This window comes from Hydrogenophaga laconesensis, assembly GCF_031457235.1.
GTDB classification, from domain to species: Bacteria; Pseudomonadota; Gammaproteobacteria; order Burkholderiales; family Burkholderiaceae_C; genus Hydrogenophaga; species Hydrogenophaga laconesensis.
The window spans coordinates 115,344-170,059 of sequence record NZ_JAVDWE010000001.1; the positions used below are offsets into that span (position 1 = coordinate 115,344).

General features: G+C 66.7%; 56 protein-coding genes (2 of these 56 cut by a window edge). 27 read left to right on the forward strand and 29 right to left on the reverse strand.

Features of this window, described 5'->3' with window-relative positions:
• The 3 genes in view from J2X09_RS00525 to scpA are tightly spaced (at most 32 nt apart) and all read right to left on the reverse strand, a layout consistent with a single transcriptional unit that may run on beyond the window.
• Positions 1-707, reverse strand: partial view of an acyl-CoA carboxylase subunit beta gene (locus J2X09_RS00525; RefSeq protein ID WP_204731400.1) — the start only. It extends 826 nt beyond the left edge of the window; 707 of the gene's 1,533 nt are visible here — the first part of the coding sequence; it begins with the start codon at positions 705-707; the stop codon falls past the left edge of the window.
• 32 nt (positions 708-739) lie between these two features.
• On the reverse strand, positions 740-1,744 hold the full coding sequence (gene meaB, locus J2X09_RS00530; RefSeq protein ID WP_204731401.1) for a methylmalonyl Co-A mutase-associated GTPase MeaB: 1,005 nt from the start codon (positions 1,742-1,744) through the stop codon (positions 740-742).
• A complete protein-coding gene (gene scpA / locus J2X09_RS00535; RefSeq protein ID WP_204731402.1) occupies positions 1,741-3,897 on the reverse strand; it encodes a methylmalonyl-CoA mutase in 2,157 nt (718 codons plus the stop codon). Before scpA ends, meaB begins: the two co-directional genes overlap by 4 nt.
• A 126-nt stretch (positions 3,898-4,023) precedes the next feature.
• Here scpA and J2X09_RS00540 point away from each other — a divergent pair, with 126 nt between their 5' ends.
• A complete protein-coding gene (locus J2X09_RS00540; RefSeq protein ID WP_204731403.1) occupies positions 4,024-4,659 on the forward strand; it encodes a GntR family transcriptional regulator in 636 nt (211 codons plus the stop codon).
• A gap of 179 nt (positions 4,660-4,838) precedes the next feature.
• On the opposite strand, the gene dusA is transcribed toward J2X09_RS00540, so the two are convergent.
• Positions 4,839-5,849, reverse strand: coding sequence for a tRNA dihydrouridine(20/20a) synthase DusA (dusA, locus tag J2X09_RS00545; protein WP_204731404.1), 1,011 nt, complete (start codon positions 5,847-5,849; stop codon positions 4,839-4,841).
• Positions 5,850-6,132: 283 nt separating this feature from the next.
• On the opposite strand from dusA, the gene J2X09_RS00550 reads away from it, so the two are divergent.
• From J2X09_RS00550 to J2X09_RS00560, 3 genes are read left to right on the forward strand one after another with little or no spacing between them, the layout of a single operon-like run.
• Complete coding sequence (locus J2X09_RS00550; protein ID WP_310306973.1) at positions 6,133-6,663, forward strand: YajG family lipoprotein; 531 nt, start codon at positions 6,133-6,135, stop codon at positions 6,661-6,663.
• Between the two features lie 36 nt (positions 6,664-6,699).
• Positions 6,700-8,211 carry an ATPase domain-containing protein gene (locus J2X09_RS00555; RefSeq protein ID WP_204731406.1) on the forward strand — a complete coding sequence of 504 codons (1,512 nt, stop codon included), beginning with the start codon at positions 6,700-6,702 and terminating at the stop codon, positions 8,209-8,211.
• A complete protein-coding gene (locus tag J2X09_RS00560; RefSeq protein WP_204731407.1) occupies positions 8,208-9,869 on the forward strand; it encodes a response regulator in 1,662 nt (553 codons plus the stop codon). Before J2X09_RS00555 ends, J2X09_RS00560 begins: the two co-directional genes overlap by 4 nt.
• Before the next feature lie 15 nt (positions 9,870-9,884).
• Here J2X09_RS00560 and J2X09_RS00565 read toward each other — a convergent pair whose 3' ends face one another.
• From J2X09_RS00565 to J2X09_RS00580, 4 genes are all read right to left on the reverse strand, one after another.
• Positions 9,885-11,621 (reverse strand): cation:proton antiporter domain-containing protein, encoded by a 1,737-nt coding sequence (locus tag J2X09_RS00565; protein WP_204731408.1) that lies wholly within the window; start codon positions 11,619-11,621, stop codon positions 9,885-9,887.
• A gap of 141 nt (positions 11,622-11,762) precedes the next feature.
• Positions 11,763-12,500, reverse strand: a complete 738-nt coding sequence (gene phbB, locus J2X09_RS00570; RefSeq protein WP_204731409.1) for an acetoacetyl-CoA reductase — start codon at positions 12,498-12,500, stop codon at positions 11,763-11,765.
• A gap of 59 nt (positions 12,501-12,559) precedes the next feature.
• On the reverse strand, positions 12,560-13,738 hold the full coding sequence (locus J2X09_RS00575) for an acetyl-CoA C-acetyltransferase (protein WP_204731410.1): 1,179 nt from the start codon (positions 13,736-13,738) through the stop codon (positions 12,560-12,562).
• A gap of 139 nt (positions 13,739-13,877) precedes the next feature.
• Complete coding sequence (locus J2X09_RS00580; protein WP_310306989.1) at positions 13,878-15,725, reverse strand: PHA/PHB synthase family protein; 1,848 nt, start codon at positions 15,723-15,725, stop codon at positions 13,878-13,880.
• A 131-nt stretch (positions 15,726-15,856) separates the two neighbouring features.
• Here J2X09_RS00580 and J2X09_RS00585 point away from each other — a divergent pair, with 131 nt between their 5' ends.
• Positions 15,857-16,168 (forward strand): hypothetical protein, encoded by a 312-nt coding sequence (locus J2X09_RS00585; protein WP_204731411.1) that lies wholly within the window; start codon positions 15,857-15,859, stop codon positions 16,166-16,168.
• On the opposite strand, the gene pgeF is transcribed toward J2X09_RS00585, so the two are convergent.
• The 3 genes from pgeF to J2X09_RS00600 are packed head-to-tail and all read right to left on the reverse strand — an operon-like array spanning position 16,088 to position 18,430.
• A complete protein-coding gene (gene pgeF / locus J2X09_RS00590; protein ID WP_204731412.1) occupies positions 16,088-16,858 on the reverse strand; it encodes a peptidoglycan editing factor PgeF in 771 nt (256 codons plus the stop codon). The two genes, J2X09_RS00585 and pgeF, sit on opposite strands and share 81 nt — an antisense overlap.
• Complete coding sequence (maiA, locus tag J2X09_RS00595) at positions 16,858-17,499, reverse strand: maleylacetoacetate isomerase (protein ID WP_204731413.1); 642 nt, start codon at positions 17,497-17,499, stop codon at positions 16,858-16,860. The genes pgeF and maiA overlap by 1 nt, the downstream gene beginning before the upstream one ends.
• A gap of 43 nt (positions 17,500-17,542) precedes the next feature.
• The gene (locus tag J2X09_RS00600) at positions 17,543-18,430 is read right to left on the reverse strand and encodes a LysR family transcriptional regulator (protein ID WP_204731414.1); all 888 of its coding nucleotides are present in this window, start codon (positions 18,428-18,430) and stop codon (positions 17,543-17,545) included.
• 14 nt (positions 18,431-18,444) lie between these two features.
• Here J2X09_RS00600 and J2X09_RS00605 point away from each other — a divergent pair, with 14 nt between their 5' ends.
• Positions 18,445-18,696 carry a hypothetical protein gene (locus tag J2X09_RS00605; RefSeq protein ID WP_204731415.1) on the forward strand — a complete coding sequence of 84 codons (252 nt, stop codon included), beginning with the start codon at positions 18,445-18,447 and terminating at the stop codon, positions 18,694-18,696.
• A gap of 17 nt (positions 18,697-18,713) precedes the next feature.
• On the opposite strand, the gene J2X09_RS00610 is transcribed toward J2X09_RS00605, so the two are convergent.
• Positions 18,714-19,823, reverse strand: coding sequence for an alkene reductase (locus J2X09_RS00610; RefSeq protein WP_204731416.1), 1,110 nt, complete (start codon positions 19,821-19,823; stop codon positions 18,714-18,716).
• Positions 19,824-19,961: 138 nt separating this feature from the next.
• Positions 19,962-20,681, reverse strand: coding sequence for a GntR family transcriptional regulator (locus J2X09_RS00615; protein WP_204731417.1), 720 nt, complete (start codon positions 20,679-20,681; stop codon positions 19,962-19,964).
• A gap of 87 nt (positions 20,682-20,768) precedes the next feature.
• Here J2X09_RS00615 and J2X09_RS00620 point away from each other — a divergent pair, with 87 nt between their 5' ends.
• From J2X09_RS00620 to J2X09_RS00650, 7 genes are all read left to right on the forward strand, one after another.
• Positions 20,769-22,160 (forward strand): Rieske 2Fe-2S domain-containing protein, encoded by a 1,392-nt coding sequence (locus J2X09_RS00620; protein WP_204731418.1) that lies wholly within the window; start codon positions 20,769-20,771, stop codon positions 22,158-22,160.
• Positions 22,157-23,635, forward strand: coding sequence for a glutamine synthetase family protein (locus J2X09_RS00625; RefSeq protein ID WP_204731419.1), 1,479 nt, complete (start codon positions 22,157-22,159; stop codon positions 23,633-23,635). The genes J2X09_RS00620 and J2X09_RS00625 overlap by 4 nt, the downstream gene beginning before the upstream one ends.
• A 6-nt stretch (positions 23,636-23,641) precedes the next feature.
• The gene (locus tag J2X09_RS00630; protein WP_204731420.1) at positions 23,642-23,965 is read left to right on the forward strand and encodes a 2Fe-2S iron-sulfur cluster-binding protein; all 324 of its coding nucleotides are present in this window, start codon (positions 23,642-23,644) and stop codon (positions 23,963-23,965) included.
• 79 nt (positions 23,966-24,044) lie between these two features.
• Positions 24,045-24,749, forward strand: coding sequence for a fumarylacetoacetate hydrolase family protein (locus tag J2X09_RS00635; RefSeq protein WP_204731421.1), 705 nt, complete (start codon positions 24,045-24,047; stop codon positions 24,747-24,749).
• Positions 24,750-24,850: 101 nt separating this feature from the next.
• Complete coding sequence (locus tag J2X09_RS00640) at positions 24,851-25,897, forward strand: TRAP transporter substrate-binding protein (RefSeq protein ID WP_204731422.1); 1,047 nt, start codon at positions 24,851-24,853, stop codon at positions 25,895-25,897.
• 162 nt (positions 25,898-26,059) lie between these two features.
• Positions 26,060-26,611 (forward strand): NUDIX hydrolase, encoded by a 552-nt coding sequence (locus J2X09_RS00645; protein WP_204731423.1) that lies wholly within the window; start codon positions 26,060-26,062, stop codon positions 26,609-26,611.
• A gap of 8 nt (positions 26,612-26,619) precedes the next feature.
• The gene (locus J2X09_RS00650; RefSeq protein ID WP_204731424.1) at positions 26,620-27,798 is read left to right on the forward strand and encodes an MFS transporter; all 1,179 of its coding nucleotides are present in this window, start codon (positions 26,620-26,622) and stop codon (positions 27,796-27,798) included.
• 10 nt (positions 27,799-27,808) lie between these two features.
• Here J2X09_RS00650 and J2X09_RS00655 read toward each other — a convergent pair whose 3' ends face one another.
• The 3 genes from J2X09_RS00655 to J2X09_RS00665 are packed head-to-tail and all read right to left on the reverse strand — an operon-like array spanning position 27,809 to position 29,143.
• The gene (locus tag J2X09_RS00655; RefSeq protein WP_204731425.1) at positions 27,809-28,132 is read right to left on the reverse strand and encodes an ATPase with chaperone activity; all 324 of its coding nucleotides are present in this window, start codon (positions 28,130-28,132) and stop codon (positions 27,809-27,811) included.
• Between the two features lie 28 nt (positions 28,133-28,160).
• On the reverse strand, positions 28,161-28,799 hold the full coding sequence (locus tag J2X09_RS00660; RefSeq protein WP_204731426.1) for an ATPase: 639 nt from the start codon (positions 28,797-28,799) through the stop codon (positions 28,161-28,163).
• Positions 28,796-29,143 carry a TA system antitoxin ParD family protein gene (locus tag J2X09_RS00665; protein ID WP_204731427.1) on the reverse strand — a complete coding sequence of 116 codons (348 nt, stop codon included), beginning with the start codon at positions 29,141-29,143 and terminating at the stop codon, positions 28,796-28,798. Before J2X09_RS00665 ends, J2X09_RS00660 begins: the two co-directional genes overlap by 4 nt.
• Before the next feature lie 95 nt (positions 29,144-29,238).
• On the opposite strand from J2X09_RS00665, the gene J2X09_RS00670 reads away from it, so the two are divergent.
• Positions 29,239-29,910, forward strand: a complete 672-nt coding sequence (locus tag J2X09_RS00670; RefSeq protein WP_204731428.1) for a DUF1294 domain-containing protein — start codon at positions 29,239-29,241, stop codon at positions 29,908-29,910.
• 109 nt (positions 29,911-30,019) lie between these two features.
• Here the strand turns inward: J2X09_RS00670 and J2X09_RS00675 are convergent, their stop codons facing one another.
• The 5 genes from J2X09_RS00675 to J2X09_RS00695 all read right to left on the reverse strand — a co-directional run bounded on the left by J2X09_RS00675 (position 30,020) and on the right by J2X09_RS00695 (position 35,257).
• Positions 30,020-32,335, reverse strand: coding sequence for a YgiQ family radical SAM protein (locus tag J2X09_RS00675; protein ID WP_204731429.1), 2,316 nt, complete (start codon positions 32,333-32,335; stop codon positions 30,020-30,022).
• Positions 32,336-32,439: 104 nt separating this feature from the next.
• The gene (locus J2X09_RS00680) at positions 32,440-33,030 is read right to left on the reverse strand and encodes a GAF domain-containing protein (RefSeq protein WP_204731430.1); all 591 of its coding nucleotides are present in this window, start codon (positions 33,028-33,030) and stop codon (positions 32,440-32,442) included.
• Positions 33,031-33,052: 22 nt separating this feature from the next.
• The gene (locus J2X09_RS00685; protein ID WP_204731431.1) at positions 33,053-33,505 is read right to left on the reverse strand and encodes a MarR family winged helix-turn-helix transcriptional regulator; all 453 of its coding nucleotides are present in this window, start codon (positions 33,503-33,505) and stop codon (positions 33,053-33,055) included.
• Entirely contained in the window at positions 33,495-33,692 is a 198-nt protein-coding gene (locus J2X09_RS00690; protein WP_204731432.1) for a hypothetical protein, read from the reverse strand. The genes J2X09_RS00685 and J2X09_RS00690 overlap by 11 nt, the downstream gene beginning before the upstream one ends.
• On the reverse strand, positions 33,689-35,257 hold the full coding sequence (locus J2X09_RS00695; protein ID WP_204731433.1) for an FAD-dependent monooxygenase: 1,569 nt from the start codon (positions 35,255-35,257) through the stop codon (positions 33,689-33,691). The genes J2X09_RS00690 and J2X09_RS00695 overlap by 4 nt, the downstream gene beginning before the upstream one ends.
• A 107-nt stretch (positions 35,258-35,364) precedes the next feature.
• Here J2X09_RS00695 and J2X09_RS00700 point away from each other — a divergent pair, with 107 nt between their 5' ends.
• From J2X09_RS00700 to J2X09_RS00720, 5 genes are all read left to right on the forward strand, one after another.
• On the forward strand, positions 35,365-36,303 hold the full coding sequence (locus J2X09_RS00700) for a crotonase/enoyl-CoA hydratase family protein (protein ID WP_310307012.1): 939 nt from the start codon (positions 35,365-35,367) through the stop codon (positions 36,301-36,303).
• A 102-nt stretch (positions 36,304-36,405) separates the two neighbouring features.
• A complete protein-coding gene (locus tag J2X09_RS00705) occupies positions 36,406-36,966 on the forward strand; it encodes a bactofilin family protein (RefSeq protein WP_204731435.1) in 561 nt (186 codons plus the stop codon).
• A 76-nt stretch (positions 36,967-37,042) separates the two neighbouring features.
• Positions 37,043-38,698, forward strand: a complete 1,656-nt coding sequence (locus J2X09_RS00710) for an ExeA family protein (RefSeq protein WP_204731436.1) — start codon at positions 37,043-37,045, stop codon at positions 38,696-38,698.
• Positions 38,699-38,712: 14 nt separating this feature from the next.
• Positions 38,713-39,471, forward strand: coding sequence for a general secretion pathway protein GspB (locus tag J2X09_RS00715; protein WP_204731437.1), 759 nt, complete (start codon positions 38,713-38,715; stop codon positions 39,469-39,471).
• A gap of 1 nt (position 39,472) precedes the next feature.
• Complete coding sequence (locus J2X09_RS00720; RefSeq protein ID WP_310307015.1) at positions 39,473-40,102, forward strand: ABC transporter ATP-binding protein; 630 nt, start codon at positions 39,473-39,475, stop codon at positions 40,100-40,102.
• A 7-nt stretch (positions 40,103-40,109) separates the two neighbouring features.
• Here J2X09_RS00720 and J2X09_RS00725 read toward each other — a convergent pair whose 3' ends face one another.
• A complete protein-coding gene (locus tag J2X09_RS00725) occupies positions 40,110-40,478 on the reverse strand; it encodes a glyoxalase superfamily protein (protein ID WP_204731438.1) in 369 nt (122 codons plus the stop codon).
• A 4-nt stretch (positions 40,479-40,482) separates the two neighbouring features.
• Entirely contained in the window at positions 40,483-41,646 is a 1,164-nt protein-coding gene (locus tag J2X09_RS00730; RefSeq protein WP_204731439.1) for an acyl-CoA dehydrogenase family protein, read from the reverse strand.
• 98 nt (positions 41,647-41,744) lie between these two features.
• Between J2X09_RS00730 and J2X09_RS00735 the strand changes: the two genes are divergently transcribed.
• The 8 genes from J2X09_RS00735 to J2X09_RS00770 all read left to right on the forward strand — a co-directional run bounded on the left by J2X09_RS00735 (position 41,745) and on the right by J2X09_RS00770 (position 50,559).
• Positions 41,745-42,950, forward strand: a complete 1,206-nt coding sequence (locus tag J2X09_RS00735; protein WP_204731440.1) for an acetyl-CoA C-acetyltransferase — start codon at positions 41,745-41,747, stop codon at positions 42,948-42,950.
• Positions 42,951-43,072: 122 nt separating this feature from the next.
• Positions 43,073-45,226, forward strand: coding sequence for a 3-hydroxyacyl-CoA dehydrogenase NAD-binding domain-containing protein (locus J2X09_RS00740; protein WP_204731441.1), 2,154 nt, complete (start codon positions 43,073-43,075; stop codon positions 45,224-45,226).
• A 17-nt stretch (positions 45,227-45,243) separates the two neighbouring features.
• On the forward strand, positions 45,244-45,987 hold the full coding sequence (gene fabG / locus J2X09_RS00745; RefSeq protein WP_204731442.1) for a 3-oxoacyl-ACP reductase FabG: 744 nt from the start codon (positions 45,244-45,246) through the stop codon (positions 45,985-45,987).
• A 262-nt stretch (positions 45,988-46,249) separates the two neighbouring features.
• Complete coding sequence (locus J2X09_RS00750) at positions 46,250-47,869, forward strand: GAF domain-containing sensor histidine kinase (protein ID WP_204731443.1); 1,620 nt, start codon at positions 46,250-46,252, stop codon at positions 47,867-47,869.
• A 10-nt stretch (positions 47,870-47,879) separates the two neighbouring features.
• Positions 47,880-48,266, forward strand: a complete 387-nt coding sequence (locus tag J2X09_RS00755; protein ID WP_204731444.1) for a response regulator — start codon at positions 47,880-47,882, stop codon at positions 48,264-48,266.
• Between the two features lie 59 nt (positions 48,267-48,325).
• Positions 48,326-49,270 carry a bifunctional helix-turn-helix transcriptional regulator/GNAT family N-acetyltransferase gene (locus J2X09_RS00760; protein ID WP_204731445.1) on the forward strand — a complete coding sequence of 315 codons (945 nt, stop codon included), beginning with the start codon at positions 48,326-48,328 and terminating at the stop codon, positions 49,268-49,270.
• A gap of 59 nt (positions 49,271-49,329) precedes the next feature.
• Complete coding sequence (locus tag J2X09_RS00765) at positions 49,330-49,962, forward strand: chromate transporter (RefSeq protein ID WP_204731446.1); 633 nt, start codon at positions 49,330-49,332, stop codon at positions 49,960-49,962.
• A 3-nt stretch (positions 49,963-49,965) separates the two neighbouring features.
• Complete coding sequence (locus J2X09_RS00770) at positions 49,966-50,559, forward strand: chromate transporter (RefSeq protein ID WP_204731447.1); 594 nt, start codon at positions 49,966-49,968, stop codon at positions 50,557-50,559.
• Positions 50,560-50,567: 8 nt separating this feature from the next.
• On the opposite strand, the gene J2X09_RS00775 is transcribed toward J2X09_RS00770, so the two are convergent.
• The 6 genes from J2X09_RS00775 to J2X09_RS00800 all read right to left on the reverse strand — a co-directional run.
• Positions 50,568-50,966 carry a nuclear transport factor 2 family protein gene (locus J2X09_RS00775; protein ID WP_204731448.1) on the reverse strand — a complete coding sequence of 133 codons (399 nt, stop codon included), beginning with the start codon at positions 50,964-50,966 and terminating at the stop codon, positions 50,568-50,570.
• A 35-nt stretch (positions 50,967-51,001) separates the two neighbouring features.
• On the reverse strand, positions 51,002-51,724 hold the full coding sequence (locus J2X09_RS00780; protein ID WP_204731449.1) for an SIR2 family NAD-dependent protein deacylase: 723 nt from the start codon (positions 51,722-51,724) through the stop codon (positions 51,002-51,004).
• Between the two features lie 8 nt (positions 51,725-51,732).
• A complete protein-coding gene (rlmB, locus tag J2X09_RS00785; RefSeq protein WP_204731450.1) occupies positions 51,733-52,476 on the reverse strand; it encodes a 23S rRNA (guanosine(2251)-2'-O)-methyltransferase RlmB in 744 nt (247 codons plus the stop codon).
• A gap of 37 nt (positions 52,477-52,513) precedes the next feature.
• The gene (locus J2X09_RS00790) at positions 52,514-53,938 is read right to left on the reverse strand and encodes an aminotransferase-like domain-containing protein (protein ID WP_204731451.1); all 1,425 of its coding nucleotides are present in this window, start codon (positions 53,936-53,938) and stop codon (positions 52,514-52,516) included.
• A gap of 71 nt (positions 53,939-54,009) precedes the next feature.
• Complete coding sequence (locus tag J2X09_RS00795; protein WP_310307022.1) at positions 54,010-54,693, reverse strand: LrgB family protein; 684 nt, start codon at positions 54,691-54,693, stop codon at positions 54,010-54,012.
• Positions 54,690-54,716 carry the final stretch of a CidA/LrgA family protein gene (locus tag J2X09_RS00800; protein WP_204731452.1) on the reverse strand. The gene runs 357 nt beyond the window's last position, so only the last 27 of its 384 coding nucleotides appear in the window; its start codon lies off the right edge, out of view; it ends in the stop codon at positions 54,690-54,692. Before J2X09_RS00800 ends, J2X09_RS00795 begins: the two co-directional genes overlap by 4 nt.

Below are 54,716 nucleotides of genomic sequence, written 5' to 3' on the forward strand. Positions count from 1 at the left end.
AGCAGCGCTTCCACGTCGTTCTCGAACGCGAGATCGGCCACACCACTCTTGGTGGTGTGGGTGACCGCGCCACCCAGCTCTTCGGAGGTCACTTCCTCGTGCGTCACGGTCTTCACCACCTCGGGGCCGGTCACGAACATGTAGCTCGAGTCCTTCACCATGAAGATGAAGTCCGTCATGGCGGGCGAGTAGACCGCGCCGCCGGCCGAGGGGCCCATGATCATGCTGATCTGCGGCACCACACCGCTGGCCATCACATTGCGCTGGAACACGTCGGCGTAACCACCGAGCGAGGCCACCCCCTCCTGGATACGCGCACCGCCCGAGTCGTTGAGGCCGATCACCGGCGCGCCCACCTTCATCGCCTGGTCCATCACCTTGCAGATCTTCTCGGCATGGGCTTCGGACAGCGCGCCACCGAACACGGTGAAGTCCTGGCTGAAGACGAACACCAGGCGGCCGTTGATCATGCCGTAGCCGGTGACCACACCGTCGCCAGGAATCTTGTTGTCCTGCATGCCGAAATCGGTGCAGCGGTGCTCGACGAACATGTCCCATTCTTCGAAGGTGCCCTCATCGAGCAGCACCTCCAGCCGCTCGCGGGCGGTGAGCTTGCCCTTGGCATGCTGCGCGGCAATGCGCTTCTCGCCTCCGCCCAGGCGGGCCGCAGCGCGCTTGCGTTCGAGTTGTTCAAGGATGTCCTGCATGGAAGTTCTCCGTAATAGAGCGGTCGTTCAAATCAGTCGAAAAGGTCGAGCAGCTGCCGCGCGGCGGTGGACGGCGGCAGTTCGCCTGCCAGCACCTGGCGCGTGGTGTCGTCGAGTTGCTGGCGCACCTGCGGGTGCGCGCGGAAGCGTTGCTTGAGGCCGGCATCGATGCGCTCCCACATCCAGGCACGCGCCTGCTGCTGCCGGCGTGCGGGCAACTGGCCGTTGCCCGTCTGCACCTCGCGGAACCGCGTGACCTCGGCCCAGAAAGCATCCACGCCCCGGCCCTGCAAGGCACTGAGCTGGATCACTTGCGGATGCCAGAGGGCGGTGTCGTGGTGCGCATGCTCGGGGTTGCCATGCAGGCCCAGCAGCCGCAGCGACGAGGTGATCTGCGCGCGGGCGCGCGTGGCGGCATCGGGGTCCAGATCGGCCTTGTTGATGACGACCAGGTCGGCCAGCTCCATCACACCTTTCTTGATCGCCTGCAGATCATCGCCCGCGTTGGGCAGTTGCATGAGCACGAACATGTCGGTCATGCCACTCACCGCCGTCTCGCTCTGGCCCACGCCCACGGTCTCCACGATCACGATGTCGTGCCCCGCGGCTTCGCACACGAGCATGGCTTCCCGCGTCTTCTCGGCCACCCCGCCCAGCGTGCCGCTGCTCGGGCTAGGGCGGATGTAGGCGCGCTCGTGCACCGAGAGCCTTTCCATGCGCGTCTTGTCGCCGAGGATGGAGCCACCCGACACCGACGAGGACGGATCGATGGTGAGCACCGCCACCCGGTGGCCCCTGTCGATCAGGTACAGACCCAGCGCCTCGATGAACGTGCTCTTGCCCACGCCAGGCACACCGCTGATGCCCAGGCGAAGCGCCTTGCCGGTGTGGGGCAGCAGAGCGGTGAGCAATTCATCGCCCTGCGCCCGGTGATCCGCTCGGGTGGACTCCAGCAGCGTGATCGCCTTGGCCATGGCGCGGCGCTGCACGGCAGCTCCACCGCGCAGGATGCCTTCAAGCAGCGCCTGAGGGGTCACCCCTGGGCTTTCCTGATCTGCTCCAGCACGTCCTTGGCGCTGGCGGGAATGGGCGTGCCCGGGCCGTAGACGCCCTTCACCCCGGCCTCGTAGAGAAAGTCGTAATCCTGGCGTGGAATCACACCGCCCACGAACACGATGATGTCGTCCGCACCCTGCTTCTTCAGCTCGGCAATGATGGCCGGCACCAGCGTCTTGTGGCCGGCCGCGAGGGTGGACACGCCCACTGCGTGCACATCGTTCTCGATCGCCTGGCGCGCGCATTCCTCGGGTGTCTGGAACAGCGGGCCCATGTCCACGTCGAAGCCCAGGTCGGCGAACGCGGTGGCCACCACCTTGGCGCCCCGGTCGTGGCCGTCCTGGCCGAGCTTGCTGATCATCACGCGCGGACGGCGGCCCTGCTCTTCGGCGAAGGCGTTGATCTCGGTCTTGAGGGCTTCCCAGCCCTCGGCGGAATCGTAGGCAGCTGCGTACACACCGGTCACCTTTTGCGTATCGGCGCGGTGGCGTCCGTACACCTTTTCCAGGGCATCGCTCACCTCGCCCACCGTGGCGCGCAGGCGGATGGCCTGGATCGAAAGATCGAGCAGGTTGCCCTCCCCGCTGTCGGCTGCAGCGGTGAGCGCGTCGAGCGCGGCCTGCACCCTGGCGCCGTCACGCGTCGCGCGGATCTGCTTCAGGCGCGCAATCTGCGATTCGCGCACCTTCACGTTGTCTACTTCCAGAATATCGACCGTGTCTTCCTGCTTGAGCTTGTATTTGTTGACGCCGACGATCACATCCTTGCCGGAGTCGATGCGCGCCTGCTTCTCGGCGGCCGCCGCCTCGATCTTGAGCTTGGCCCAGCCGCTGTCGACCGCCTTGGTCATGCCACCCATGGCTTCCACCTCTTCGATGATGGCCCAGGCCTTGTCGGCCATGTCCTGTGTGAGGCTTTCCATCATGTAGCTGCCGGCCCAGGGGTCCACCACATTGGTGATGTGCGTCTCTTCCTGAATGATCAGCTGCGTGTTGCGCGCAATGCGCGCGCTGAACTCGGTCGGCAGCGCAATGGCTTCGTCGAGCGCGTTGGTGTGCAGGCTCTGCGTGCCACCGAACACCGCGGCCATCGCCTCGATGGTGGTGCGCACCACGTTGTTGTACGGGTCCTGTTCGGTGAGCGACCAGCCCGAAGTCTGGCAGTGCGTGCGCAGCATCAGGCTCTTGGGGTTCCTGGCGTTGAAGCCCTTCATGATGCGCGTCCACAGCAGGCGGGCGGCGCGCATCTTGGCGATCTCCAGGTAGAAGTTCATGCCGATCGCCCAGAAGAACGAGAGGCGGCCGGCGAAGTCGTCCACGTCCATGCCCTTGGCAATCGCGGTCTTCACGTATTCCTTGCCGTCGGCCAGCGTGAACGCAAGCTCCAGCGCCTGGTTCGCACCGGCTTCCTGCATGTGGTAACCCGAGATCGAGATCGAGTTGAACTTCGGCATGTGCTTCGCCGTGTACTCGATGATGTCGCCAATGATCTTCATCGACGGCTCGGGCGGGAAGATGTACGTGTTGCGGACCATGAACTCCTTGAGGATGTCGTTCTGGATGGTGCCGCTCAGCTTGTCCTGCCCCACGCCCTGCTCTTCCGCCGCCACCACATAGCCCGCCAGCACCGGCAGCACGGCGCCGTTCATGGTCATGGACACGCTCACCTTGTCCAGCGGAATCTGGTCGAACAGGATCTTCATGTCCTCCACGCTGTCGATGGCCACACCGGCCTTGCCCACGTCGCCGGTCACGCGCGGGTGGTCGCTGTCGTAGCCGCGGTGCGTGGCCAGGTCGAAGGCGACGGACACGCCCTGCCCACCAGCGGCCAGCGCCTTGCGGTAGAAGGCATTGCTTTCCTCGGCGGTGGAAAAACCCGCGTACTGGCGGATCGTCCAGGGCCGCACCGCGTACATGGTGGCCTGCGGCCCACGGATAAAGGGTTCGAAGCCCGGCAGTGTGTTGGTGTGCGGCAGGCTGGCTGTGTCGGCTGCGGTGTAGAGCGGCTTGACGCGGATGCCATCGGGCGTGATCCAGTCCAGCGCGGACACGTCGCCACCGGGCGCCGATTTTTGGGCGGCCTGGGCCCAGGCTTCCAGGGTGACAGGGGCGAACTCAGGCGGTTTCTGGCTCATGGCGAAAACTCGGTGGATGGGGAAAACCCCCGGCATCTTACATCATTCATAATTATTGATGCAAAATATTCTTCCTGACTTACAATGCAGACCGTCTTACCTGATGGCACTGCCCCCCCCCGACACATGTCCGCCCTCTCGCTCTCGCCCCGCGCCCTGTACGAAGAAGTCGCTGAGCTCCTGCGTCAGCGCATCTTCCGCCGCGAGCTCGAACCCGGCAGCTGGATCGACGAACTCAAGATCGCCGAGGAATACGGCATCAGCCGTACCCCGTTGCGCGAGGCATTGAAGGTGCTTGCTGCGGAGGGCCTCGTCACGATGAAGGTGCGGCGTGGCGCCTACGTGACGGAAGTGTCAGAGAAAGACCTGGCCGACGTCTACCACCTGCTTGCCCTGCTCGAGTCGGACGCCGCCGGCGTGGTGGCCATCAAGGCCACCGATGAGGAACTGGCCGGCCTCCAGGCGCTGCACGAGGAGCTTGAGGGGGCGGTCAACGAGCGCGATCGTTTTTTCGCCCTCAACGAGCAGTTCCACATGCGTGTGCTGGAACTGGCGCGCAATCGCTGGCGCGAACAGATGGTGGCGGACCTGCGCAAAGTGATGAAGCTCAACCGGCACAACTCGCTGCTCAAGAGCGGCCGCATCGCAGAATCGCTGACCGAGCACCGCGCCATCGTCGCCGCACTCACCCAACGCGATGTGGCGCTCACGGTGCAGCGCATGCGCGAACACTTTGAAAGCGGTCTCGAAGCGGCTGTTTGAAACACCCCCCTGCGCCGCTTTGCGGCTTCCCCCCTCTCTGACGCGCCTTCGGCGCTTGGAGGGGAGACGGCATCTCGGGCCGGCGGAGCCGGACCTTTGATGCCTCTGGCTAAGGTGGTTTCATTCGTTGCGGGCCGCGCTCCGGAGCCGTTAAACCCTGCTGAACCGACTTTCCGTCGTCAGGTGGTTTCGGCTTCCAGACCCACGTATTCCTGCGCCATGGCCCACACCTCGCGCGGGGGCAAGGGTTTCAGGCGGTGGTCGCTCCAGATCTGGCGCCAGCGGCGGGCGCCACGCAAGCCATGGCGCAGGCCGAGCATGTGGCGGGCAATCGCGTACCAGGGGCAGCCGTCTTCCTGGAACGCGCGTTCCATGTAGGTCACCATCTGCTCCTCGACCGCTTCCCGGGTTGCGGTTGACGGTGCCGCGCCGAAGAAGGCCTCGTCCCACGACGTGAGCAGCCAGGGGTTGTGGTAGGCCTCGCGGCCCACCATCACGCCGTCGACGTGCTGCAGGTGATCAGCGATCTGTTCATTGGTGGTGATGCCACCGTTCACGCCGAAGGTGAGCTGCGGAAAGTCGCGCTTGAGGCGGTGCGCAAGTTCGTAGCGCAAGGGCGGAATCTCGCGGTTCTCTTTCGGTGACAGGCCTTGCAGCCATGCATTGCGCGCATGCACGAGGAAAACCTCGCAACCGGCCTCACTGACCGTGCCCACGAAATCGCGCACGAAGTCGTAGCTCTCCACCTTGTCGATACCGATGCGGTGCTTGACCGTGACCGGGATGGACACCGCGTCCACCATCGCTTTCACGCCGTCGGCCACCGTCTGCGGCTCGGCCATCAGACAGGCTCCGAAGGCGCCGCGCTGCACGCGCTCGCTGGGGCAACCGCAATTGAGGTTGATCTCGTCGTAACCCCATTGCTCACCGAGCCGCGCCGCATGCGCCAGATCGGCCGGTTCACTGCCACCGAGCTGCAGGGCCACCGGGTGTTCCTCGGCGTTGAAGCGCAAGTGCCGCTGCACGCTCCCGTGCGTGATGGCACCGGTGGTGACCATCTCGGTGTACAGCAGGGTGTGCTTCGAGAGCAGGCGGTGCAGGTAACGGCAGTGCCGGTCGGTCCAGTCCATCATCGGGGCGACGGAAAGGCGCCAGGGACTCAGCGGTGGGTGCGAGGGAATGTGTTCCACGAGATTCGGACGTCGTCAGTCGTACACGGGCGGGGCACGTGCGAAACCGACATTGTCCCATCCGACAAAAGAAAACCCGCCGAAGCGGGTTTGGAACCTCCTGGCGGAGGAGAAGCTCGGGAAGGGGGAGAGCTTCGGAGACATTCTGTCTGACAGTGACCGCAGTATCTGGGGGCATACCTCCGTGACCTTGTCGGAAGGGTTGCCACGCCCCTGTAGGACAGCAGGCCGATTGACGCTTCGAGGGTGGTGCCATCGCGGTTCGGTGGCCAAAATGAAGTGCATGAATACCCGACCGCTCCCCATGAAGTACCGCACGTGTGCGGTCATCGCCCTCCTCGCGACATCGCTTGCCGGATGCAGCACCACCGTGCAGAAGGTTCCGCTGCTTCCCCCCACCGTCGCATCCACCGCCGCCGCAGGTGTGCAAGTGATCGACTCCCGCACAAGCCCTGACGTGAAAGTTGATACGGAGCGCGTCGTCGGTGATGGCGGGCCGGTGATCATCACGACGGAGCCCTCGGTGACGGAAGCCTTGCGCAGCTGGGTGGCCGCAGGCTACCAGGGGCCGCAGCCGTTCTACGTGGGGCTGGAGAAGCTGGAGGTGCGCCACAAGCAGGGCCTGGCGTCCGCCGACCAGTTCACATGCGCCGTGGATTCGCAGGTGCGCGCCGGCGGTGAGACCGGACGCCCCGTGCGCACCAGTCTGAGCAGCTCCCCCACGGGCGACGCGATCGGCGTCGGGGTTTTCCTCTCGCAATGCCTGGAAGCCCATGCCCGAGACATCAACCAGGCCGCTGCGGCAACGCGGTAGAGACACCCCCCACTTTCTCGTTACGCAGCCCTGCCTATGCCCAACAACAACACCCCGAACCCAAGCCAGACCCGCGCATCCACCGGCATTTCCGGACTGGACAACGTGCTCAACGGCGGCCTGCCCAGCGGGCACCTCTACCTTTTCGAAGGGGAGCCGGGAACCGGCAAGACAACGCTGGGGCTGCACTTCCTTCTCGCGGGTCTGGAAATTGGCGAGAAGGGTCTGTACGTCACACTCTCGGAAACGGCGAAAGAGCTGAAAACCGTGGCGCGCTCCCATGGCTGGGACCTCGACCAACCTGGCATCACCGTGTTCGAACTGGTGGGCGAAAACGAGTTGGGCCCTGATGCGGAGCAATCCATCATCCACCCCGCCGAGCTGGAACTCAGCGAGACGGTGCAAGGGGTGATGAAACAGGTGGAAAACATGCGCCCCCAACGCGTGGTGTTCGACAGCCTGTCGGAAATGCGGCTGCTGGCCCAGGATCCGCTGCGCTACCGCCGGCAGGTGCTGGCGCTCAAACATTTCTTCGCGCAACACGGCTGCACGGTCCTGATGCTGGACGACCTGAGTGCCAGAACCGGCGACATGCAGTTGCGCAGCATCGCCCATGGCGTGGTCTGGCTGCACCAGGTGGTGGGTCAGTACGGTGCCGACAAGCGCTATCTGCGGGTGGCGAAGATCCGCGGCATCAAGTTCCGCAGCGGCGAACACGACTTCAAACTGGACACAGGTGGCATACAGGTTTTCCCCCGCCTGGTGGCGGCCGAGCACCACAACCATTTCAAGGCCGAGAACGTGAGCACGGGCAACCACGCACTGGACGTCGCTTTGGGCGGCGGGCTGGCAAGGGGCAGCAACACGCTGTTCATCGGTCCCTCGGGCGTTGGCAAGACGACCACGGCCCTGGCCTGTGTGCACGCAGCGATCCAGCGCGGCGAGAAAGCCGCCTACTACCTGTTCGACGAAGGCCTCGGCACGCTGCTGCCGCGGGCGCAAGCGCTGGGCTACAGCCTGTCTGAAGAGATCGAGCGTGGCAATTTGCTCATCAACGCACTCGATCCCGCCGAGGTGACGGCCGGTGAGTTTGCCGCCCGCGTGCGGCAGGCCGTCGAGAGGGACGGCGTTCAGGCCGTCGTGATCGACAGCCTGAACGCCTACCTTCAAGCCATGCCGGGCAGCAAGTTCCTCCTGTTGCAGATGCACGAGTTGCTGACCTACCTCAACCAGCGCGGCATCATGACCATCCTCGTGCTGGGCCAGCACGGCGTTCTGGGGGAGGGGCGTCAGGACATCGACTTGAGCTACCTCAGCGATGCGGTGGTGATGTTCCGGTACTTCGAGGGTCGGGGCAATCTGCTCAAGGCGCTGTCCGTCACCAAGAGCCGCACGAACCAGCATGCCACCAGCATCCATGAGTTCCGTCTCGGCGCGGGCGGCGTGGAAGTGGGCGAGGCACTGACCGATTTCGAGGGCGTCATCGCCGGCGTGTCGCGCTACACCGGAAACCTTGCGTTGCTGGGCGACTCGACCGACGACACATGACGACGTCAACCGAATCCCGCGTCCTGGTGATGGCCCCGCAAGGCCGCGATGCGCAGGTGGTCTGCCAGGTGGTGAGCGGCCTGGCACCCACGCACACCGTCTGCACTGCGCAGTCGCTGCTGGAGGAGTTGCAGCGCGGCGCGGCGGCAGCCGTGGTCACGGAAGAGGCGTTCACGGTGTCTGCGGGCAGTCCGCTGGACGGCTGGTTGAGGGCACAACCGTCCTGGTCCGACCTTCCCTTCGTTGTGCTGGGGAGCAAGCGCACCGGACGGCGGCCCGTCAATGCGCTGTCTTCACTGCACCTGATGGGCAACGTGATCCTGCTCGAGCGCCCCCTGAGTCCCGACACATTGCGCAGCGCGGTCGAGGCCGCCGTTCGCGCCCGTGCGCGCCAGTACTCGACGCGAGAAACGCTGCAGGAACTGAGCGACACGCGGGACAAGTTCGGCCAGCTCAACCTCGACCTGGAAAAACGCATCGAGGGTCGCACGCGCGAGCTCTCGGACGCCAACAACCGCCTCATGAACGAGATCACCGAACGCGAGCGCGCCCAGACTGCCCTGCTCCAGGTGCAGAAAATGGAGGCAGTCGGTCACCTCACGGGTGGTATCGCCCACGACTTCAACAACTTGCTGCACGTCATCGGGGTCAACCTCGACCTCCTGCTGCGCATCGAGGACAACCCCCAGGCGGTGAAGGTGGTCGAGGTGGCCAAGCGCACCGTCAAACGCGGCAGCCAGCTCACCGCCCAGCTGCTGGCATTCGCGCGCACGCAATCGTTGCTGCCCCGGCCCACGGACATCAATGCACAGGTCCATGGCATGCGCGAACTGATCAGCAGCTCCATCGGCTCACGCATCCAGCTGGATTTCCGGCTGGAGCACCCCCGCGCCGTGGCCCTGCTGGACCCGAACCAGCTGGAGATGTCAGTGCTCAATCTCGCGCTCAACGCGCGCGACGCCATGCAGGACGGTGGCACCCTCACCATCTCGACCGTTGATGCATCGACCGTGGTCGACCGCAACACGGCCCCGGCCATCCGCCTCACCGTGGCCGACACCGGCAGTGGCATTCCAGCTTCGATCCGGGAAAAGGTGTTCGAGCCCTTCTTCACCACCAAACCCATGGGCAGCGGAACGGGCCTGGGCCTGGCACAGGTGTACGGCTTCGCGCGGCAGTCGGGCGGCGAGGTACGGATCGACAGCAGTCCGGTCGACGGCACACGGATTCACCTGCTGTTTCCGCTGCTGGACGAATCGCAGGAGAAGGTGCTCGTCGAACCGCCTCCTGTCATGGCGGTCACACCGCGCAAGCGCATCCTGGTCGTCGAAGACGATCCGGATGTGCGTCAGTCCATCGTGCAGAGCCTGGAAGTCATGGGCCACGAAGTCAGCTCGGTGAACAATGGCCCCGCCGCCCTCGAATTCCTGACCCGGACCCAACCGGACCTGCTGATCGTGGACTATGTGATGCCGCTCATGAACGGTGCAGAGGTGATCCGCCAGGTGCAGGCCACCTGGCCTCGGATTGCCATCATCCTGGCCACGGGTTATGCCGACATGGAAAACGTGGGCCGCGTGCTGGGCGCGAAATCGATCCTGAAGAAGCCCTTCGGCGTCGCCACCCTCGCCGAGGCGGTGCACCTCGCCTCGCTCTAGCGGGCAGCCTTGCCGTCAGGCTGCGGCGCGAGCGCCGTTGTGGCCGTGGTTGTGCGTGGCGGCGCCCCGGGAGTGCTCCAGCACGTAGCGCGTCATCGACTGCGCCAGTTCCTCCTCGCCGAGAAACACCTTGCCGGCCACTTCCTTCTCGAGCAGGCTCGCTTCTTCCTCGCTGTGGGTGCGCACCACGGTCTGGATGTCCGGGTTCAGTGTGCGCGCAGTGGCGATCATCTGGCGGACGTTGAGTGTGTCGGGCGTGGCGATCACGAGCATGCCGGCGCGCGCGATATGGGCCTGGATCAGCACCGCCGGGTCGGCCGCATCGCCGAACACAGCGGCAATCCCACGCTCGCGCAGTCGCTCGACGATGTCGCGGTTCTCTTCGGCCACGACGTAGGGCAGGTGCTGCTCTTCCAGCGCGGCGGCAATGCGCCGGCCCACCCGGCCATAGCCCACCAGCACCACCTGGCGAGAGAGGAATTTCTCGTGCGTGGTCATCGGCAGTTCGGCCAGCGGGTCGTCGCGCTGCTCCAGTTTGCGGGCGAACTCGGAGTTCTTGCGCAGCCACCCCTGCAGCGGGTTGATGGCCTTGAACCACAGCGGGTTGGTGGCGATGGAGATGAGCGCACCGGCCAGCACCAGGCTCTGGCCCTCGGGTGGCAGCAGCCCGAGCGACGCGCCGAGCCCCACCAGGATGAACGAGAACTCACCGATCTGCGCCAGGCTCGCCGAGACGGTGAGCGCGGTGTTGAGCGGGTAGCGCATGGCCACCACAAGCGCGGCGGCGGCCACCGACTTGCCCACGATGATGATGAGCACCACACCCAGCACTTGCAGCGGACGCTCGATCAGCACAGCCGGGTTGAACAGCATGCCCACCGACACGAAAAACAGCACGGCAAATGCATCGCGCAGCGGCAGCGACTCCTCCGCCGCGCGGTGGCTGAACTCGGATTCGCGCAGCACCATGCCAGCGAAGAACGCACCCAGCGCGAACGAGACACCGAACAGCGCGGCGGACCCGAAGGCGATGCTCACCGCTGCGGCCACCACACACAGCGTGAACAGTTCGCGCGAGCCGGTGCGCGTGACCTGCCAGAGCAGCCAGGGAAACACGCGCCGCCCCACCACCAGCATCAGGGCCACGAAGCCGCCCACCTGCAACAGCGTGAAACCCAGCGTGCGCCAGATCGAGTCGAGGTCGCCGTCGGAGCCCTTGCCCCCCAGAAAACCCGCGAGCGGTGGCAGCAGCACCAGCACGAGCACCATGGCCAGATCTTCCACCACCAGCCAGCCGACCGCGATGCGACCGGTGAACGAATCCAGAATCCCCAGGCTCTCCAGCGCGCGCAGCAGCACCACTGTGCTGGCCACCGAGAGCGAGACCCCAAACACCAGTGCACCGCCCAGGCTCCACTCCCACCACCACATGGCCATGGCCATGCCCATGAGCGTGGCCACCGCCATCTGCACCACTGCACCAGGCAGCGCGATCTTGCGCACCGAGAGCAGGTCTTCCAGCGAGAAGTGCAGGCCCACGCCGAACATCAGCAACATCACGCCGATCTCGGCGAGCTGTGCGGCGATCTCCGCGTCGGCCACGAAGCCGGGCGTGAACGGCCCGATGATCACACCCGCGAGCAGGTAACCCACCAGCGCGGGCAGACGGACCTTGGCTGCAATGAAGCCAAGGATCAGCGCCAGCCCCAGGCCCGCAGCAATGGTGTTGATCAATGAAATGCTGTGGGGCATTGGCCGGAAACTCCTGGCGCTGAAAGGTAGAAGGGATGGGTGGGTGCGTTCGAATTTACACCAGCACCCCGATTCACCGTGCGGAAACAAAAAAGAAACCCGCCGAAGCGGGTTGTCGTGCAGGCGGAGCGGAGAGCCGCTTCAGCCCATGTGCAGGCCTCCGTTGACGGAGAAGTCGGCACCGGTGGCATAGCCGCCCTCCTCGCTGGCCAGCCACGCGATGATCGAAGCGATCTCGCTCGGTTCGCCCAGGCGCTTGACCGGCACGGTGGCCACGATCTTCTCCAGCACGTCAGGGCGGATGGCCTTGACCATGTCGGTCCCGATGTAACCTGGGCTCACGGTGTTGACCGTCACGCCCTTTGTGGCCAGCTCCTGCGCCAGCGCCATCGAGAAACCGTGCATGCCCGCCTTGGCGGCCGAGTAGTTGGTCTGACCGGCCTGGCCTTTCTCGCCGTTGACCGACGAGATGTTGATGATGCGGCCCCAGCCCTTTTCCACCATGTCGGCCACGACCTGCTTGGTCACGTTGAACATGGAGTTCAGGTTGGTCTCGATCACGGCGTCCCAGTCGTCGCGCGACATCTTGAGGAACATGCGATCGCGCGTGATGCCGGCGTTGTTCACCAGCACGTCGATGGTGCCGTGCTCGGCCTTGGTCTTGGTGAAGGCCTCGACGGTGGAATCCCAGTCGCCCACATTGCCGACGGAGGCGTGGAAGGTGTAACCCTGTGCCTTCTGTTCGTCGAGCCACTTGTTGTAGTCGCGCGTGGGGCCGCAGCCCGCGATAACCGTGAAACCTTCCTTGTGCAGGCGCTGGCAGATGGCGGTACCGATGCCACCCATGCCGCCTGTGACGTACGCGACTTTCTTGCTCATTTCTTGTGCTCCTTGTGCCTTCTGGCGATGTTGTGATGCGTTCCGATTTAACCGTGAATTCAGCGTTCGACCGCGAGGGAAACCCCCATGCCACCACCGATGCACAACGCGGCGAGCCCCTTCCTCGCATCGCGGCGCTGCATTTCGTTGAGCAAGGTGACGAGGATGCGGCAGCCGGAGGCGCCAATGGGATGCCCGATGGCGATGGCGCCGCCGTTGACGTTGACACGGGCTGGGTCGATGTCCAGCGCCTTGTTGACGGCGCAGGCCTGGGCAGCAAAGGCTTCGTTGAGCTCGAACAGGTCAACATCGCTGGTCTTCCATCCCGCACGGGCCAGCGCCTTCTTCGATGCGGGCACGGGCCCCATGCCCATCGTGGCCGGGTCCAGGCCGCTGGTGCCGAACGCAGCGATGCGCGCCAGCGGCTTGAGGCCCAGGGATGCTGCCTTCTTGGCGCTCATCACCATCACGGCGGCCGCGCCATCGTTGATACCCGACGCATTGCCCGCCGTGACGGAGCCGGCCTTGTCGAACGCGGGCCGCAGGCCAGCCAGGGCTTCGGCGCTGGTCTTCTTGTTGATGAACTCGTCGGTGTCGAACACCAGCGGATCGCCCTTGCGCTGCGGAATGCTCACACCGACGATCTCGTCCTTGAACTTGCCGGCGTCCTGAGCGGCGGCGGCCTTCTGCTGGCTGGCCAGCGCCAGCGCGTCCTGCGCATCGCGGCTGATACCGTGTTCCTTGGCCACGTTCTCGGCGGTGATGCCCATGTGGTACTGGTTGTAGACGTCCCAGAGGCCGTCGACGATCATGGTGTCGGTCATCTTCCAGTCGCCCATGCGCTGGCCGTCGCGGCTGCCATTGAGCACGTGCGGCGAGGCACTCATGTTCTCCTGGCCACCGGCGATCACGATCTCGCTGTCGCCCCAGGCCACGGCCTGCGCCGCCAGCATCACGGCCTTGAGGCCCGAGCCGCAGACCGCGTTGATGGTGAGCGCCGGGGTTTCCTTGGCCACACCCGCCTTCATCATGGCCTGGCGCGCCGGGTTCTGGCCCACACCCGCCGCCAGCACCTGGCCCATGATCACCTCGCCGATGGCGTCGGCCGGCAGGCCCGTGCGCTCCAGCAGCGCCTTGATGACGATGCTGCCCAGCTCGGTGGCCGGCGTCTTGGCGAGCGAGCCGCCGAACTTGCCCACGGCGGTGCGGGCGGCTGAAACGATGACGATGTCTTCCATGCGATGTCTCCTTGGTGAAGTCAAAAAATGAGCGAGCGTCCGACGCACTCCTTTCCAGGGACATCGAGAACCCGGCTTTGCCAGGCCTCGGATGCCGCCCCCTGGAGGGGATAGCGCGAAGCGCTGCGGGGGTGTTTCATCAGGCTTTTGCCTTGACGTAGCGGCCAGGCGCCGGCTCGATGGCCGCATAGCGTCTGGCTTTCCCGTACGTTTTCGGTGCAGCAATTTGCTTGCCAGCCAGCGGCTTGAGCCAGGCGGACCAGTCGGTCCACCAGCTGCCGGGGTGCTCGGTCGCGCTGGCGATCCAGTCCTTCACGTCGGACGGGAACTTGCCGGCAGGGCCGATCCAGTGGCTGCGCTTGTTCTTGGAAGCGGGATTGATCACGCCCGCGATGTGACCCGAAGCGCCCATGACAAAGCGCTTCTTGCCAGGGAAGATCTGCGTGCTGCCGTACGCGCCGCCGATGGGCACGATGTGGTCCTCGCGCGAGCCGTAGATGTAAACCGGCAGCTTCACCTGGCGGAAGTCGATCTTCTCGCCGCACACCGTGGTCTTGCCTGGCTTGACCAGGTTGTTCTCCAGGTACATCTGCCGCAGGTACCACGCGTAGTAAGGCCCGGGCAGGTTGGTGCTGTCGGAGTTCCAGTAGAGCAGGTCGAACGGGGGCGGCGTCTCGCCCTTGAGGTAGTTGCCCACCACATAGTTCCACACCAGGTCGTTCGGTCGCAGGAAGCTGAAGGTGGTCGCGAGATCGCGACCGGGCATCAGGCCGCCGTCGGAGAACTGCATCTCGCGGAACTTCACGAAGTTCTCGTCGATGAACACGTCCAGGATGCCCGTGTCGGTGAAGTCCAGCAGCGTGGTGAGCAGGGTCACACTGTGCACCGGCTCATCACCACGCGCGGCCAGCACGGCCAGCGCGGTACCGAGCATGGTGCCGCCTACGCAGAAGCCCAGGGCGTTGATGGTCTCGGCGCCGGTGATGTCCTGCGTGACGCCGATCGCCTTGATGACCGCGTCCTCGATGTAGTCGTCCCACGTCTTGTGTGACAGCGATTCGTCGGGATTGCGCCAGCTCACCACAAAGGTGCGGTGCCCCTGTTCCACACAGTAACGGATCAGCGAGTTCTCGGGTTGCAGATCGAGGATGTAGAACTTGTTGATGCAGGGCGGCACCAGCAGGAAGGGACGTTCGTACACCTTGGCGGTGAGCGGCTTGTATTCGATCAGCTGGAACAGCTCGTTCTCGAACACCACCGCGCCTTCGGTGGTGGCCACGTTCTTGCCGACCTCGAACACGCTCTCGTCCGTCATGGAAACGTGGCCCTGCTTCATGTCGTGCAGCAGGTTGGCCATGCCCTTGGCGATGCTCTCGCCCTGGGTGTCGATGGCCTTCTTCTGGGCTTCGGCGTTGAAGGCCAGGAAGTTGCTGGGTGCACTGGCGTCGATCCACTGCTGCACGGCAAAACGAACGCGCGTTCGCGTCTTGGCATCGCCCTGCACGGCATCGGCCATCGCCATGAGCGTGCGCGCGTTGAGCAGGTAGGCGGCAGCGGCAAAGGCGGCCATCGGGTTGCTGCTCCAGGCTTCCGATGCGAAGCGACGGTCGCCACCGGGCTTCACATTCGGGCCCTGGTTCCACAGGCCTGCGATTTCCTTCAGGTAATTGTTCTGGATCTCCAACAGCTGCGCCGGGTCGAAGCTGACCTGCTGGCCGTTGTTCGCCTGGCTGAACATCTCGCCCAGCGCGGGCATGCCGGGAAACGCTGCGCCGGCGGACGGCATGGGCATGCCGAAGGGGTTGGCCGCGCCGCCCTGTGGCATGAAGGCCTTGAAGGCCGCGAAGGGATCACTGGCGCCAGCCTGCGCACCCGCCACCGCACCCGGAAGGGCCTGGGCCATCTGTGTCCATTGCTGCACGAGGTTCTGCTGGAACTGCTGGGCGGTTTCCAGCCAGTCCGTGGAGGGGTTCTTGCCCGATGTCATGCTGGTCTCCTGGGGTGTTGCCTGACGCCTATCATGGGCAGCCCTTGGGGGAGAGATTTCCGGATCTTCCCCAGGGTTCGCGTGCCCGCTTCCAGCAGGCTGGCACGGTGGTCCGGGCTGCAAGGAATGTCGTGTATCTGGTGGTGATCGGTTGGATGTACGTGGTGCTCATGATGTCGGTGGCCGAGGCAACCAACTCCACGGGCTCTGTTCTGGGAGCCATTGTGACCTTTTTTCTTTACGGTTTGCTTCCATGCGCACTGGTGGTTTACCTGATGGGCACGCCGCTGCGGCGCAAGGCCATCAAGGCACGCGAGGCGACAGAGCTACAGGCGCAGCAAGCCGCGCAGGCCACCACCCCGTCAAACGATCCAGACGCAGGCGGCCATGCGCCCGGTGCTGCCGAGCCGGGCAGCGTCGCGCCGGTGAGAAAAGAACCTTGAGTCCTGCGCGACGGTGCACCAGTCGCCGCTGCCATCATTGCCATGTATCTGGGTGACGCCCACGGCCCGCAGGCGACGCCGCGCCAGGGCCGGCAGGTCGGCCAAGAACTTGCCGTCACCCCGGGGCCAGAAGTGCGCAGCAGCGCCCGGGTCGGGGCCGACGAAAGCCGCACACACCTCGGGTCCGACCTCGAAAGCCTGAGGCCCGATGCAAGGCCCCAGCCACGCCACCACATCGCCCTCGCCGGCTGCATCGCCCAGTGCCTGCACGGTGGCCTCGATCACGCCATGCGCCAGTCCCCGCCACCCCGCATGGGCGGCAGCCACGGCCGTGCCCGAGGCATGGGCCAGCAGCACGGGCAGGCAGTCGGCCACCATGATCGTGGCGGCCGCGCCGGGCCCGACAGCCACGCAGCCATCGGCCTCGGTGCCATCGGGCGTATCAGGCGAGAGCCGCACGACCGCCGTGCCGTGCACCTGCCGCAGGAAGACGGGCCGCGCGGGCGCGAGGAACGCCGCCAGCCGTTCACGGTTGACCGCCACCGCCAGCGGCTCGTCTTTCACGTGGTCGCCGAGGTTGAAGCTGTCGAACGGCGACGACGACACACCACCGGCGCGGGTGGTGAACAGTGCGCGCACGCCCGGCGGTGCCGGCCAGTCGGGCAGAAGGCCGTCCGACGCCGGCTGCATCAGGCCTCCGCGTCGGGACAGGCCGAGGGCTGGGCCTGCTGGAAGGCCGGCAACGCCATGCAGGCCTCGAACGCCGCCATGGTCCGCGGCAGACCACTGAAGTCGGTCTTGAAACGCTGGCCGTTGAAGATCTGGGGCACCAGGCAGCAATCGGCCATGGTGGGTGTGTCGCCAAAACAATACGTGGATGCCGGCTGCTGCTCCAGCTGGCGTTCGAAAGACTCCAGGCCAGCGCGCACCCAGTGGCGGTACCAGACGTTCTTCGGCTCCTCCTCCACCTTGAGTTCCCTGGTGAGGTACTTGAGGACGCGCAGGTTGTTGATCGGGTGGATCTCGCAGGCCACGATCTGGGACAGGGCACGCACACGGGCACGGCCCACTGCACCGGCGGGCAGCAGCGCGGGCTTGGGGTGCAGCTCGTCCAGGTACTCGATGATCGCCATCGACTGCGTCAGGCGCGTGCCGTCATCGAGTTCGAGCATGGGCACCAGGCCTTCCACCGCCTTGTCGGTGAACGCCGGCAGCTTGTGATCGCCACGTGCGATGTGCACGGGTATGTAGTCGTAGGAGATGCCCTTGAGCGCGAGTGCAATGCGCACGCGGAACGAGGCCGAGGAGCGGAAGTAGTTGTAGAGCTTCATGCGCGCAAGGATAAACCGAGCGCTCTCGCGCAACCGCCTGCCCTCAGTTGGAGAAGCCGGCCAGCACCTCGAGCACGCTTTGCACCGCCCGGTTGGGTTGCGGCGCACGCCGATGAGCCACCGCCATCGGGCGCGTCAGCGGCGGCTCCAGGTGGCGCACCTGCACCCCCGGGCTGCGCAGTTGGTCCTGCACCTCTTCCAGCGGCAGGATGGCCGCGCTCTGGCTGGCGGCCGCCAGACTTTTCAGCGCGCCCGGATAACTCATGGTGAGAAACGGCCGGGGGTTGTGGCCAGCCTGGCCGAACCAGGCGGCAATGAGCCCATGCATCTGCGTGGCCGGCGCGAACGAGGTCCAGCGGCGGCCGGCCAGCCAGTCGGGCGTCACGCGCTCGGGCGCATCCCAGGACGCGGGCAGCAACACCACCATGTCATCGTTCCGCCAGGGTGTGAGCACGATGTCGCCCATGGCGGGTTGCGGGCTCGCGACGATGGCCACGTCCAGCGTGCCGGCCTTCAACCGCAACATGGCCTCCGCCGAGCCGACCGCTTCCAGCTTGATGTCCACCCCCGGGTTGCGCCGGGCCAGCGCCTCCAGCATCAGCGGCAGCAACCGGGTGCTCACACCCGCCGACACGCCGACCTTGACCATCCCTTCACGGCCGGCGGCGCGCCGCTGCACCAGATCGATCAGATCGTCGCTCGCTGCCAGCAGCTTGCGCCCTTCCTGCACCAGGGCTTCACCGGCGGGTGTCAGATCGGCCCGGCGCCGCCCGCGCACGAGCAGGCTGGCCTGCATGCGCGATTCCAGCTCCTTGATGTGCAGACTCACGGTCGGCGGAGCCAGGTGCAAGGCCTGCGCGGCGGCAGCGAAGGTGCCGAGATCGGCAATCGCCACCAGCGTCTGCAGCTGGTCGAGGTTCAGATTTCGCATCAGGATTTGTGAAGTTGGTGTTCATTCAATTCAACTTTACAGATGGTAAGGCCTTGGCGAGCATCGTCTGCATGCGAGACAACACCACCCAGACCTCCCCAACCCGCCTCCCGCATCGGGCGGCCACGCCCCATAAAAAAGACCGCAACACCTGGCGGCGTGCGGTCGATTCCGTGCGAGACAGCTGGTCGCGTGCCGCTGCCGCGCTGGCGCGCGCCGAACAGCACATCATGGAAAACTTCCGTCAGCCGCCCCACGGCGGCTGACGCCTGCGGCGGGGGCCTCAGGCCTGGGTGGCGAGCGTCGGATAGTCGGTGTAGCCCTTGGCGCCACCGCCGTAGAAGGTCGTCTTGTCAGGCGCATTGAACGGACCGCCCTGCTTCAGCCGCGCCACGAGGTCCGGGTTGGCGATGTAGGTCTTGCCGAAGGCGACGAGGTCGGCACCTTTGTCCAGCGCGGTCTGCGCCAGCGTGGCGTCATAGCCGTTGTTCACCATCCACGCGGCGCGGCCGCCGGCGGCGCGGTAGGCCTCACGCAACGCGGCGTAGTCGAACGGGCGGTCCGGAATCTCGCGCGGGCCGCCTGTGGCGCCCTCGATAAAGTGCACGTAGGCCAGGTCGAAACGCGCCAGCTCGCGCAACACGTACGTGAAGAGTGGCTGCGGGTCAGCGTCGACCACGTCGTTCGCCGGCGTCACCGGGGAGAGGCGGATGCCGGTCCGGGCTGCGCCGATCGCATCGGTCACCGCCTTCACCACCTCCAGCAGCAGGCGTGCGCGGTTCTCGATGCTGCCGCCATAAGCGTCCGTGCGGTGGTTGCTGCCGGTCTTGAGGAACTGATCGATGAGATAACCGTTGGCGGCATGGATCTCCACACCGTCGAATCCCGCTTCAATGGCGGCCAGTGCGGCCTTGCGGTAGTCCTCGACGATACCGGGCAACTCGCCTGCCTCAAGCGCCCGTGGCACCGAGGTATCGACGAAGGTTGGCACGCCGTCCTTGATCAGCACGGTCTTGGTTTTGGCCGCGATGGCCGATGGCGCCACTGGCGCGCCCCCGCCGGGCTGCAGCTCGGTGTGCGACACGCGGCCCACATGCCAGAGTTGGGTGACGATCTTGCCACCCGCAGCGTGAACCGCTGCCGTCACACGCTTCCAGCCTTCGATCTGCTCCGGCGCGTACAGGCCGGGTACGTCGGCATAGCCCTGCCCCTGGTGGGTGATGGCGGTGGCTTCGGTGATCAGCAGGCCCGCGCTGGCGCGCTGTTCGTAGTAGGTGGCCATGAGCGGCGTGGGCACGGCGTTCGGCGCACGGTTGCGCGTGAGCGGCGCCATGACGACGCGGTTGGACAGGGCGATCTGGCCAGCGGTGGTGGGTTCGAAGAGACGGTTCATCGGAAAAACAGTGGGTGGGTGAACGATGCGCCATTCTGCGCACCGTCCCACGCACCCGCCCCACGTGTGGGCCAAATCCCCATGGCGGAAGGGTCGTTGTGGCGGGCCCTGCAGGCCCGCCACGCTTGTGCTGGACATTCAGCCCACCACCAGCCGGATGCCCGGCAGCACCTGTTCGGATTCGCTGCGGCGCTCCAGCGCCAGCCGCATGTTCATCTGCGCCACCTCGGTGTGCTCCACGGCCAGCGCCTGTGCACGCGCACCTTCACCGCGCCGCAGCGCGTCGAACAGCATGTGGTGCTGACGATGGGCGTAGAGCATCCAGTCGCGGTCCATGGCCACCGTGCCCTGCATGGGCAGCATGGCCGAGGCCGGGGCGAACGGCAGCTTGTCGTTGAGCTCGACGGCACGCTGCAGCGCGCGGTTGCCGCAGGCATCGAGGATGAGGGCATGGAAGCGGTCGTTCATCACTGAGTAAGCGGCGTAGCTCTCGATGGTGAGCGGGTTGTCGGCCAGCAGGCGGTCGCCTTCGTCGAGCACGGTCTGAAGCTGACCCTGCAGCTGGCGCGAGACACCGTGCTCGGCCACCAGCCGCGCGGCCATGCCCTCGAGGTGGCCGCGCACCGAAATCGCGTCGATCACTTCCTGCGCGGTGAACTGGCGCACCAGGTATTTGCCCGTCTCGTTCGCCTCGACCAGGCCCTCCTGCTCCAGCGTGACCAGCGCGGCACGCACGGGCGTGCGCGAGGCCCCGAGGCGCTCGGCCAGTTGCTGCTCGGCCAGGCGCTGGCCGGGTTCGAACTGACCGCTCAGGATCAGGTCGCGCAATTGCATCAAAACAGTATCTTGCAGGCTCATGGCACAAAATGTACACCGAAATCAAAAAACGGGATACCATTTCATACCCCCACCCGTTTATCGCTCCTTTTTGCCGGAAAGCCCCCCATGAAAGCCGAACTCAATCAACGCATCACCCAGGTAGGACCCGGCACGCCCGGCGGCGAATTGTTGCGCCGCTACTGGCAGCCCGTGGCCCTGCTGGACGAATTCGACCCCACACTGGCCCCGGAGATGGCGGTGCGCCCGGTCAAGGCCGTGCGCGTGCTGGGGCAGAACTTCGTGCTGTTCCGCGATGCCCGGGGCCAGTTCGGCCTGCTCGACCGCGATTGCCCGCACCGCGGCGCCGACCTGGCCTATGGCCGCAACGAAGGCGATGGCATCCGCTGCCCCTTCCACGGCTGGAAGTTCGACACGACCGGCCAGTGCATCGAAACCCCGGCGGAGCCCGCCGGAAGCAAGATGTGCAGCCGCATCAAGCAGCGCAGCTACCCGCTGGTGCAGCGCAGCGGCGTGCTGTTTGGCTGGTTCGGCCCCGAAGACCAGACGCCGCCGCCCTTCCCCGAGCTGGACTGCTTCACGGCACCCGACACCCACACCTTTGCATTCAAGGGCCTGTGGCACTGCAACTGGCTGCAATCGCTGGAAGTCGGCATCGATCCGGCCCACGCCTCCTACCTGCACCGCTTCTTCAACGACGGCTCGCTGGAAGACAGCTACGGCAAACAGTTCCGTGGCGCCAGTGCGGGCGACGTGGGCGGCGAACGCTGGCCCATGACCCGCGTGATGCGCGAGTTCGGCCAGCCCACCATCACCTTCGAGCCCAAGCCTTATGGCTTGCAGCTCACCGCGCTGCGCCCGATGACGGACGAGTTGACCCATGTGCGTGTGACCAACGCCGTGTTCCCGCAGACCTTCGTGATCCCGCTGTCGGAGACCATGACCATCACGCAGATGCACGTGCCCGTGGACGACACGCACAACTACTGGTACGCCTTCTTCACCAGCTTCACCGGCCCGGTGGACAAGGACGCGATGCGCACCCCGCGCCTGCAGGCCGTCACCCTGCCCGACTACATCCCCAAGGCGGGTCGTCACAACAACTGGGGCTTCAACGCCGAAGAGCAGCAGACCCGCACCTACCTCGGCATGGGCGAGGACGACATCAACGTGCACGACCAGTGGGCCTGTGAGAGCATGGGCGCCATCCAGGACCGCACGCGCGAACACCTGGGCACCACGGACAAGGTGATCATGGCCAACCGCCGCATGCTGCTGCAGGCCATTGACGCCGTTGAACAAGGCGGCACCGCGCCCGGCGTGGCCGACCCCGCGCAGCACAGCGCCATCGCCGGCCCTGACACGGTGGACGGCATCGCCCCCGCACAGGACTGGGAGAACTGGTGGCAGGACGCGGTGCGCGAGAAACGCGAGGGCGCGCCCTGGCACGACCGTGCGAAGAAGGCGTCAGCCGTCGAGGAAACGGCGGGCGCCAAATGACGTCGTTTGCCCAACGCTGCGGCCTCCACTCTGAAGAGCGCGAGGCCGGGTGCCAGCGCGTGGCCAAGCTCATCGAAGCGAGCGGCATCGAACTGGTGCGATTCGGCTGGTGCGATGCGCACGGGGTGCTGCGCGGCAAGACCCTCACGGCACACGCGGCCTTGCGCGCGCTGCGCGACGGCGTGGGCATGGTCGGCACGCTGATGCTCAAGGACACGGCGGACCGCACGGCCTGGAAAGTGTTCGAACCCGGCGGCGCGGATGACCTGCCCGGCTTTGCCGGCGCGTCCAACCTCATGCTCATGCCTGACCCGGCCAGCTTCACCGTGCTGCCCTGGATGGAGCGCACCGGCTGGCTGCGCTGCCAGCCCTGGTTCGGCGACGGCACACCCGTGCCGCTGGACCCGCGTCGCATGCTTCAGACCGCGCTGGCACGGCTGGGCGAGAAGGGCTATGGCCTGAAGACCGGGCTGGAAGTCGAGTTCCACATCTACCGCATCACCGACACCACGCCCCAGCTGGACCCCGAACTCGCGGCCTGGCCCGGCCTGCCTCCGCGGGTGGAGATGATCCACCCCGGCTACAACCTGCAGGCCGAAGCCATGGTGGACATGAGCGATGAGCCGCTGCGCATCGTGCAGCGCACCGCTCAGGCCCTGGGTTTGCCTTTGCAATCGCTGGAAATCGAGCTGGGCCCGAGTCAGGTGGAGGCGGTGTTCGACGCCACCGACGCCCTCACCGCCGCCGACCAGATGGTGCTGTTCCGCAACGGCGTGCGCCAGGCGCTGCGCCGTGCGGGCTACCACGCCACCTTCATGTGCCGCCCTCCGTTTCCGAACATCATGTCCAGCGGCTGGCACCTGCACCAGTCGCTGATCGATCTGAAGACCGGACGCAACGCCTGCGTGCGCGAGGCGCCCGCGGCCGGCACCACCCGTGCCGACGCCACGCACACGCTCTCCGAGGTGGGCTCTCACTGGCTCGCCGGCCTGCTCTCGCACGCGCGCGGCATGACCGTGCTGTGCACGCCCACCATCAACGGCTTTGCCCGCTTCCGGCCGAACGCGCTCGCACCGCAGGCCGCGCTGTGGGGGCAGGACAACCGGGGTGCCATGCTGCGCGTGGTGGGCGCCGCTGGCGACAACGCCACGCGCATCGAGAATCGCGTGGGCGAGCCGGCCGCCAACCCCTACCTCTACATGGCGGCGCAGATCCACGCCGGACTCGATGGCCTGGCGCGCGCCACGCTGCCCCCGCAGGCCAGCGAGTCGCCCTACGCGGCCGACAACCAGAAGCTGCCGTCCTCGCTGGGCGAAGGCCTGGAGGCGCTGCGCGCCGACACCGCGCTGTGCTCCGCACTGGGCGATGACTTCGTGCGCTACTTCAACCGCATCAAGCAGAGCGAGATCGATCGCCACGCCCAGGCCGAGGACAAGACCGACTTCGAGCGGCGCGAGTACTTCGCCAGAACCTGAAGCACCATGATCTCCATCCGCTTCATCAACGCAGACGGCTCTGAGCAGGTCATCCAGGCCGAGCCCGGCCAGAGTCTCATGAAAGCCGCCGTGGACGCCAACGTCCACGGCATCGAGGCCGACTGCGGTGGCAGCCTCACCTGCGCCACCTGCCACGTCATGATCGGTGCGCCCTGGGCCGCGATGCTGACGGCACCGGTGCCGGACGAAGTCGACATGCTCGATTTCGCGTCCAGCCCGGTCGTGCCCGAGAGCCGTCTGTGCTGCCAGATCCGGCTTACACCATCGATGGACGGCATGGAGGTGCGCCTGCCTGCCTCGCAGCACTGAAGCGCCCCGAAACGGTGCCTGGGCCCGGGGCCGGCGCGTGGCACACTGGTCGTCTCCCGATCCAAGACCTCATCCCGCCATGCAAGACACCCCCTATCTGTTTGCTCCCCCCGCGGTCGTCAGCGTGCCCGTGCTCGGCCGCCCGGAGCGTTTTCCCGTGCACCGCATCTACTGCGTGGGGCGCAACTACGAAGAGCACGCGAAAGAAATGGGCTTCACCGGTCGCGAGCCGCCCTTCTTCTTTCTCAAGCCGGCCGACGCCCTCGTGGTGGCCGAGGCGGGCCAGACGGCCGACATGCCCTACCCCACGCTGACGAAGAACCTGCACCACGAGATCGAACTCGTGGTGGCGATCGGCAAAGGTGGCAGGAACATCAAGGCGGCGGATGCCACCAGGCACATCTACGGCTATGCCGTGGGCCTGGACATGACGCGCCGCGACCTGCAGAACGACATGAAGAAGCAGGGCCGCCCCTGGTGCATCGGCAAGGCGTACGACCAGTCCGCGCCCATCGGCCCCATCACGCCGATCGATCAGGCCGGCAACGTGAACGAGGCGCCGATCTGGCTACAGGTGAACGGCACGGATCGCCAGCGCAGCACGGTGGCCAAACTGATCTGGAACGTGGCCGAGACCATCGAGCACCTGTCCGCCGCGTGGGAACTGCAGCCCGGCGACCTGATCTACACCGGCACGCCCGAAGGCGTGGCGGCGGTGGTGACCGGCGACACGCTGCACGGCGGTGTGGATGGCCTAACACCCATCTCTGTGCGCGTGGCCTGAGCGTGACAGAGGTCTCGACCGAGGGTTAGACCTCTCACGTCCACCACCTGGCCTGACGTATGCTTTTCCCGTTTTTTCATTGACCCCAGGAGACTTTCAAGATGATCCAACGCAGAACCCTGCTCCAGTCTGGTGCAGCCGTGGCCCTCGGTGCACCCGCACTCACAGGCTTCGCCCAGCAAAGCGTCACGCTCAAGTTCCACACCTTCATGGCGCCCCAGTCCAACGTGTACATCAACATGCACAAGGCCTGGATGGACAAGGTCGAGAAGGAATCCGGTGGCCGGATCAAGTTCGAAGGCTATCCTGCCATGCAGCTGGGCGGCACGCCGGTGCAGCTGTTCGACCAGGCACGCGACGGCGTGGTCGACATCGTCTGGACGCTGCCTGGCAACACGCCCGGCCGTTTCCCGCGCACCGAAGTGTTCGAACTGCCATTCATGATGAACAACGCGGAAGCCACCTCCAAGGCCTTCTGGGAGTACATCACCACGATGGCACCCGACGAGTACAAGGAGATCCAGCCGATCGCGCTGCAGGTGCACGGCCCCGGCATGTTCCATATGCGCAGCAAGCAGATCAAGACCGCTGAAGACCTGCGCGGCTCCAAGGTTCGCGGTCCGACCCGCCAGATCACCAAGATGCTGGGCTACCTCGGCGCGATCCCCGTGGGCATGCCGCTGCCGCAGATTCCCGACGCGCTTTCCAAGGGCGTGATCGACGGCTGTGTGATCCCCTGGGAAGTGGTGCCTTCGGTGAAGGTGCACGAACTCACCAAGTTCCACAGCGAGTTCGACCCCGCTGGCGGCGCGCTTTACACCACCACCTTCGTGATGGGCATGAACCGCAACAAGTACGCCTCGCTGCCGCCCGACCTCAAGGCCATCATCGACAAGAATTCCGGCATGGAAACCTCCGGCTGGCTCGGCAAGGTGCAGCAGGCTGGTGACGCGCCCGGCCGTGAAGCCGCCGTCAAGCAAGGCAACACCATCTACACCATCCCTTCGGCCGAAGCGCAGGAATTCAAGCGCAAGGCGCGCCTGGTGGAGGTGGAGTGGGTGCAGGACATGGACAAGCGCGGTTTCGACGGCAAGAAGCTGCTCGAATCGGCCAAGGCCCTGATCGCCAAGCACGGCAAGAAGGCCTGATCTTCACCAGGAAATAGCCGGGCCACAGGCCCGGTTTTTTTTCGCCCGAAGAAACCGTCACCATCCAGAACGTCGTGGGTCCGGCTCCGCCGGCCCGCCAACGCTGCCCCCTTGAGGGTGCGGCGCGAAGCGCCGCAGGGTGGGCTCTCTTACACTGCACCGATGCGTCCGCCCATCAAACACTGCCGCAACTGCGGCACCGCCGTCGAGATGCGCCTGCCCGACGACGGCGACACCCGCATCCGTGCGGTCTGTCCGGCCTGCCATACGGTGCACTACGAAAACCCGCTCACCGTGGTCGGCACCGTGCCGACCTGGGGAGACACCGGTGAGTACGTGCTGCTCTGCAAGCGCAACATCGAACCGCGCTGGGGCAAGTGGACGCTGCCAGCCGGCTTCATGGAACTGGCCGAAACCACGGCCGAGGGTGCGGCCCGCGAGACGCGCGAGGAAGCCGGCGCGCAATTCGAGATCGGCAGCATCTTCACCCTGATGAACGTGGCACGTGTCGGCCAGTTGCACATCTACTACCGTGCCCGCCTGCTCAGCGACCGCTTCGACCCCGGCCACGAGACCATCGAGGCGCGGCTGTTCACCGAAGACCAGATCCCCTGGGAAGAGATTGCGTTCCGCACCGTCAAGGAAACGCTGGAACACTACTTCGCCGATCGTCGCACCGGTCGCTTCGGATTCCACGACTTCGACATCGCCTGAAACCTGGCATGGCCCTGGCACGTGACTGGCCCCTGGTCCTTCGCCTGGGCACGGCGCAAACCCTGGCCTGGGCGTCCACCTACTACCTGCCGGCCCTGCTGGCCGCACCCATGGCGCAAGGCCTGGGCGTGCCGGCATCCCATGTGTGGGGAGCGGTCACCGCCGCCATGCTGCTGTCCGCGGCGCTGGGTCCCTGGGCAGGCCGCGCCATCGACCGCTGGGGCGGGCGGCCAGTGCTCACGGGATCCAGTCTGCTCGCCGCACTCGGCCTGGCGGTCCTGTCCCAGGCGCAAGGCCATGCAGGGCTGGTGCTCGGCTGGCTGTTGCTGGGCGTCGTCATGGGCTGCGGCCTGTACGAAGCGGCCTTCGCCGCGCTGGTGCGGCTCAAGGGGCAGGAGGCCCGCGCATCCATCACCGGCATCACCCTGCTCGCCGGCTTTGCCAGCACCGTGGGCTGGCCGCTCAGTGGCTGGATGGAAGCCACTTTCGGCTGGCGCGGCGCCTGCCTGGGCTGGGCCGCGCTGCACCTGCTGCTGGGCCTGCCGCTGAACGCCAGCCTCCCCCGCGCAGCTCCCATGCCTGAGCCCATCCGCGCCGTGGCGGCGGCAGGCACCGAGCCGCCTGCGCCGCAGGACACACCCCATCCGTGGACAGCCTGGGTGCTCGCCTACGTGTTCGCTGTCACCTGGTTCGTGAGCACCGCCATGGCCACCCACCTGCCCACGCTGCTGATGGCCGGCGGTGCCACCCTGGCTGGAGCCATCGCCATCGGCGCACTGGTTGGCCCCGCCCAGGTGGCGGGGCGCCTGCTGGAGTTCGGCCTCCTGCGCCGGCTGCACCCCGTGTTCGCTGCGCGAGCGGCTTCGCTGGGGCATCCATTGGGTGCGGCCTGCTGGATGCTGCTCGGCCCGGTCGCCGGGCCGCTGTTCGCCATCCTGCATGGCGCGGGCAACGGCATCATGACCATCACCAAGGGCACACTGCCACTGGTGTACTTCGGCCCGGTGGGTTACGGCCGCCGCCAGGGCCTCATCATGCTGCCCTCTCGCCTGGCGCAGGCCTTCGCCCCATTGGTTTTCGGCGCCTGCCTGGCCCGCTGGGGCGAAGGCGCGCTGTGGATATCCAGCGCGCTGGGCCTGAGCGCGTTCGCCGGACTGATGTGGCTGCGCTCCGGCACGTCACGCTGACACCCCGCATTCAGGCATCGGGCATCCCGCCTTCGAGAAGCGACCAGTCCAGCAGTTCGGCCAGGCGGCGCACCACCCACACCGACTCCGCCTCGCTCACCACCACCGGCTCCACCCGCAGGCCCTGCAGGCAGCGCGCGAGCACATCGGACTCGGCGATGCCCAGGCCGAACTCCATGTTGCGGGCAGTCTCCGTGAGCATCTGGGCCAGGTCCTCGCACAGCTCGTAGCGCACGGCCAGCTCGGCGCGCGGCAGGCTGGGCTTCTGGCGGCCTGGCGCCACATACAGCGCCAGAAAGGACGGGGGAATTTCGATCTGCGATTCGTCGGACATGGCGCACTGTAACTGCCACCCTCGCGCATCAGTGCGCGCTGGCGGGCGGGCCCTCGGGCACATCGGCCAGCAGTTGCCGCGCCCAGGCAGGCCAGCGCACCGGGTTCTTCCAGAGCACGCGCCCGGCTCGGCAGCGAGCCACCAGCCTCGGCTGCTGCACCACGCGGTTGCGCGGGCCCGAAGTGTCGTACAGCAAGGCCAGATCGGCCAGCGGAATCGCCCTGGCCAGGTTGGCGAGCGTGCGCGGGTAGCGCGCCAGGATGCGCTCGGGTGGCACGCTGTGGCCGCCTTCCAGCATGCGCTGCTGCACGCGCACCAGCAGATGCCTGGGGTCGTCCACGCAGACGATCAGCAGGATCACCAGGAAGCCGGCGGCTCGCGCGGCCACCAGAAGGTCCAGCTTGGAAGGGTGAGAAAACACCGTCTCGCTCACGAAGGATTCACCAGCCGCCAGGCAGGCCGTGCGCTGCGCGTCGGCCCATTGCCGCGCCATCTGCGAGCGCCTGACGGGCTGCGTGATGTGCTGCAGGTGTGCCGCCTCGTGCAGGTCCGCATTGACGAAAGGCGCTTCGGCCGGGATCAGCCCGGTCTCCAGCGAAGCCCGGTACAGCGTGGATTTGCCCGCGCCGTTGGGCCCTGCCAGCAGATAGAAGACGGGACGGGTCACGCAGCGCGGCGCGCGGCGGGTGCCTTGCTACGGTTGTCCAGCACAGCCTGGCGCACCGCCTGCGCCAGGCGCCCGCTGGACTCCGCCGCCAGGAAGCGGGCCTCGATCGCGTCCACCGGATCGGCCACCTCGGCATGGCGGGCGGCGGCATCGTAGCGGGCAATGGCTTCGCGCGCTTCCTGCACGGTAAGACCGGTTTCCTCGGCAATTCGACCCAGCGTGGCCCAGTATTCGATCTGCCCGGCGACCGAGCGGCGCTGGGGCTGAGCGGCCTCCTTCGCCTGCCGCACAAGACCGGCGGGCAACTTGACCGAGGAAAATGCGCTGCTGCTGGAAGACGACATGGAAAATCTCCTGGATGGCGCATTTTGCGCCATTTGGGATAGCATGACAACCGAACAGGCTTTTCCGGCCGGACACCCATTCAGACACGCCGATCATGAAAAAGCAGGGCACCGTGGTGCGCTGGGACAGCAAGAAGGCCTTTGGCTTCATCCGCTGCCCGCAGATTTCCGCCGACGTCTTCTTCCATCTGCGCGACTACGAGGGCCCACCGCCGACCGAAGGGCTGAGGGTGATGTTCGAAGACATCCACGTCGGCGGCAAAGGGCCGCGCGCCCTGTCGGTGGAGCCGGCGCGCAACACCATCGTCAACGCGCCGCCTGCCGCACCGCCGCCGCCTGCAGGCCCGGAACTGCTGACCAGCAGACAGGCGCCTTCGCGCTCCCGCTCGCAGTGGCAGAAGCGGCGCGATGAACGCCCCCTCTGGATCGGTCTCGGCCTGATGGTTTTCTGGCTGATCCTGTGGCTCGTCGGCATTGGCATGGGGCGCTTCCCCTGGGTAATCCTGACCGCGGTGGTCCTGCTCAACCTGATCACGTTCTACATGTACTGGCGCGACAAGGAAGCGGCCGTCAACGAAACGCAGCGCACGCCCGAAGACTGGCTGCATGGTCTGGCGGTGCTGGGTGGCTGGCCGGGGGCGTGGTTCGCCCAGCAGATCTTTCGCCACAAGACCAGCAAGCAGCCCTTTCGCCTGATCTACTGGGCCACCGTGGCGATCAACATCCTGGCCCTGCTGGCCTGGATGGTCTGGCCGATGCTGAGGTGACCACCGCGCCACCGTCGGCGTCCCCCCTCAAGGGGGCAATGCCTGCGGCCCGGCAAAGCCAGTTGCGCGGCATTTCCGGTCAAGGCACGTCGCTTCGGAAGCGACACCTTCACCGCGGCTTGCGTTTGCCCGCGCCGGTCTCGCGCGGCGGCAGGCCGGTGTGCTGTGTCAGCAGACGGCCTTTGCCGGGCGCACCATTGCCCTTCGCCACCGGCGTGCTGTTCTTGCGCCGTGCGCTCTGGTAGGCGCCATCCGTCATCGGCTGGAACGTCGGAATGAGGTGCTGCTTGCCGTTGCCGATGAGGTCCGCACGGCCCATGGCCTTGAGTGCTTCGCGCAGCAACGGCCAGTTGTTCGGGTCGTGGTAGCGCAAGAAGGCCTTGTGCAGGCGCCGGCGCTTTTCACCGCGCACGATGTCGACCCGCTCGGCACGCTCGTCGCGGTGAATGCCCTTGAGCGGGTTCAGGTTGGTGTGGTACATGGCCGTGGCGGTGGCCATGGGGCTGGGGTAGAAGGTCTGCACTTGGTCAGCGCGGAAACCGTTCTTCTTCAGCCAGATCGCGAGGTTCATCATGTCCTCGTCGCTGGTGCCCGGGTGCGCCGCGATGAAGTACGGAATGAGGTACTGCTTCTTGCCGGCCTCTTCGCTGAACTTCTCGAACAGCTGCTTGAAGCGGTCGTAGCTGCCGATGCCGGGCTTCATCATTTTCGAGAGCGGCCCGCCCTCGGTGTGTTCGGGCGCGATCTTGAGGTAGCCACCCACGTGGTGCTGCACCAGCTCCTTCACGTACTCGGGGCTCTTCACCGCGAGGTCGTAGCGCAGACCCGAGCCGATCAGGATCTTCTTGATGCCGCGCAGTGCCCGCGCGCGCCGGTAGATCTTGATCAGCGGGCCGTGGTCCGTGTGCAGGTTGGAGCAGATGCCGGGGTACACGCAGCTGGGCTTGCGGCAGGCGGCCTCGATCTCGGGCGACTTGCAACCCAGGCGGTACATGTTCGCCGTGGGGCCGCCGAGGTCGGACACCACGCCGGTGAAGCCTTCCACCTTGTCGCGAATGTCTTCGACCTCCTTGATGATCGAGTCTTCCGATCGGCTCTGGATGATGCGGCCCTCGTGCTCGGTGATCGAGCAGAAGGTGCAACCGCCGAAGCAGCCGCGCATGATGTTCACGCTGAAGCGGATCATTTCCCAGGCGGGGATCTTGGTCGCGCCGTCGTGCCGGCCGTGCTCGTCGGCGTACGCCGGATGAGGGCTGCGGGCATACGGCAGGTCGAACACGAAGTCCATCTCGGCCGTGGTCAGCGGGATCGGCGGCGGGTTGATCCAGACGTCGCGGGCGGTGGCGCCTTCGCCGTGCGCCTGCACCAGCGCGCGGGCGTTGCCCGGGTTGGTTTCCAGGTGCAGCACGCGGTTGGCGTGGGCGTAGAGAACGGCATCGCTCTTCACCTGTTCGTAGCTGGGCAGGCGGATCACGCTGCGCTCGCGCAGCGGCACCTTCAGCCGCCCCTTGCCCTGCAGCGCAGGGTTGGGCAAGAACTTCAGTGTCTGAATCGCCGGGTTGACCTCGGCCACTTCGGCCCCGCCCTCTTCCTTCGCGCAGCTCTGCCCCTGCGCCTGGGCTTGCTCGCTGGTGGTGAGGTAGGGGTTGATGTGGCTGTCCACGCGGCCCGGGGTGTCCACTTCCGTGGAGTCGATCTCGATCCAGCCGGCCGCCGTCGGGTCGCCAGGGCGGCGAACGAAGGCGGTGCCGCGCACGTCGGTGATCTGCTCGATGGGTTCGCGCGCCGCGATGCGGTGCGCCACCTCGACCAATGCCCGCTCGGCATTGCCGTACAGCAGCAGGTCGCATTTGCTGTCGACCACGACGCTGCGGCGCACCTTGTCGCTCCAGTAGTCGTAATGCGCGATCCGGCGCAGGCTGCCTTCGATGCCACCGAGCACGATGGGCACATCCTTGAACGCCTCACGGCAGCGCTGGCTGTAGACGATGGCCGCACGGTCAGGCCGTTTGCCGCCTTCGTCGCCCGGCGTATAGGCGTCGTCGCTGCGGATTTTCCGGTCCGCCGTGTAGCGGTTGATCATGGAGTCCATGTTCCCGGCGGTCACGCCCCAGAACAGGTTGGGCCTGCCCAGGGCCTTGAAGGCTTCGGCGCTGGTCCAGTCGGGCTGCGCGATGATGCCCACGCGGAAGCCCTGCGCCTCCAGCACCCGGCCCACCACGGACATGCCGAAGCTGGGGTGGTCGACGTAGGCGTCGCCGGTGACCAGGATGATGTCGCAGCTGTCCCAGCCGAGCTGCTCCATTTCGGCGCGGCTCATCGGCAGGAACGGCGCCACCCCGAACCGCTTTGCCCAGTAGGGGCGGTAGCTGGAGATCGGCTTGGCGGCGCGCGCGAAGAAGGAGACGTCGATGGGGGCGTTCATGGGGCTGTGCACAGACCCGGAGCGCGGGTGGGTGGAAAACCTGTGATTTTACTGGCCCACCCCTGTTTCAGGGGACCGCAGGGGTACTGCCCGGCACCTGCGCCTTACCTGGGCTTGAGATTCCAGTCCGGCACGGATTCGGGCGCCTTGCGCACGACGCGTTGCCGGTCGAGCTTCTGCGCGGTAAGCCGGGCGGTGAATTCCAGGTTCTTGAGGTCTTCCGTGTTCGGCTGGTCGTGCGGGTGGAAGCTGAAACAGCACAAGGTGCCGTAGATGTCGCCGTTCTCCAGCACGATGGGCGTGCTGATGTGCGTGCCGATGGGAAAGGGCACGCTCTTGAGCAGCTCCCTCGTCTCCGGCTGCTTCGAGGCATCCGCGATGAAGCGCGGCAGGCGACCGTCGACCACGCGCTGGCACCAGGAGCGCTCGAGCGGTTCAGCGCCGCCTTCGCTGATCACGGGGGAGTCGGGCGCGGTGGAGACGTGCCGGAACACGCGCTGGCCTTCGGTGAATTCCGAGACGAACACCACATCCATCTTCATGCGTTCACGCAAGAGGCGCAGCACGTCGGACACGGACTTGTCGATGAGCTCGTCGGAGCTGTCTGCGGTGGCCACCAGCAACTCGGTGACCTGCACGGTGAGGTCGTCGGCCTTGTAGCCCAGATCGTTCAGAGGATTCAAGGTGTGCTTCATGGCTTTTTATAAACGAAGCCATTCAATCCCCGCCACTGTGGAGTTGGGAATGCGCGATGAGTCGGTCAAAAAATGTTTCCAACTGTCTCTGCTCGCTGGCGGACAAGCAACCAAAGATGTCGGCGTTGCGCTGCGCGATCAGGCGCATCACGCGCTTCCAGAGCACACGCCCGCTGCGCGTGGGTGTGAGCACCACACCGCGCGCATCGACCTCGCTGGCCGACTTGAGCACCAGCTCGCGCTCCACCAGCATCTGCGCCGCGCGGCTGGCCTGGGCCTTGTTCAGATGGGCTCGGGCGGCGAGGTCGTTCACCGAAAGCGGTGCGAATTCACCGATGGCCGCCAGGCAACGTGCCTCGCCCACCCCCAGCCCCATCGCGGCGTAGGCCTCGCCCGTATGGCGATCGGTGAGCTTGTTGAGCTTGTGCAGGCGATAGGTCAGGAAGGCCTGCAACGAAGGGGCTTCAGCGTCCATCGGGTCCTCCGTCCGCGCTCTGCGCCAGCGCATTGGCCACCAGCGGAAGCACCTGGTCGGCGCGCTCGAAGCGGCTCATCAACGACAGGCACAGCATGGAAAGAAACAGCGGTGCACGCGCTTCGCCCACCTGAGAGAGCGCCTCGCAAACGGCGCTGTAGGTCTGGTCAAGATCGCTGTCGGTCATGCCAGCACGCCTGTGGTCTTGAGGGCCGCGCGCACCGGCGCGGGGTCGAGGCCGTGCCAGCGGCCCATCACGTAGCCATCGGGCCGGACGAGCACCAGCGCGACCTCATCAGGGCCCTTCAGGCCATAGCGCTGCCAGGCCTGCCCCAGGGTGTCCGTCGTCGGCGGCAGGTCGATCACGGTAACGCCAAGATCCTGCAGCGTCGGCCCCACACCACCAAAGGCCAGGCAGACGAAGCCTTGGCCCAGGCGGCTGCTCAGGTGCCATACCTGCGTCCCGTCCGTCAGCTGCGCCTCAGGGGCAGGCGCGCCCGGCGCAGCCCGCTGGTCGGTCCATCCATCGCCCTGCGTGGCGTTCAACGGCGAACCCACGTAGTTGATGGGCGATGACTGACGCGGATTGATCAGCGGACGCACGTGACTGTCGCTCACCGCCAGGCGCAAGGTGGCTTCGCGCATGAGGCGGTAGGCGAAGTTCGGGGGAGCCATGAATTCCGTGCTTTTGGCACCGTAGGCGATGTTCTCGCGCGTGGCGTGAACGCGTTCGATGGAATAGGAATCCAGCAGGCGATCAGGCGACTGGCCTCGCAACACCCGCGCCAGTTTCCAGGCGAGGTTGCCGGCGTCGTCCAGACCGGAGTTCAGGCCCCGCACACCGAAGATGGGGACGAGGTGGGCCGCGTCCCCCGCGAAGAACACACGGCCCTGCCGATAGCTTGGCAACGTGAGGCACTTGGCGTTGTAGATCGAAATCCACAAGGGCTCCCAGGGTTCGTTCTCGCCGATCATCGCCAGATGGCTGCGCACACGCGGCAGAACGTTCTCGGGCTTGACCGCCTCGACGGGATCTTCGTCGTCGCGGATCTGATAGTCGATGCGCCAGACGTCGTCGGGCTGGCGGTGCATGAGGATGGTCGATCCGGGGTTGGACGGCGGATCGAACCAGGCCAGGCGCTCCACCGCACGGTGCGTTTTCTGCACCACGTCCACGATCACGTACTTGCCCTCGTACTGCGTACCCTGCAGCTGCAAGCCCAGCTGTTCGCGCACCGTGCTGCGCCCGCCATCGCAGGCCACGAGAAAGCCGGCGTGCACGGTCTGTCGGCCAGTGGGCGTCTCCACCTGCACCTGGACGCCGTCGGCCTGCGGTCGTACCGCCACCAGACGACTGTTCCAGTGGACGCGGGCCAGATCGCCGAAGGACAGCGCTGCGCGGTGGGCGAATTCCTCCACGTAGAACTGCTGGATGTTCACCATGGGCGCGAAGCGCTGCGTCGGCTCGGTCGGCATTTCGAAATGAAGCACCTCGGCATCGCGCCAGTGGCTGCGCCCGCCGGCCCAGCTCAGGCCCTTCTCGACCAGGGGAACGTCCGCACCCACCCAGCCCAGGATTTCCAGGGAACGCCGGGACATGCAGATGGCGCGGCTGCCACTGCAGTAACCGTCATCCGCCTCGATGACGAGATGGCCAATGCCTTCCTTCGCCAGCAAGGCGGACAGCGTGAGGCCTACGGGACCGCCTCCGGCGATCAGGACAGGGACGGTAGATGGCAGATTCTGGTGCATGACATCGGCATATGGTTGCGCGCGCAACTTTACGCGGATTCAGTTGCGTGCACAACCATATGCCGATGTCCCGCATGCAACTGCGGCCTTCGGAACAGCTGCCTATCATGGGGAAAACCCAGGAGACAACCATGCCCGACTTCAAGACCTTGCGCATCGAAAGAGACGCGGATCAGCCCCGCATTGCCCGCCTGCTGCTCAACCGCCCCGAGCGGCTCAACGCCATCAACGACGACACGCCGCGGGAGATTCGTGCCGCCGTGGAGTGGGCCAATGCCGACGACGAGGTGCACGTGATCGTGGTCGAAGGCGCGGGCAAGGGCTTCTGCGGCGGCTACGACCTCTCCATGTTCGGCGAAGGCGAGATCGACCATCCCTGCCAACAGGAACGCCACCCATGGAATCCGATGGACGACTACGCCTTCATGAAGCGCAACACCGAAGACTTCATGGCGCTGTGGCGCAGCCCCAAGCCCACCATCGCCAAGGTGCATGGCGCGGCGGTGGCCGGCGGCAGCGACATCGCCCTGTGCTGTGACCTGCTGGTGATGGCCGACGACGCCCGCATCGGCTACATGCCGACGCGCGTATGGGGTTGCCCTACCACGGCAATGTGGACCTACCGCCTGGGTGCGGCGCGCGCCAAGCAGATGATGTTCACCGGCAACGTGATCGATGGCCGCACGGCCGCCGCCTGGGGCCTGGCGAACGAGTCGGTGCCGCTGGACGGCCTCGAGGCCGCCACGATGCGGCTGGCCGAGCGCATCGCCGGCGTGCCACGCTCTCACCTGGCCATGCACAAGATGGTGGTGAACCAGGTCATGCTCACCATGGGGCTCGAGCAGACACAACAGATGGCCACGCTGTTCGACGGCATCACGCGACACAACCCCGAAGGCCTGTGGTTCCGCCGGCACGCGCAAGAGGCAGGCTTCAAGGACGCGGTGCAGTGGCGCGACAGCGGACGGCCGATTCCGGAAGGCGACGAAGCACGTGCCCTGATTCAGGCCATGGAGAAACGCAAGGGGTCATCCCCGAAAAAATGAAACCGCATGTACGGTTCATCTCGTTACCCCTCTTACGGAACGCATAGGAATGTAAGGGGCATGGCCCTTAGCATGGCCGCTTCACTTTTTGAAGGAGCTGGCATGGCACTGCACTTTGGCAAACGAGACGACCAACCCAAAACCCTGAACACCGGCATGGCCACGCAACGCTACGGCCAGCCCTCCAGCAGCGCGACCAGCTCGCAAGCCCAGCCGCAGACCCCATCCACCCCCGAGGCGGATCTGGCCACGCCGGTCGCCAGCACCACCACGGCATCCGCCGCGGTGCCCGAAGGCGGCAGCAAGCTCACGGTCGGACCGAACATCAAGCTCAAGGGCGTGGAAATCACGGACTGCGACACGCTGGTGGTCGAAGGCCTCGTGGAAGCAACGATGGATTCGCGCGTGATCCAGATCGCGCAACAAGGCGAGTTCAAGGGGTCCGCCGAAATCGATATCGCCGAGATCCGTGGTGTGTTCGACGGCAACCTCACGGTGCGCCAGAAGCTCGTCATCTACGCATCGGGCAAGGTCACCGGCAAGATCCGCTATGGCAAGGTCGTGATCGAGGAAGGTGGCCAGCTCGCCGGCGACATCGAATGCTCCGCCTCGGCCCAAGAGGCCAAACAGGGGGCGCAACGCTCCATGGCCCTGGCGGCCTGATCCCGCGGGCTGACGCCGGGCCGGGGCCTGCCCGGCGTCGTTGCCCGCCCCCGGCGGCCCCGTTATGCTCTGGGGCATGTACGCCGAATTCTTCGGGTTGAAGCAGGACCCGTTCTCCATCGCGCCCGATCCGCGCTACCTCTTCATGAGCGAGCGCCACCGTGAAGCCCTGGCACACCTGCTCTATGGCATTCGTGGTGGTGGCGGCTTCGTGCTGCTCAGCGGGGAAATCGGCGCCGGCAAGACCACCATCTGCCGCTGTTTCCTTGAGCAGATCCCGGAGCAATGCCGGGTCGCCTACATCTTCAACCCCAAGCTCACCGTCGGCGATCTGCTGCGGACGATCTGCCGCGAGTTCCATGTCGAGGTCAAGCATGAGGGCACCGGTCCGGCCACGATCAAGGACTACCTGGATCCATTCAACGAGTACCTGCTGGAAAGCCACGCCAGGGGCGAGCGCAACGTGCTCATCATCGACGAGGCGCAGAACCTCACGCCGCATGTGCTGGAGCAGTTGCGGCTGCTGACCAACCTGGAAACGAGGGAGCGCAAGCTGTTGCAGATCATCCTGATCGGCCAGCCTGAGTTGCGCGATGTGCTCGCGCGCCCCGAGCTCGAGCAGCTTGCCCAGCGGGTCATCGCGCGCTTCCACCTGGGTGCGCTCAACGAGGCCGAAACCCGCCAGTACATCGAGCACCGGATGCAGGTCGCCGGCCTGCGCGGGCCACTGCCCTTCTCCAGTCAGGCGATCCAGCGCATCCACGAAATCGCGCGCGGCGTGCCGCGCCGCGTCAACCTGCTCTGCGACCGTGCATTGCTCGGTGCTTATGCCACCAACCAGGCGCGGGTGGACCGCGCTGTGGTGGACAAGGCCGCCGTCGAGGTGTTCGGGGACGATCCGCCGCCGGTGAAAACCAGCCGACGACCCGCCCTGCTGTCCCAGGCGGTCAATGTCTCGCTGCTGGGCACACTGGGAATCGGCCTGGTGGTGGGCGCGCTGGTCGCGGGAGCGCTGTTCTGGCTCTGGAACCAGAGCGCGCCACGACCGGTCCCGACGGCGGTGGCCGCACCGCCACCTGCCGTCGCAGCGACCACGCCGGCCACCACCCCTCCCCCTCGCCCGGAGCCATTGACCGGCCCACCCGAAGCCTCTGCCCTGCTGAAGAACGAGACCGAAGCCTGGCGGGCGCTCGGCCCGCTCTGGGGGCAGACCCTGGCGTCGGACGACCCCTGCAACGCCGCGCAGCAGGCGCAGCTGCAGTGCTACCGCACCGACCGCCTGACCGTCGCCGGCCTGCGTCAGCTCAACCGCCCGGGCATCGTGACCTTGCGCCCGGCCGGCCAGGGCTCGGGCATGGCCCTGGTGACCGCGCTCGACAGCGACACCGCCACACTGCAGGCCGGCGAGCAACGCTGGCGCATGCCGCTGGCCACGCTGACCGACATCTGGAGTGGCGACTTCGCCACCCTGTGGCGCACCCCGCCCGGCCAGACCACCCGCCTGGTGGATGGCCGCACGGGCCCGGCCGCCGACTGGCTGGGGGAGCGCATCGCGAACCTGCAGGCGGCCGGCAAGGTGCCGCCCTCGGCCAAGCAGCTCACCGCCCGCATCCAGGCCTTCCAGCGCGCCAACGGCATCGAAGCCGCAGGCCTGGCCGGCCCGATCACCTTCATGCAGGTCAACCTCGCCAGCGGCGTGGACGAGCCCCGGCTCGCCACCTCCGGCTCCTGAGGCGGGATTCCAAGATGTCCTACATCCTCGATGCCCTACAGCGCGCGGAGGCGGAACGCGAACGCGGCCACGTGCCCGGCCTCAAGAGCCAGATCGTGCCGCCCGCTGGCCTCAAGACCCAGCCGGTACGGCGCTGGAAGCCCGCGCACACCATCGCGGCGGCGGTTCTCGTTCTGATCGCCGCGGGCGCCTGGTGGTGGCTCAGCAGGCCCGAACCACGAGCCACGGCCACGCCGTCACCCACGCCCGCGGCACAACCGGCTCCCACCGCGTCATCGACGCCATCCGTGGTGGCACCGGCCAATCAGGTCGCGCAGGCGCCCATGCCGGCCAGCCCCGCGCCGCCACCCGCCCCGGCGCAGCCCATCCTTGCGCCTCCTCGGGAGGAGCCGCCGAAGCGGGCCCCGGCACCTGCACCGACACCACACCCGACCCCAGCCTCAGCCCCGGCAGCGCGCACCGCGGCCACGACCACCGCGCCAGCACCCGCACAAGCCGCACCGGCTCCCTCCGCCACGAGCACCGCATCCGACGCCAGCGCGGCAGCCGTGCGCAGCTTCGCCGAACTCTCGCCAGAGGCCCGCGCGCAGTTGCCGCAGGTGAGCGTGAGCGGATCCACTTACTCGAAGAACCCAGCGCTGCGCATGCTGATCGTCAACGGCAAGGTGCTGCAGGAAGGCCAGGAGATCTCTCCCGGTTTCAAGCTGGAGACCATCGGCCAGCGCAGCGCGGTGCTCAACCACAACGGCCTGCGTTACTCCATAGGCTATTGAAGTGAACACGGATCCTGAAGAGCCTGTGCTGCAGGTCAAAGGCCTGCGGTTCGGCTGGTCCCGGCCGCTGCTGTTCGATGGTCTCTCCTTCGACGTGCTCCCCGGGGTCACCCTGGTGCGGGGTGACGACGGCCGTGGCAAGAGCACCTTGCTGCGGTTGATGGCGGGTGCACAGAACGCGGATGAAGGCTCGCTCGTCGTCCACGGCATCCACCTCGGCGAGCACCACGACGCCTACCGGCAGCGGGTGTTCTGGATCGATCCCCAGACCGAGGCCCATGACGCGCTCGCGGCCAAGGGCTATCTGGACAGCCTGAGCCACCACTACCCGCACTTCGATGCGGACGCGATGGCCGAGCTGATCGAGGGCTTCTCGCTCGGCCCGCACCTGGCCAAGCCGATGTACATGCTGTCCACCGGCAGCCGGCGCAAGGTCTGGCTCACCGCCGCGTTCGCCTGTGGCACGCCCCTGACGCTGATCGACCAGCCGTTTGCCGCGCTGGATGCACCCTCGATCCGGTTCCTGCTCGGGCTGTTGCAGGATGCGGCCACCCACCCGGCCCGCGCCTGGGTGCTGGCGGACTACGAGGCCCCTGAAGGAATTGCGCTGACCCGCGTGATCCAGCTCTGAACCTGCGTCAACCGGGTTCTGGCTGAAAAAAAGTGAGGCGGTTGCCGAAGGGGTCTGCGATCCGCACCTCACGGCTGCCCCAGGGCGTGTTCTCGATGCCAGGACGGGCATACCTGTAATTGGCCGCGGTCAGGCCGGCGTGAAAGGCGTCGAGTTCGTCGGTTTCGATGCGCACTGCGGAACCCGGGCACGCGTCGCCGTGATGCTCTGAAAGGTGCAGCACGCAACCACTGCGGGACACTTGCAGGTAAAGCGGAAAACCGGGCTCGAACCGGTGCTCCCAGTCGAGCTGGAAGCCCAGGAAGTCGAGATAGAACTCGCGCGCCTTCGCCTCGTCGAAGATGCGCAAGATCGGCGTGGTCCTTCCAAAGCCCATGGCATCACCTCCCGCCCAGGCCCATGCCGCGCGAGATCACTTCCTTCATGATTTCGTTCGTGCCACCGTAGATGCGCTGCACGCGCGCATCGGCATAGGCGCGGGTGATGGGATATTCCCACATGTAGCCGTAGCCGCCGTGCAGCTGCAGGCATTCGTCCATCACCTTGCACTGCAAGTCCGAGCACCAGTACTTCGCCATGCTGGCTGTGGCGGTGTCGAGCTTGCCTTGCACGATGAGTTCGCAGCACTTGTCGACGAACACGCGCGCCACCTGCACCTCGGTCTGCAACTCCGCGAGCGTGTAGCGCGTGTTCTGGAACTGCGCCACCGTCTGCCCGAACACCTTGCGGTCTTTGGTGTACTGCACCGTCCAGTCGATCGCGGCCTGTGCCGAGGCGACCGCGCTGATGGCAATCTGCAGCCGCTCCCAGGGGAGCTGCTCCATCAGGCAGATGAAGCCCCGGCCTTCCATGGCGAGGCCACCCAGCAGGTTGTCGGCCGGCACCTTCACGTTGTCGAAGAACAGTTCGGACGTGTCCTGCGCCTTCATGCCCAGCTTCTTCAGCCGCTTGCCTTTCTCGAAGCCTGGCATGCCGCGCTCCACCAGCAGCAGGCTCGTGCCCTTGGCGCCCGCACCGGGATCGGTCTTGGCCACCACGATCACGAGGTCGGCATGCCAGCCATTGGTGATGAAGGTCTTGCTGCCATTGAGCAGGTAGCTGCCATCGGCCTGCCGGATCGCCGTGCTCTTCACACCCTGCAGATCGCTGCCGGCGGCGGGCTCGCTCATGGCGATCGCACCCACCATCTCGCCGCTGGCGAGCCTGGGCAGGTAACGGTTCTTCTGCTGCTCCGTTCCGTAGTGAAGGATGTAGGGCGCCACGATCTCGCTGTGCAAACCGAAGCCGATGCCGCTGAAACCGGCGCGCGCGATCTCCTCCATCTGGACCACAGAGTACAGCTTGTCGGCGTCCGATCCACCATAAGCCTCGGGCAGCGACATACAGAGAAAACCGTTCTCGCCCGCCCTGCTCCACACCGCCCGGTCCACATAGCCCTGCTCTTCCCAGGCCTCGTGGTGCGGTGCGATCTCTTTCTCCATGAACTTGCGGAAGCTGTCGCGGAAGGCTTCGTGGTCGGCGTTGAACAGGGTGCGTTCGATCATGATGTCACCTATCAGACTGCGTCGGGGAATTTTGCAAAGCAAATGCTTGGCAAAAGTCTATACTGGTTCGCGCCATCCGCCATCCCCCAGGAGACACCATGAGCGAAGCCTTCGTATTCGACGCCGTGCGCACACCGCGCGGCAAGGGCAAGAAAGACGGCAGCCTGCACGAGGTCAAGCCGATCGACCTGCTGGCCGGGGTGCTGACCCAGCTCCAGCAGCGCAACCGCTTCGACACCGGCGCGGTGGACGATGTGGTCATGGGCGTGGTGTCGCCCATCGGTGAGCAGGGCTCGGTCATCGCAAAGGTGGCGGCGCTCAAGGCCGGCTGGGACTGGCGCTGTTCGGGCGTGCAGCTCAACCGCTTCTGTGCCTCCGGCCTCGAGGCCGTGAACATGGCGGCGATGAAAGTGAAGAGCGGCTGGGAAGACCTGGTGGTGGCCGGCGGCGTGGAGAGCATGAGCCGCGTGCCCATCGGCTCCGACGGTGGTGCCTGGGCGCAGGACCCGCAGACCAACAGCGAGACACTCTTCGTGCCGCAAGGCATTGGCGCCGACCTGATCGCGACGCTCGAAGGCTTCACCCGGGAGGACGTGGATGCGTTCGCGCTCGAGTCCCAGAAGCGCGCCGCCGCCGCTCGCCAGGCCGGCCACTTCAAGGGCTCGGTGGTGCCGGTCACGGACTTCCTCGGCCAGACCATTCTGGAAGAAGACGAGTTCATCAAGCCGCACACCACCATGGAAGGACTGGCCTCACTCAAACCCGCGTTCGACCACCTGGGCAACATGGGCTTCGATGCGGTGGCGTTGCAGCGGTATCCGCAGGTGGAGCGCATCCACCACGTGCACCACGCGGGCAACTCCTCGGGCATCGTCGACGGTGCCACCGCCATGCTCATCGGCAGCGAGGGCGCGGGCCGCACGCACGGCCTCACGCCGCGCGCGCGCATCGTCTCGGTGGCGCTCTCGGGCGCAGACCCGACGATCATGCTCACCGGGCCGATGCCGGCGGCGCGCAAGGCACTGGAAAAGGCCGGCCTGTCGATCGACCAGATCGACCTGTTCGAGGTGAACGAAGCCTTCGCCGCCGTGCCGATGAAATTCATGAAGGACATGGGGGTGCCGCACGAGAAGGTGAACGTGAATGGTGGCGCGATCGCCATGGGCCATCCGCTCGGGGCCACCGGCGCCATGATCCTCGGCACCCTGATCGACGAACTGCACCGGCGTCAGTTGCGCTACGGCCTGGCCACGCTCTGCGTCGGTGGCGGCATGGGCATCGCGACGATCGTCGAAAGGGTCTGACGAACCACCCCCGCGCCGCGCTTCGCGCCTCACCCCCTGAAAGGGGGCAACACCTGCGGCCCGGCGAAGCCGGTTCCGCGGTGTTTCTGGACTGAAGACATTCGTAAGTTGAAAGCGAAACGATGAAAACCATCCGCTACGAACTCGCCGACGGCATCGCCACCATCACCTTCGACGAGGAAGGCTCACCAGTCAACACCATGTGTGCCGACTGGCAGGCCGACCTCACCGAGGTCACCGCGCAGGTGATGCGCGACTGCGCCAACATCAAGGGCATCATCCTGGCCTCGGCCAAGAGCACCTTTTTCGCTGGTGCCGATCTCAAGGGCACGATGCGGCTGCAGGCGAGCGACGCCCCCGCCGTGTTCGCCAGCATCGAGCAGACCAAGAAGAACTTCCGCACCCTGGAGACGCTGGGCGTGCCGGTGGTGAGCTGCATCAACGGCGCCGCGCTCGGCGGTGGCTGGGAAGTGGCGCTGATGGGTCACCACCGCATCGCGGTGAACGACCCGAAGATCCAGCTCGGCCTGCCCGAGATCACGCTGGGCCTGATCCCTGGCGCGAGCGGCATCACGAAGATGGTGCGCCTGCTCGGCCTCATGGGCGCGCAACCTTACATTCTGGAGAGCAAGCTGTTCAACCCGCGCGAGGCGCAGGAACTCGGCCTGGTGCACGAGCTGGTGCCGCCCGAGGGCGATGTGGCAGCCGCGCTGCGCAGCGCGGCACTGGCCTGGATCGCGACGCACCCGCATTCGCGCCAGCCGTGGGATGCGAAGGACCACAAGATTCCCGGCGGCACGCCCTCCAACCCCAAGGTCGCCGGCATGCTCACCGTCGCGTCGGCCGTGCTCAAGCAGAAGACACGCGGGCTCTACCCAGCGCCGGAAGCCGCGCTGGCGGCCATGGCCGAAGGCGCGATGGTGGACTTCGACACCGCGCTGCGCATCGAAAGCCGCTACCTGGCCAGGCTGATCGTGAGCCCGGTGGCCAAGAACATGATCAACACATTCTTCTTCAACCTGAACGCGATCAAGAGCGGCCAGTCACGCCCGCAAGGCATCTCGCGCTACAAGCCGAAGAAGGTGGGCATCCTGGGCGCGGGCATGATGGGCGCGGGCATCGCTTACGTGCAGGCGGGCCGGGGCATCCGCACCGTGCTGGAGGACGTGAGCATCGAAACCGCCGAACGCGGCAAGTCCTACAGCTTCAAGCTCACGCAGGAGCGTGTCGACAAGGGCCGCATGAGTCCCTACGACCAGCGCGACCTGCTCGACCACATCCACCCCACCGATCATCCGGGCGACCTCAGGGGCTGCGATCTGATCATCGAAGCGGTGTTCGAGAACCGCGAACTCAAGGCCGCCGTCACCAAGGAAGCCGAGCCCATGCTGGCTACCGGGGGCTTTTTCGCCAGCAACACCTCCACCCTGCCCATCACGGGTCTGGCGCAGGCCAGCAGCCGACCGCAGCGCTTCGTCGGCATCCACTTCTTCAGCCCGGTGGACAAGATGAAGCTGGTGGAGATCATCCGGGGCAAGGAGACGGACGACGAGACCATCGCGCGCGCCTACGACTATGTGCAGGCGCTGGGCAAGCTGCCCATCGTGGTGAACGACTCGCGCGGCTTCTACACCAGCCGCACCTTCGGCACCTTCGTGATGGAAGGTGCCGCAATGCTGGGCGAAGGCATTCCCGCGCCCGTGATCGAGAACGCGGCCGTGCAGGCCGGCATGCCGGTCGGGCCGCTCGCGGTGCTGGACGAGACCGCGCTCTCGCTCTCGGTGCATGTGCTGGACCAGACCCGCGCCGACGTCGAGAAAGAAGGCCGCAGCTACGCCGCCACGCCGGGCGAATTGCTGGTCGAGCGCATGGTGCGGGAGTTCAAGCGCCCGGGCCGCGCCGCTGGAGGCGGTTTCTACGACTACCCCGCCGGCCACAAGAAGCAGCTCTGGCCCGAGCTCAAGACCCGCTTCGAGAAGCCCGATGCCGCCTGGGACCTGCAGGACATCAAGGACCGCCTGCTCTACCGTCAGTCGGTGGAAACGGCGCGCTGCCTGGCCGAGGGCGTGCTCACCACCGTGCACGACGGCAACATCGGCTCGATCTTCGGCATCGGCTTCCCGGCCTGGACGGGTGGCGCGCTTCAGTTCATCTACGGCATGGGCATCGAAGCTTTCGAACGGCGCTGCGGTGAGCTGGCCTCACGCTACGGCGCGGGATTCGCACTGAGCGATGCCGTGAAGAAGGCCATCCGGCAGCACCAGCCCGTTTATTGACCCCTGTTCCCCCACGCATGAAACGACTCGAAGGAAAAATCAGCCTCATCACCGGAGCGGCCCAGGGCATCGGCCTGGCCACCGCCCTCAAATTCGCCCGGGAGGGCGCCGCCGTCATCGTCTGCGACGTGAAGCAGGCCGCTGTCGACGATGCCGTGCGCCAGTGTGAGGCGCTGGGTGCGCCGGCCGCGGGCTTCGTGGTGGACGTCACCCAGCGCGAGATGGTGGACGCCGTGGTGGCCCAGGTGCACGAACGCTTCGGCCGCATCGACGTCCTGGTGAACAACGCCGGCATCACCCAGGACGCTCGCCTGCAGAAGATGACCCTGGAACAGTTCGACCGCGTGATCGATGTGAACCTGCGTGGCGTGTTCCATTGCGCCCAGGCCGTGGCCGACGGCATGGTCGCGCAGGGCAGCGGCGTCATCCTCAACGCCTCATCGGTCGTGGGCATCTACGGCAACTTCGGGCAGACCAACTACGCGGCCAGCAAGTTCGGCGTGATCGGCTTCACCAAGACCTGGAGCCGCGAACTGGGCCCCAAGGGTATCCGGGTGAACGCGGTGGCGCCGGGCTTCATCGCCACGCCGATCCTGGACACCATGCCAGCCAAGGTGATCGAGGACATGGAGCGCCGCGTGCCGCTGCACCGGTTGGGGCGACCGGAGGAAATCGCCAACGTCTATGCCTTCCTGGCCAGCGACGAAGCGAGTTACATCAACGGCGCGGTGATCGAGGTCTCGGGCGGGATGTCGGTGTAAGAGAGCCCCCCTGCGCCGCCTGCGGCGTCTTCCCCCGGGGGGGACCGCACCTGGCGGCCCGCCCGAGCCGGTTCCGCGGGACGCTCTGGTGGCTGGTGCCCCGCGCACCGCGCTTGCTGTTTCCGATCAAGTACGCCCCAAACGTGACGGAATCGTGTGTAGCACTTCCGGGTACCGGCATGCGCCGTCCGGCGTATCGCGCATACCCTGCCCGGTATGCAATCATCGGGCACCCCCTGCTTTCCCTCCGGTTCCGGCCCGCATGCAGACAGCCCCCCTTCCCCACAACGAAGAACAGCGCCTGGCCCGGTTGCGCGGCCTGGGCGTGCTCGACAGCCTGCCGCAGAAGGCGTTCGACGACATCTCGGCGCTGGCCCAGGTGATCTGCGGCACGCCGGTGGCACTGATCACGCTCGTCGACCGCGACCGGCAGTGGTTCAAATCGCGCGTGGGGGTGGACGTGTGCGAAACCCCGCGCGAAATGTCCTTCTGCACGCACGCCATCCTCAACCCGGAGCAGGTCATGGTGGTGGAGGACATGAGCCAGGACGCCCGCTTCAGACAGAACCCACTGGTGCAAGGCACGACCAACGTGCGCTTTTACGCGGGCGCCCCCATCGTCACGTCCGACGGTTTCGCCCTGGGCACGGTCTGCGTGGTGGACCAGATGGTGCGGCAGCTGCACTCCGTGCAACTCACCGCGCTCAGCCGCCTCTCCGGTCTGGTGGCCACCCTGCTGGAAAACGAACGCGCGCGCCAGATCGAGGCCGCACGCAAGGCCCGCGCGGTCAAGCAGGAACACGAAGAGCTCACCGCCATGGCCGCCGCCGGGCTGGACCTGCAGGCCTATATCGACACCGATGGGGTCTACCGCCACATCAACCAGACCTATCTGAACTACATCGGGTGCTCGCGCGAGGAAATCATCGGCATCACCGTGAAGCAACGCCTGGGTGAGGCGGCCTACGCCCTGGTCGGCTCCAAGCTGGACCGCGCCATGGCTGGCGAGACGGTGATCTACCAGCGCGTCTCCGACTTCAAGGTCGCCGGCAGCCGGCACATGGAAATCGCGTTGCTGCCCGTGCGGGACGAAGACGGGGGCATCACTGGCGTCGTGATGCGCGGGCGCGACATCCAGGAGCTCAAGAACAAGGAACGGCTGCTGGGCGACACCATCCTCCAGCTGGAGCGCAAGACGCTGGAGCAGGAGCGCTTCATCCACATCATGTCGCACGACCTGCGCGAACCGATCAACTCCATCAACAACTTCAGCTCGCTGCTCGAAGCCGATCACGGGGAACGGCTTCCACCCGAGGCCCGGCGCTACCTGGGCTTCGTCAGCGCCGGAGGCCAGCGCATGGCCAGCCTGCTCGATGGCCTGCTGCGGTATGTGCGGCTCGACCGCCACGCGCTCGACAGCGGCCCGGTGGACGTGAACCTGCTGGTCGAACAGGTCCGCGACGACCTGAGCGCCGCGATCACGCAAGCCGGTGGCCAGCTGGACATGGCCACACTGCCCACGGTGCAGGCCGACGCATCCCTGCTGCGCATCGCACTGCAGAACCTCGTGGCCAACGGGATCGCGTTCGCGCAACCGGGTGTCCCGCCCCGGGTGCGCGTGAGTGCCACACGCGAACACGGTTTCGACCAGATCCACGTGGAAGACAACGGCATCGGCATCGCGCCCGAACACCAGGCCAGCATCTTCGATCTTCTGAAGCGGCTGCACTCGCGCAAGACGCATGCCGGCTCGGGCCTGGGCCTGTCCATCTGCCGGCGCATCGCCGCGCTGCATGGCGGGCACCTCTCCGTGCAATCCACCCCTGGCGAGGGCAGCCGCTTCACGCTGCACCTGCCAGTGCCCCATGGCACCCCCTCGTAAAGGCGACGCGATGCCCATTCCCCAGCGCTTCATCCTCGTCGACGACAACGAGGCCGACAACGTCTACCACGAGATCATGATCCGCCGCGCCGGCTTCACGGGCGAGGTGCACGTGTTCGAAAGCGGTGCCGACGCACTGGCCTTCCTGCGCGTGGACGAATTGACCGTGCCCACCTGCCTGTTCCTGGACATCAACATGCCACAGATGGACGGCTTCGAGTTCGCGCGGCAGGCCCGACCGCTGCTGCAGGACAAGCCGACCATGCTCGTCATGATGCTGACCTCGTCAGACGCGCCGCAGGACCGCCTGCGCGCGGGCGACATGCCCCTGATCCGTGGATTCGTGACCAAGCCTCTCACCCGCGAGCGGGTGAGAGAGATGCTGCAAACGGGCTGAAGACAGTCGCGTCAATCATTTAATTGCCTGAGTCAAGTAAATGCGCCAGAATCCGGGCGATGACAGACGCCATGCCCGGGACCGCGCCGGTCGACCCCGCCCAGGTGCGCGCCATGCGCGCCTTCAACCGCCTCTACACCCAGCGCAGTGGCCTGCTCGACCCGTACCTGGGCAGTGCGTTCTCGCTCACCGAAGTCCGGGTGCTCTACGAACTGGCGCACCACGCGCCATGCACCGCGAGCGAGCTGGGGCGCCGTCTCCTGCTCGACGCGGGCTACGTGAGCCGCATCGTTCGGCGCTTCACTGAAGCGGGCTGGATCACCCGCACACCCTCGCCCACCGATGCACGGCAACATGCGCTGAGCCTCACGGCCGAAGGCCGGGCCGCGTTCGAGCCGATGCAACAGCGCTCGCGCGAAGAGGCCGCGCGCCTGCTGGCCCCATTGGCGCCCGACCAGCGCCACACGCTCGTCACGGCACTGGCGCGCGTGCAGTCCCTGCTGGACCCCACCGCCACATCCCAGCGCACCGCCGTGCTGCGCGACGTGCGAGCGGGCGACATGGGTTGGGTCGTGGAACAGCATGGCGAGATCTACGGGCTCGAGTACGGCTGGAACAGCGAATTCGAGGCCCTGGTGGCGGAGATCGTGGCCGGCATGATCCGGCGCCACGACCCCGCCTGGGAACGTGGCTGGATCGCCGAGCTCGACGGCGAGCGCGTGGGCTCGGTCTTCGTGGTCCGCAAGAGCGACACCGAAGCGCAGTTGCGGCTGCTGATCCTCACCCCGGCCGCTCGCGGCCTCGGCCTGGGCGCGCGGCTGACCGAGGAGTGCATCGCCTTCGCGCGCGCCAAGGGGTACCGCAAGATGGTGCTGTGGACCAACAGCAACCTCGACGTGGCCCGCGCCATCTACGCCCGGCGCGGCTTCGAGCTGGTGCACAGCGAGCCTTACCACGGCTATGGCCAGGATCTCGTCGGTGAGACCTGGGAGCTGGCGTTGTAAAGGCCCCCAACCCCACAGACCGCCACGGCCTTGGGAGCCGGCGCACCGATAATCCCGGCATGCCCGCCACCGCTCCGATACCGCCCGAAGCTGCCGACCAGCAACCCCTCCACCGCCCCCTCTCCAAGACCGATCTGTTCGTCTCGTTCACCTGGCTGGCCTTGCAGGGCTTCGGCGGTGTGCTGGCGGTGGTGCAGCGCGAGCTGGTGGAGAAAAAGCGCTGGATGACGCGTGAGCAGTTCGTGGAGGACTGGGCCGTTGCGCAGATCATGCCGGGCCCGAACGTGGTCAACCTCTCGATGATGATCGGCGGGCGCTACTTCGGGCTTCGGGGTGCCCTGGCCGCGCTGGCCGGCATGCTGACGGCACCTCTGGTGTTGGTGCTGCTGCTGGCCGCGCTCTACGGCAGCGTGGCCGACAGTGTGATCCCACAGAACGCGCTGCGCGGCATGGGCGCGGTGGCCGCCGGACTGGTGGCCGCCACCGGTATCAAGCTGATCGGCGCGCTGAACAAGAATGCCATGGGCATGGTCGTGTGCATCGGTCTGGCCGCCCTCACCTTCGTCGCCATCGCCCTGCTGCGCTGGCCCCTGCTCTGGGTGCTGCTGGGCATCGGTGGCAGTGCCTGCCTCTGGGCCTACCGCGTGCTGAGCGATGCGGACGCCGATCGGCAGAAGAAGGGTGAGGCCTGAACCATGATGCAGCCGACCGCCGCCAACTGGTTCGACCTTTTCACACACTTCGCCTCGCTCTCGCTGCTGGCGATCGGCGGCGCCATCACCACGGCGCCCGACATGCACCGCTACCTCGTCTTCCAGAACGGCTGGCTGAGCGACGCGCAGTTCACCTCCTCCATCGCCATCTCGCAGGCCGCACCCGGCCCCAACGTGCTGTTCGTGGCCGTGCTGGGCTGGAACGTCGGCCTCAACGCGGGTGGTGGCCCCGCCGGCGGCTGGCTGGCCTGGGCCTTCGCCATGTTCGGCGTGCTCGTCACCCTGGTGGCCATCCTGCTGCCCTCTTCCGTGCTCACCTACACCGCCACGCGCTGGGCGCACGACAACCGCGAACTGCGCGCGGTTCGCGCCTTCAAGACCGGCATGGCACCGATCGTGATCGCCCTGCTCATCGCCACCGGCTGGCTGCTCACCGGTTCCCACGAACACCCGGCACGCGACTGGCCGCTGTGGCTGCTCACGGCCGTGGCCACTGTGCTGGTGTGGCGCACGAAGATTCACCTGCTGTGGATGATCGGCGCGGGCGCCGTGCTCGGGGCGCTGGGCCTGGTCTGACCCGCCGCCTACTGTTGCTGCTGGCCGGCCTGCAGCAGGGCACCCATCTTCTGGTGAATGAGGTTGATCGCCTTGAGCGGGCGGATCATGACCTTGAAGTCGGTGATGCGGCCCTCGTCGTTCCAGCGGATCATGTCGACCCCGTTGACGGTGATGCCGTCGATCTCCACCTGGAACTCCAGCACCGCGTCACGCGGGCCGACCACCTCGCGCACATAGCGGAACGAGGGGTTGAAAAACACCTGGAACGCGGCGGCCAGGTACTGCGTGGTCACAGCCCTGCCCGCCTGGGGTGTGTGCACCACCGGTGAATGAAAGACCACGTCTTCCGCGAGCAGGTCGCGCAGGCCTTTGGCGTTGCGGTTCTGAACCAGGTCGTGCCAGATGTCGAGGGTGGCGATGGGCATGTGACGTCTCCAGGGGTTGAGGTGAAAGGGGTGGCTCAGGCCAGCAACGCGGGCAGGCACACCGCTGCGGACTCACCCAGCCGGTGTTCCGCCACCGCGTCCAGTGGCGTCGGCTCGGGGTTGACGACGACCACGCGGGCGCCGCTCTGGTGCGCGGTGAACGCCAGGCCAGCGGCGGGATAGACCTCGCCGGACGTGCCGACCACCAGCATCAGCTCGCACTTGCGAGCGGCGCGTTCCGCGTCTTCCAGCGCCTGCGCGGGCAGATGCTCACCAAACCAGACCACGGCGGGCCTGCGGAGATTGCCACACGAGGGGCAGCGCGGCGGGTGGCCAGCTTCGAGGCGATCGGGCTGGCAGCAATCGCGCGGCGCATCGAGCCAGCGGTCCTGCGCGATGTTGCCGTGCAGGGCCAGGGCGTCGGTGTTGCCGGCGAGCTGGTGCAGCCCGTCCACGTTCTGTGTGATGAGCGTGAGGCGGCCGGGGTTGCGTTGTGAGAACGCCGCCAGCGCCCGGTGGCCCGCGTTGGGTTGCACGGCAGCGATCATCTCGCGGCGGTGTGCGTACCAGTCCCACACGCGCTGCGGGTGGGCGCGGAAGGCGGCCTCGGTGGCGAGCTCCTGCGGGTTGAAGTGCGCCCACAACCCGGTCTGCGCATCGCGGAAGGTGGGCACGCCGGACTCGGCGCTCATGCCCGCGCCGGTGAGCACGGCCATGTGGCGCGCCTCCCGGATCCAGTCGCGCACCGTGTCGAGCATGGCCGTGATCAGTTGCGCTGGCGCAGCGCTTCGTACAGGCAGACGCCGCTGGCGACCGAGACATTCAGGCTCTCGACCGCACCGGCCATGGGAATGCTGACCAGTTCGTCGCAGGTCTTGCGCGTGAGCTGGCGCATGCCAGCCCCCTCGGCGCCGAGCACGAGCGCCACCGGGCCCTTGAGGTCGACCTGGTAGAGCGTCCTGGGGGCGTCGTCACTGGTGCCGATGACCCAGATGTTGCGTTCCTTGAGTTCGTTCAGCGTGCGCGCAAGGTTGGTCACCATGAAGTACGGCATGGTCTCGGCCGCGCCGCTGGCCACCTTGGCCACGGTGGCGTTGATGCCGGCCGCGTGGTCCTTGGGCGCGATCACGGCGTGCGCACCCGCACCGTCGGCCACGCGCAGGCAGGCCCCGAGGTTGTGCGGGTCGGTGATGCCGTCCAGCACAAGCAGCAGCGGCGGAATGCCGGTCGGCTCGAGTTGCTCCAGCAGTTCGTCGAGCGAACGCACCTGCGCCACCGCTTCCACGCGCGCAGCCACGCCCTGGTGGCCATGACTGCCGGCCAGCTTGGCGATGCGCAGGCTGTCGGCCTCGATCAACCGTGCATTGGCCTCGCGCGCCTTGTCCAGGAACTGGCGCATGCGCGCATCGCGCCGCGTCGGCTCGTAGTAGATCTCGATGATGGATTTCGGGGCGGTTTTCAGGCGCACGCCCACGGCATGGAAGCCGAACAGCACTTTGGGGGAAGACATCGGGCGATTATCGGCGCTAGCGCTGCCCGGCCACCGCTCATGCGCCGTGCGCGAGCTCGCCGAGCAGCCGCAGCGCCGCGTCGAAACGTGCGTCGTCCGGGTGGCCGACGTTGAGCCGCAGGTGGTGCGTGAAGCGGCGGTCGGCCGAAAACAGCACCCCGGGCGCGGTGCTGATGTTGCGGGCGCGCGCCCGATGGTGCAGCGCGAGCGCATCGACCGCCGGTGGCAGCTCGAGCCAGAGGAAATACCCCCCCAGTGGACGCGTGACGCGGGTACCCGCCGGAAAATGCCGCTCCACCAGCCGCAACGCCCGCTGCTGCTGGCCAGCCAGCGCCTCGCGCAGGCGACGCAGATGGCGGTCGTAACCCCCTTGCGCCAGATAGTCCACCAGCGCCAGCTGGGGCGGAATGGCGGTGGCCAGCGAACTCGACATCTTGAGGCGCTCCACCGCACCGGCATAACGCCCGGCAGCGGTCCAGCCGACGCGGTATCCCGGCGCCAGGCATTTGGAGAAGGAAGCGCAATGGAGCACGCCACCCTCGCGGTCGAACGCCTTGGCCGGCGGTGGCCGGCGGGCCGCCGCATGCAGCTCGCCATACACATCGTCCTCGATCAGCGGCACGCGGTGGCGCGCGAGCAAGGCCACCAGCGCCTGCTTGCGCTCGGGCGGCATGAGCGCACCCAGCGGGTTCTGGAAGCTGGGCATGAACCAGCACGCAGCCACTGGCTGGCGCTCCAGCAGGTTGGCGAGCGCACCGATGTCCACGCCTTCGCGCGGATCGGTGGCGACCTCCACCGCCTTCAGGTGCAAGCGCTCGAGCGCCTGCAGCGCGGCGTAGAACGTGGGCGACTCCACCACCACCACGTCACCCGGTTTCGTGACGGCCTGCAGACAGAGGTTGAGCGCTTCCATGGCGCCGTTGGTGATGACCAGCTCGTCCGCAGCCAGCGGCACACCGTGCAGCGCGTAGCGCCGCCGCAGGGCCTGGCGCAGCCCTTCATCCCCGGCCGTCAAAGCACCGGTGATGCGACTGGCGGGCAGACGCCGCATGGCACGCGCGCCGCTGCGCGCGAGGGCATCGAAGGGGAACAGGTGCGGTGCGGGAAACGCCGACCCCAGCGGTACCACCTCGGCATCGCGCGTCGAGCCCAGCAGCTCGTACACCAGTTCGCTGATCGCCACCGGCGTGGCCTCGGCACTCGGCCGTGCGGCCTTGGGCACCGAGCGCGTGGGCCGGCGCGTGGCACGCACGTAGAAGCCGGAACGTGCACGCGCCTCCACCAGTCCTTGCGATTCCAGCTGCCCATAGGCCTGGAACACCGTGGACGGGCTCACACCACGCTGCTCGCACGTCTGGCGCACCGAAGGCAGGCGTTCGCCAGGGCGCAGCACCCCCGCCCGGATGCCATCGGCTATCTCTTCGGCGAGTTGCTGGTAGCGGGTGAGGTGTGCGCCGCTCATGGGGTAGGCATCGTGGACAGGGTCGGGCGATCTTAGCGGCGCGGCCTCCGCGCCCTCTTTCCTCCGGGTCCTCACAGCCAGCGCGCCAGCAGGGCGATCACCAGCGCGGTGCTCACGCCATTCAGGCCCATGGCCAGCGCCGCGAACGCCACACTGCCCGGGTGCGTCTGCAGCACGCGGGCGGTACCGATGGCATGCGCCACCAGCCCCAGCGCAAAACTGCGCGTGGTCGGGTCGTCCAGCCGCACAAGCCGCAACACAGGCCCGGCGAACAAGGTGCCAAGGACGCCCGTGGTCACCACGGCCAGGGCCGCCACCGCCGGCACGCCACCCGCCCGCTCGGCCGCCTGCATGGCGATGGGCATGGTGGCGGCCTTCGGAGCCAGCGAGAGCGCAAGCGCCAGCGGTGATCCCAGAACCTGGGCCAGCAGCAGCGTGCCCAGCACGGACGCCAGGCATCCGGCCAGCAACGCGCCCAGCAGGGGCAGCGCCAGGCGGCGCAGCAAGGCGGCCTGCCGGTACAACGGTACGGCGAGCGCGATGATGGCCGGGCCAGTGAGCCAGCTCAGCACGCGGGTCGCCTCCTCGTACAACGGATAACCCACCCCCATCAGTGTCATGGCCCCCAGTACCAGCGCCGTGCCGCTGAGCACCGGCAGGCAGAGCAGATGGTGGCCGCTGCGCTGGTACAGCCGGAGCGCCGTCGTGTAGGCCAGCACGGTCACCAGTGTCCAGAAGAGGGTCGACGGACTCACGGCTGACGGTCTTTCAGCAACCG

Excerpts from the sequence above, each read along its gene's own strand:
- scpA (WP_204731402.1), bottom strand. The coding sequence starts at position 3,897 with ATGAGCCAGAAACCGCCTGAGTTCGCCCCTGTCACCCTGGAAGCCTGG.
- J2X09_RS00540 (WP_204731403.1), top strand. The coding sequence starts at position 4,024 with ATGTCCGCCCTCTCGCTCTCGCCCCGCGCCCTGTACGAAGAAGTCGCT.
- J2X09_RS00550 (WP_310306973.1), top strand. The coding sequence starts at position 6,133 with ATGAATACCCGACCGCTCCCCATGAAGTACCGCACGTGTGCGGTCATC.
- J2X09_RS00555 (WP_204731406.1), top strand. The coding sequence starts at position 6,700 with ATGCCCAACAACAACACCCCGAACCCAAGCCAGACCCGCGCATCCACC.
- J2X09_RS00560 (WP_204731407.1), top strand. The coding sequence starts at position 8,208 with ATGACGACGTCAACCGAATCCCGCGTCCTGGTGATGGCCCCGCAAGGC.
- J2X09_RS00565 (WP_204731408.1), bottom strand. The coding sequence starts at position 11,621 with ATGCCCCACAGCATTTCATTGATCAACACCATTGCTGCGGGCCTGGGG.
- phbB (WP_204731409.1), bottom strand. The coding sequence starts at position 12,500 with ATGAGCAAGAAAGTCGCGTACGTCACAGGCGGCATGGGTGGCATCGGT.
- J2X09_RS00575 (WP_204731410.1), bottom strand. The coding sequence starts at position 13,738 with ATGGAAGACATCGTCATCGTTTCAGCCGCCCGCACCGCCGTGGGCAAG.
- J2X09_RS00580 (WP_310306989.1), bottom strand. The coding sequence starts at position 15,725 with ATGACATCGGGCAAGAACCCCTCCACGGACTGGCTGGAAACCGCCCAG.
- pgeF (WP_204731412.1), bottom strand. The coding sequence starts at position 16,858 with ATGCAGCCGGCGTCGGACGGCCTTCTGCCCGACTGGCCGGCACCGCCG.
- maiA (WP_204731413.1), bottom strand. The coding sequence starts at position 17,499 with ATGAAGCTCTACAACTACTTCCGCTCCTCGGCCTCGTTCCGCGTGCGC.
- J2X09_RS00600 (WP_204731414.1), bottom strand. The coding sequence starts at position 18,430 with ATGCGAAATCTGAACCTCGACCAGCTGCAGACGCTGGTGGCGATTGCC.
- J2X09_RS00610 (WP_204731416.1), bottom strand. The coding sequence starts at position 19,823 with ATGAACCGTCTCTTCGAACCCACCACCGCTGGCCAGATCGCCCTGTCC.
- J2X09_RS00615 (WP_204731417.1), bottom strand. The coding sequence starts at position 20,681 with ATGAGCCTGCAAGATACTGTTTTGATGCAATTGCGCGACCTGATCCTG.
- J2X09_RS00620 (WP_204731418.1), top strand. The coding sequence starts at position 20,769 with ATGAAAGCCGAACTCAATCAACGCATCACCCAGGTAGGACCCGGCACG.
- J2X09_RS00625 (WP_204731419.1), top strand. The coding sequence starts at position 22,157 with ATGACGTCGTTTGCCCAACGCTGCGGCCTCCACTCTGAAGAGCGCGAG.
- J2X09_RS00630 (WP_204731420.1), top strand. The coding sequence starts at position 23,642 with ATGATCTCCATCCGCTTCATCAACGCAGACGGCTCTGAGCAGGTCATC.
- J2X09_RS00635 (WP_204731421.1), top strand. The coding sequence starts at position 24,045 with ATGCAAGACACCCCCTATCTGTTTGCTCCCCCCGCGGTCGTCAGCGTG.
- J2X09_RS00640 (WP_204731422.1), top strand. The coding sequence starts at position 24,851 with ATGATCCAACGCAGAACCCTGCTCCAGTCTGGTGCAGCCGTGGCCCTC.
- J2X09_RS00645 (WP_204731423.1), top strand. The coding sequence starts at position 26,060 with ATGCGTCCGCCCATCAAACACTGCCGCAACTGCGGCACCGCCGTCGAG.
- J2X09_RS00650 (WP_204731424.1), top strand. The coding sequence starts at position 26,620 with ATGGCCCTGGCACGTGACTGGCCCCTGGTCCTTCGCCTGGGCACGGCG.
- J2X09_RS00655 (WP_204731425.1), bottom strand. The coding sequence starts at position 28,132 with ATGTCCGACGAATCGCAGATCGAAATTCCCCCGTCCTTTCTGGCGCTG.
- J2X09_RS00665 (WP_204731427.1), bottom strand. The coding sequence starts at position 29,143 with ATGTCGTCTTCCAGCAGCAGCGCATTTTCCTCGGTCAAGTTGCCCGCC.
- J2X09_RS00670 (WP_204731428.1), top strand. The coding sequence starts at position 29,239 with ATGAAAAAGCAGGGCACCGTGGTGCGCTGGGACAGCAAGAAGGCCTTT.
- J2X09_RS00675 (WP_204731429.1), bottom strand. The coding sequence starts at position 32,335 with ATGAACGCCCCCATCGACGTCTCCTTCTTCGCGCGCGCCGCCAAGCCG.
- J2X09_RS00680 (WP_204731430.1), bottom strand. The coding sequence starts at position 33,030 with ATGAAGCACACCTTGAATCCTCTGAACGATCTGGGCTACAAGGCCGAC.
- J2X09_RS00685 (WP_204731431.1), bottom strand. The coding sequence starts at position 33,505 with ATGGACGCTGAAGCCCCTTCGTTGCAGGCCTTCCTGACCTATCGCCTG.
- J2X09_RS00690 (WP_204731432.1), bottom strand. The coding sequence starts at position 33,692 with ATGACCGACAGCGATCTTGACCAGACCTACAGCGCCGTTTGCGAGGCG.
- J2X09_RS00695 (WP_204731433.1), bottom strand. The coding sequence starts at position 35,257 with ATGCACCAGAATCTGCCATCTACCGTCCCTGTCCTGATCGCCGGAGGC.
- J2X09_RS00700 (WP_310307012.1), top strand. The coding sequence starts at position 35,365 with ATGGGGAAAACCCAGGAGACAACCATGCCCGACTTCAAGACCTTGCGC.
- J2X09_RS00705 (WP_204731435.1), top strand. The coding sequence starts at position 36,406 with ATGGCACTGCACTTTGGCAAACGAGACGACCAACCCAAAACCCTGAAC.
- J2X09_RS00710 (WP_204731436.1), top strand. The coding sequence starts at position 37,043 with ATGTACGCCGAATTCTTCGGGTTGAAGCAGGACCCGTTCTCCATCGCG.
- J2X09_RS00715 (WP_204731437.1), top strand. The coding sequence starts at position 38,713 with ATGTCCTACATCCTCGATGCCCTACAGCGCGCGGAGGCGGAACGCGAA.
- J2X09_RS00725 (WP_204731438.1), bottom strand. The coding sequence starts at position 40,478 with ATGGGCTTTGGAAGGACCACGCCGATCTTGCGCATCTTCGACGAGGCG.
- J2X09_RS00730 (WP_204731439.1), bottom strand. The coding sequence starts at position 41,646 with ATGATCGAACGCACCCTGTTCAACGCCGACCACGAAGCCTTCCGCGAC.
- J2X09_RS00735 (WP_204731440.1), top strand. The coding sequence starts at position 41,745 with ATGAGCGAAGCCTTCGTATTCGACGCCGTGCGCACACCGCGCGGCAAG.
- J2X09_RS00740 (WP_204731441.1), top strand. The coding sequence starts at position 43,073 with ATGAAAACCATCCGCTACGAACTCGCCGACGGCATCGCCACCATCACC.
- fabG (WP_204731442.1), top strand. The coding sequence starts at position 45,244 with ATGAAACGACTCGAAGGAAAAATCAGCCTCATCACCGGAGCGGCCCAG.
- J2X09_RS00750 (WP_204731443.1), top strand. The coding sequence starts at position 46,250 with ATGCAGACAGCCCCCCTTCCCCACAACGAAGAACAGCGCCTGGCCCGG.
- J2X09_RS00755 (WP_204731444.1), top strand. The coding sequence starts at position 47,880 with ATGCCCATTCCCCAGCGCTTCATCCTCGTCGACGACAACGAGGCCGAC.
- J2X09_RS00760 (WP_204731445.1), top strand. The coding sequence starts at position 48,326 with ATGACAGACGCCATGCCCGGGACCGCGCCGGTCGACCCCGCCCAGGTG.
- J2X09_RS00765 (WP_204731446.1), top strand. The coding sequence starts at position 49,330 with ATGCCCGCCACCGCTCCGATACCGCCCGAAGCTGCCGACCAGCAACCC.
- J2X09_RS00770 (WP_204731447.1), top strand. The coding sequence starts at position 49,966 with ATGATGCAGCCGACCGCCGCCAACTGGTTCGACCTTTTCACACACTTC.
- J2X09_RS00775 (WP_204731448.1), bottom strand. The coding sequence starts at position 50,966 with ATGCCCATCGCCACCCTCGACATCTGGCACGACCTGGTTCAGAACCGC.
- J2X09_RS00780 (WP_204731449.1), bottom strand. The coding sequence starts at position 51,724 with ATGCTCGACACGGTGCGCGACTGGATCCGGGAGGCGCGCCACATGGCC.
- rlmB (WP_204731450.1), bottom strand. The coding sequence starts at position 52,476 with ATGTCTTCCCCCAAAGTGCTGTTCGGCTTCCATGCCGTGGGCGTGCGC.
- J2X09_RS00790 (WP_204731451.1), bottom strand. The coding sequence starts at position 53,938 with ATGAGCGGCGCACACCTCACCCGCTACCAGCAACTCGCCGAAGAGATA.